49 protein-coding genes and 1 tRNA gene are annotated in these 46,726 nt (G+C 68.3%); 21 read left to right on the top strand and 29 right to left on the bottom strand.

Translation table 11 applies throughout. The features are described from left to right. On the top strand, nt 1–1,355 hold a 1,355-nt coding region (locus AB0N02_RS44505; protein WP_363960691.1), incomplete at its 5' end, for a GAF domain-containing sensor histidine kinase. Between the two features lie 408 nt (nt 1,356–1,763). Here the strand turns inward: AB0N02_RS44505 and AB0N02_RS44510 are convergent. The 5 genes from AB0N02_RS44510 to AB0N02_RS44530 form a co-directional block, all read right to left on the bottom strand. Beyond that, the gene (locus tag AB0N02_RS44510; RefSeq protein WP_363960693.1) at nt 1,764–2,171 is read right to left on the bottom strand and encodes a pyridoxamine 5'-phosphate oxidase family protein; all 408 of its coding nucleotides are present in this window, start codon (nt 2,169–2,171) and stop codon (nt 1,764–1,766) included. Nucleotides 2,172–2,340: 169 nt separating this feature from the next. Beyond that, a complete protein-coding gene (locus tag AB0N02_RS44515) occupies nt 2,341–4,893 on the bottom strand; it encodes a glycoside hydrolase family 65 protein (RefSeq protein WP_363960695.1) in 2,553 nt (850 codons plus the stop codon). A gap of 795 nt (nt 4,894–5,688) precedes the next feature. Then, a complete protein-coding gene (locus tag AB0N02_RS44520) occupies nt 5,689–6,468 on the bottom strand; it encodes a DUF2127 domain-containing protein (RefSeq protein ID WP_363960697.1) in 780 nt (259 codons plus the stop codon). Nucleotides 6,469–7,109: 641 nt separating this feature from the next. Next, entirely contained in the window at nt 7,110–8,309 is a 1,200-nt protein-coding gene (locus AB0N02_RS44525; protein WP_363960699.1) for a cytochrome P450, read from the bottom strand. Beyond that, nucleotides 8,309–8,830: a carboxymuconolactone decarboxylase family protein gene (locus AB0N02_RS44530; RefSeq protein WP_363960701.1), complete on the bottom strand. Its 522-nt coding sequence runs from the start codon at nt 8,828–8,830 to the stop codon at nt 8,309–8,311. Before AB0N02_RS44530 ends, AB0N02_RS44525 begins: the two co-directional genes overlap by 1 nt. Before the next feature lie 251 nt (nt 8,831–9,081). Between AB0N02_RS44530 and AB0N02_RS44535 the strand changes: the two genes are divergently transcribed. After that, nucleotides 9,082–10,743: an NAD(P)-binding domain-containing protein gene (locus AB0N02_RS44535; protein WP_363960703.1), complete on the top strand. Its 1,662-nt coding sequence runs from the start codon at nt 9,082–9,084 to the stop codon at nt 10,741–10,743. A 63-nt stretch (nt 10,744–10,806) separates the two neighbouring features. Here AB0N02_RS44535 and AB0N02_RS44540 read toward each other — a convergent pair whose 3' ends face one another. From AB0N02_RS44540 to AB0N02_RS44550, 3 genes are all read right to left on the bottom strand, one after another. Continuing rightward, nucleotides 10,807–11,421, bottom strand: a complete 615-nt coding sequence (locus AB0N02_RS44540) for a nitroreductase family protein (RefSeq protein WP_363960705.1) — start codon at nt 11,419–11,421, stop codon at nt 10,807–10,809. A 293-nt stretch (nt 11,422–11,714) separates the two neighbouring features. Next, nucleotides 11,715–12,902, bottom strand: a complete 1,188-nt coding sequence (locus AB0N02_RS44545) for a glutamate--cysteine ligase (RefSeq protein ID WP_363960707.1) — start codon at nt 12,900–12,902, stop codon at nt 11,715–11,717. A gap of 96 nt (nt 12,903–12,998) precedes the next feature. Beyond that, nucleotides 12,999–14,129, bottom strand: coding sequence for a M20/M25/M40 family metallo-hydrolase (locus tag AB0N02_RS44550; RefSeq protein WP_363960709.1), 1,131 nt, complete (start codon nt 14,127–14,129; stop codon nt 12,999–13,001). 473 nt (nt 14,130–14,602) lie between these two features. Between AB0N02_RS44550 and AB0N02_RS44555 the strand changes: the two genes are divergently transcribed. From AB0N02_RS44555 to AB0N02_RS44570, 4 genes are all read left to right on the top strand, one after another. Next, complete coding sequence (locus AB0N02_RS44555; protein WP_363960711.1) at nt 14,603–15,868, top strand: MFS transporter; 1,266 nt, start codon at nt 14,603–14,605, stop codon at nt 15,866–15,868. A 140-nt stretch (nt 15,869–16,008) separates the two neighbouring features. Then, nucleotides 16,009–17,118, top strand: coding sequence for a ferritin-like domain-containing protein (locus tag AB0N02_RS44560; RefSeq protein ID WP_363960713.1), 1,110 nt, complete (start codon nt 16,009–16,011; stop codon nt 17,116–17,118). A 453-nt stretch (nt 17,119–17,571) separates the two neighbouring features. Beyond that, nucleotides 17,572–18,255, top strand: a complete 684-nt coding sequence (locus tag AB0N02_RS44565) for an HAD family hydrolase (RefSeq protein ID WP_363960782.1) — start codon at nt 17,572–17,574, stop codon at nt 18,253–18,255. A gap of 116 nt (nt 18,256–18,371) precedes the next feature. Continuing rightward, on the top strand, nt 18,372–18,905 hold the full coding sequence (locus tag AB0N02_RS44570) for an NUDIX domain-containing protein (protein ID WP_363960715.1): 534 nt from the start codon (nt 18,372–18,374) through the stop codon (nt 18,903–18,905). A 62-nt stretch (nt 18,906–18,967) separates the two neighbouring features. Here AB0N02_RS44570 and AB0N02_RS44575 read toward each other — a convergent pair whose 3' ends face one another. The 3 genes from AB0N02_RS44575 to AB0N02_RS44585 form a co-directional block, all read right to left on the bottom strand. Then, a complete protein-coding gene (locus tag AB0N02_RS44575) occupies nt 18,968–20,041 on the bottom strand; it encodes a polysaccharide deacetylase family protein (RefSeq protein WP_363960717.1) in 1,074 nt (357 codons plus the stop codon). 271 nt (nt 20,042–20,312) lie between these two features. Then, nucleotides 20,313–20,810, bottom strand: a complete 498-nt coding sequence (locus AB0N02_RS44580; protein WP_363960719.1) for an ATP-binding protein — start codon at nt 20,808–20,810, stop codon at nt 20,313–20,315. A gap of 181 nt (nt 20,811–20,991) precedes the next feature. Then, entirely contained in the window at nt 20,992–21,366 is a 375-nt protein-coding gene (locus AB0N02_RS44585) for an STAS domain-containing protein (RefSeq protein WP_363960720.1), read from the bottom strand. Nucleotides 21,367–21,812: 446 nt separating this feature from the next. Here AB0N02_RS44585 and AB0N02_RS44590 point away from each other — a divergent pair, with 446 nt between their 5' ends. The 5 genes from AB0N02_RS44590 to AB0N02_RS44610 all read left to right on the top strand — a co-directional run bounded on the left by AB0N02_RS44590 (nt 21,813) and on the right by AB0N02_RS44610 (nt 24,326). Next, on the top strand, nt 21,813–22,097 hold the full coding sequence (locus AB0N02_RS44590; RefSeq protein WP_363960722.1) for a GNAT family N-acetyltransferase: 285 nt from the start codon (nt 21,813–21,815) through the stop codon (nt 22,095–22,097). Between the two features lie 75 nt (nt 22,098–22,172). After that, a complete protein-coding gene (locus AB0N02_RS44595) occupies nt 22,173–22,766 on the top strand; it encodes a pentapeptide repeat-containing protein (protein ID WP_363960724.1) in 594 nt (197 codons plus the stop codon). A 455-nt stretch (nt 22,767–23,221) separates the two neighbouring features. Continuing rightward, nucleotides 23,222–23,341: a DLW-39 family protein gene (locus AB0N02_RS44600; RefSeq protein ID WP_013130296.1), complete on the top strand. Its 120-nt coding sequence runs from the start codon at nt 23,222–23,224 to the stop codon at nt 23,339–23,341. 29 nt (nt 23,342–23,370) lie between these two features. Continuing rightward, nucleotides 23,371–24,111 carry an HAD-IA family hydrolase gene (locus AB0N02_RS44605; protein WP_363960726.1) on the top strand — a complete coding sequence of 247 codons (741 nt, stop codon included), beginning with the start codon at nt 23,371–23,373 and terminating at the stop codon, nt 24,109–24,111. 139 nt (nt 24,112–24,250) lie between these two features. After that, nucleotides 24,251–24,326: transfer RNA gene (locus AB0N02_RS44610), tRNA-Ala, on the top strand. 56 nt (nt 24,327–24,382) lie between these two features. Here AB0N02_RS44610 and AB0N02_RS44615 read toward each other — a convergent pair. The 9 genes from AB0N02_RS44615 to AB0N02_RS44655 form a co-directional block, all read right to left on the bottom strand. Then, nucleotides 24,383–25,546 carry a site-specific integrase gene (locus tag AB0N02_RS44615; RefSeq protein ID WP_363960728.1) on the bottom strand — a complete coding sequence of 388 codons (1,164 nt, stop codon included), beginning with the start codon at nt 25,544–25,546 and terminating at the stop codon, nt 24,383–24,385. After that, nucleotides 25,546–25,800 carry a helix-turn-helix domain-containing protein gene (locus tag AB0N02_RS44620; protein ID WP_363960730.1) on the bottom strand — a complete coding sequence of 85 codons (255 nt, stop codon included), beginning with the start codon at nt 25,798–25,800 and terminating at the stop codon, nt 25,546–25,548. Before AB0N02_RS44620 ends, AB0N02_RS44615 begins: the two co-directional genes overlap by 1 nt. Then, nucleotides 25,797–27,578 carry a replication initiator gene (locus tag AB0N02_RS44625; protein WP_363960732.1) on the bottom strand — a complete coding sequence of 594 codons (1,782 nt, stop codon included), beginning with the start codon at nt 27,576–27,578 and terminating at the stop codon, nt 25,797–25,799. The genes AB0N02_RS44620 and AB0N02_RS44625 overlap by 4 nt, the downstream gene beginning before the upstream one ends. Continuing rightward, complete coding sequence (locus tag AB0N02_RS44630; RefSeq protein WP_363960734.1) at nt 27,575–27,751, bottom strand: hypothetical protein; 177 nt, start codon at nt 27,749–27,751, stop codon at nt 27,575–27,577. Before AB0N02_RS44630 ends, AB0N02_RS44625 begins: the two co-directional genes overlap by 4 nt. Continuing rightward, nucleotides 27,751–29,193: an FtsK/SpoIIIE domain-containing protein gene (locus tag AB0N02_RS44635; protein WP_363960736.1), complete on the bottom strand. Its 1,443-nt coding sequence runs from the start codon at nt 29,191–29,193 to the stop codon at nt 27,751–27,753. The genes AB0N02_RS44630 and AB0N02_RS44635 overlap by 1 nt, the downstream gene beginning before the upstream one ends. Nucleotides 29,194–29,284: 91 nt before the next feature. Next, nucleotides 29,285–29,731, bottom strand: a complete 447-nt coding sequence (locus AB0N02_RS44640) for a plasmid replication, integration and excision activator (RefSeq protein WP_363960738.1) — start codon at nt 29,729–29,731, stop codon at nt 29,285–29,287. Between the two features lie 110 nt (nt 29,732–29,841). After that, the gene (locus AB0N02_RS44645) at nt 29,842–30,654 is read right to left on the bottom strand and encodes a GntR family transcriptional regulator (protein WP_363960740.1); all 813 of its coding nucleotides are present in this window, start codon (nt 30,652–30,654) and stop codon (nt 29,842–29,844) included. 444 nt (nt 30,655–31,098) lie between these two features. After that, nucleotides 31,099–31,443 (bottom strand): hypothetical protein, encoded by a 345-nt coding sequence (locus AB0N02_RS44650; protein ID WP_363960742.1) that lies wholly within the window; start codon nt 31,441–31,443, stop codon nt 31,099–31,101. Nucleotides 31,444–31,729: 286 nt separating this feature from the next. After that, entirely contained in the window at nt 31,730–32,515 is a 786-nt protein-coding gene (locus tag AB0N02_RS44655; protein ID WP_363960744.1) for a GntR family transcriptional regulator, read from the bottom strand. A gap of 72 nt (nt 32,516–32,587) precedes the next feature. On the opposite strand from AB0N02_RS44655, the gene AB0N02_RS44660 reads away from it, so the two are divergent. Next, nucleotides 32,588–33,037, top strand: coding sequence for an NUDIX domain-containing protein (locus AB0N02_RS44660; RefSeq protein ID WP_363960746.1), 450 nt, complete (start codon nt 32,588–32,590; stop codon nt 33,035–33,037). A gap of 490 nt (nt 33,038–33,527) precedes the next feature. Here the strand turns inward: AB0N02_RS44660 and AB0N02_RS44665 are convergent, their stop codons facing one another. After that, nucleotides 33,528–34,070 carry a GNAT family N-acetyltransferase gene (locus AB0N02_RS44665; protein ID WP_363960748.1) on the bottom strand — a complete coding sequence of 181 codons (543 nt, stop codon included), beginning with the start codon at nt 34,068–34,070 and terminating at the stop codon, nt 33,528–33,530. Nucleotides 34,071–34,418: 348 nt separating this feature from the next. On the opposite strand from AB0N02_RS44665, the gene AB0N02_RS44670 reads away from it, so the two are divergent. Together AB0N02_RS44670 and AB0N02_RS44675 are read left to right on the top strand one after the other, a co-directional pair. Continuing rightward, a complete protein-coding gene (locus AB0N02_RS44670; RefSeq protein WP_363960750.1) occupies nt 34,419–34,640 on the top strand; it encodes a hypothetical protein in 222 nt (73 codons plus the stop codon). A 554-nt stretch (nt 34,641–35,194) separates the two neighbouring features. Further along, nucleotides 35,195–35,437: a hypothetical protein gene (locus AB0N02_RS44675; protein ID WP_363960752.1), complete on the top strand. Its 243-nt coding sequence runs from the start codon at nt 35,195–35,197 to the stop codon at nt 35,435–35,437. A 729-nt stretch (nt 35,438–36,166) separates the two neighbouring features. On the opposite strand, the gene AB0N02_RS44680 is transcribed toward AB0N02_RS44675, so the two are convergent. From AB0N02_RS44680 to AB0N02_RS44690, 3 genes are all read right to left on the bottom strand, one after another. Next, on the bottom strand, nt 36,167–36,712 hold the full coding sequence (locus AB0N02_RS44680) for a hypothetical protein (RefSeq protein WP_363960754.1): 546 nt from the start codon (nt 36,710–36,712) through the stop codon (nt 36,167–36,169). A gap of 524 nt (nt 36,713–37,236) precedes the next feature. Continuing rightward, nucleotides 37,237–37,659, bottom strand: coding sequence for a type II toxin-antitoxin system VapC family toxin (locus AB0N02_RS44685; RefSeq protein WP_363960756.1), 423 nt, complete (start codon nt 37,657–37,659; stop codon nt 37,237–37,239). Next, nucleotides 37,656–37,976, bottom strand: a complete 321-nt coding sequence (locus AB0N02_RS44690; protein ID WP_363960758.1) for a prevent-host-death protein — start codon at nt 37,974–37,976, stop codon at nt 37,656–37,658. Before AB0N02_RS44690 ends, AB0N02_RS44685 begins: the two co-directional genes overlap by 4 nt. A 151-nt stretch (nt 37,977–38,127) precedes the next feature. Here AB0N02_RS44690 and AB0N02_RS44695 point away from each other — a divergent pair, with 151 nt between their 5' ends. After that, nucleotides 38,128–38,259, top strand: a complete 132-nt coding sequence (locus tag AB0N02_RS44695) for a hypothetical protein (protein WP_363960760.1) — start codon at nt 38,128–38,130, stop codon at nt 38,257–38,259. Further along, nucleotides 38,256–39,161, top strand: coding sequence for an IS3 family transposase (locus AB0N02_RS44700; protein WP_363960762.1), 906 nt, complete (start codon nt 38,256–38,258; stop codon nt 39,159–39,161). Before AB0N02_RS44695 ends, AB0N02_RS44700 begins: the two co-directional genes overlap by 4 nt. A gap of 512 nt (nt 39,162–39,673) precedes the next feature. Here AB0N02_RS44700 and AB0N02_RS44705 read toward each other — a convergent pair. Then, nucleotides 39,674–40,228 (bottom strand): CGNR zinc finger domain-containing protein, encoded by a 555-nt coding sequence (locus AB0N02_RS44705; RefSeq protein WP_363960764.1) that lies wholly within the window; start codon nt 40,226–40,228, stop codon nt 39,674–39,676. 26 nt (nt 40,229–40,254) lie between these two features. Here AB0N02_RS44705 and AB0N02_RS44710 point away from each other — a divergent pair, with 26 nt between their 5' ends. Together AB0N02_RS44710 and AB0N02_RS44715 are read left to right on the top strand one after the other, a co-directional pair. Then, nucleotides 40,255–40,719, top strand: coding sequence for a GNAT family N-acetyltransferase (locus tag AB0N02_RS44710; protein ID WP_363960766.1), 465 nt, complete (start codon nt 40,255–40,257; stop codon nt 40,717–40,719). Continuing rightward, a complete protein-coding gene (locus AB0N02_RS44715; RefSeq protein WP_363960768.1) occupies nt 40,716–41,876 on the top strand; it encodes an MFS transporter in 1,161 nt (386 codons plus the stop codon). Before AB0N02_RS44710 ends, AB0N02_RS44715 begins: the two co-directional genes overlap by 4 nt. Before the next feature lie 28 nt (nt 41,877–41,904). Here the strand turns inward: AB0N02_RS44715 and AB0N02_RS44720 are convergent, their stop codons facing one another. Beyond that, nucleotides 41,905–42,105, bottom strand: coding sequence for a hypothetical protein (locus AB0N02_RS44720; RefSeq protein WP_363960770.1), 201 nt, complete (start codon nt 42,103–42,105; stop codon nt 41,905–41,907). Between the two features lie 180 nt (nt 42,106–42,285). Here AB0N02_RS44720 and AB0N02_RS44725 point away from each other — a divergent pair, with 180 nt between their 5' ends. Next, entirely contained in the window at nt 42,286–42,441 is a 156-nt protein-coding gene (locus tag AB0N02_RS44725) for a hypothetical protein (RefSeq protein ID WP_363960772.1), read from the top strand. 348 nt (nt 42,442–42,789) lie between these two features. Here the strand turns inward: AB0N02_RS44725 and AB0N02_RS44730 are convergent, their stop codons facing one another. Then, nucleotides 42,790–43,602 (bottom strand): TetR/AcrR family transcriptional regulator, encoded by an 813-nt coding sequence (locus tag AB0N02_RS44730; RefSeq protein WP_363960774.1) that lies wholly within the window; start codon nt 43,600–43,602, stop codon nt 42,790–42,792. Between the two features lie 70 nt (nt 43,603–43,672). Between AB0N02_RS44730 and AB0N02_RS44735 the strand changes: the two genes are divergently transcribed. After that, on the top strand, nt 43,673–44,383 hold the full coding sequence (locus AB0N02_RS44735) for a hypothetical protein (RefSeq protein WP_363960776.1): 711 nt from the start codon (nt 43,673–43,675) through the stop codon (nt 44,381–44,383). Nucleotides 44,384–44,560: 177 nt separating this feature from the next. On the opposite strand, the gene AB0N02_RS44740 is transcribed toward AB0N02_RS44735, so the two are convergent. Both AB0N02_RS44740 and AB0N02_RS44745 read right to left on the bottom strand, forming a co-directional pair. Beyond that, a complete protein-coding gene (locus AB0N02_RS44740; RefSeq protein ID WP_363960784.1) occupies nt 44,561–45,073 on the bottom strand; it encodes a tyrosine-type recombinase/integrase in 513 nt (170 codons plus the stop codon). Beyond that, nucleotides 45,070–45,240, bottom strand: a complete 171-nt coding sequence (locus AB0N02_RS44745) for a hypothetical protein (RefSeq protein WP_363960778.1) — start codon at nt 45,238–45,240, stop codon at nt 45,070–45,072. Before AB0N02_RS44745 ends, AB0N02_RS44740 begins: the two co-directional genes overlap by 4 nt. A 655-nt stretch (nt 45,241–45,895) precedes the next feature. On the opposite strand from AB0N02_RS44745, the gene AB0N02_RS44750 reads away from it, so the two are divergent. Further along, nucleotides 45,896–46,447 (top strand): hypothetical protein, encoded by a 552-nt coding sequence (locus tag AB0N02_RS44750; protein ID WP_363960780.1) that lies wholly within the window; start codon nt 45,896–45,898, stop codon nt 46,445–46,447. Nucleotides 46,448–46,726: the final 279 nt, after the last annotated feature.

Below are 46,726 nucleotides of genomic sequence, written 5' to 3' on the forward strand. Positions count from 1 at the left end.
GCCACCCCCCGATGGGGTCGTTCCTGGGCGTGCCGATCCGGGTCCGCGACGAGGTGTTCGGCAACCTCTACCTCACCGAGAAACGCGGCGGCGGCACGTTCGACGAGGAGGACGAGGCGATCGTCACCGCGCTGGCCACCGCCGCCGGAGTGGCCATCGAGAACGCCCGGCTGTACGAGGACACCCGGCGCAGGGAGATGTGGCTGCAGGCCTCCTCCGAGGTCACCACCAGCCTGCTGTCGGGCGCCGATCCTCACCGGGTGCTCACCCTGATCGCGCGGCGGGCCCGGCAGATGGCCGGCGCCGACGTGGTGACGGTCCTGCTGCCCGACGACACCCGGCGGGTCCTGCGGGTGGTCATCACCGACGGGAGCGCCGACGACGAGACGGCGCACGGACGGGAAACCGGGGAGCGGGGAGACGACGACCGGGAGAGAGACGACCGGGGGGCCGGAACCGAGGTCGTGGTCGACGGTTCCCTGGCGGGCCGGGCGTTCGCCGGAGGTGAGCCGCTGATGGTCACCGATCCGGCGGAGGCGGGAGACGCGATCCCGATCGCCGGGTACGCCTCGTTGGGGCCGGTGGCCGCGGTGCCCATCGGGGCGGCGGGGACCGTGCGCGGTGTGCTGTCGCTGGGCAAACGCTCCGGCCGCATCCCGTTCAGCTGGGCGGAGCTGCACACCCTGCACTCCTTCGCCGGGCAGGCCGCCATCGCGCTGGAGCTGGCCGAGACCCGGATGGACGCCGAACGCCTCGGTCTGCTGGAGGACCGTGACCGGATTGCCCGTGACCTGCACGACGTGGTGATCCAGCGGCTGTTCGCCGTGGCGATGACGCTGATGAGCACCGTACGGCTGGTGGATCGCCCCGAGGCCTCCTCACGGCTGCAGAACGCGATCGACGAGCTCGACGGCACCATCCGGCAGATCCGCTCGACCATCTTCGCGCTGCAGACCCCCCAGCAGGACCGGGAGTCCGGTCTGCGCGCGCAGATCGTGGGGCTGGTCGAGGGGGCCCGCGGTCATCTGGGTTTCATGCCGGGCCTGGAGATGGAGGGCCGGCTGGACAGCGAGGTACCGGCCGAGGCCGGCGAGCACCTGCTGGCCGTGCTGCGGGAGGCCCTGTCCAACGTGGTACGGCACGCCAGGGCCTCCAAGGCCGAGGTACGCGCCGAGGCGGCCGGTGGACGGCTCACGCTGGTGGTGACCGACAACGGGGTGGGACTGCCCGCCGACGGCAGGCGCAGCGGGCTGCGCAACCTCCAGGAACGGGCCGAACGACTGGGCGGCTCCTTCGAGATCGAGTCTCCGGCCGAGGGCGGCACCCAGGTGAGATGGAGCGTCCCCCTCGGCTGACCCCGATACACGCCCGCCCCCGATACACGTCTGGCTGATCGGCCCTGGTCACCGTTCGGACGGCCCTTGGTGACCGTGCACCCCTCGGGTGTGGTGTAACAGGAGAGACCGAGCGGGCGTGGCGCGTCAGGAGAGACCGATCGGGGACCCGTGCCCTGGCCGGGTTCCCTTCACCGGGTTACGCGCCGCCCATAGGCGCCGACCAGGCCGGCGTCACCACTCGCCGTACCGGCGCCGTGGGGATCGCGTTGTGGGTGTGGTGACGGTGGTGGGGTGGGTTGTGGGTTGTGGTGCGGGTCGGTGTCACCGTTCGCCGTACCGGCGCCGTGGGGACGTGATCACACTGGCGGTGGCGGTGGCGGTGGCGGTGGCGGTGGCGGTGGCGGTGGCGGTGGCGGGGTGGGCGTGTCAGTGACGGATGCGGCGGCCTGACACCTGTTCGGCCTGGACGACGATGAAGTGGTTGCGTTCTCCGGGGGCCCAGGCCGTCAGCGGCAGGGCCGACAGCCGGGCGATCTCCGCGGGGTCGGAGACCGCGCGGGCGCGGCCCACGGCGGTGACCGACCAGCCGGTGCGGGCGTGGGGGTCGAAGTCGTCGACCTCGAACGCCACCACGGTGTGGCGGGTGGCGGCGGCCAGTTTGGAGCCCGTGCCGGTGCGGATGACGATGTCCTCGCCGTCGAGGTAGAAGGTGACCGGCTGCACGGCGGGGAGGGCGTGGTCGGTGAAGACGATCCGCCCGATCGGGGTCGAGGACAGCAGGGCGATGCACTCCTGGCGGGAGAGCACGTCCAGCCCGGCCGAGTCGGTGTTCATGGGGGCAAGCCTTGCCTGACGCCGGTGTCCGGGGGCAGAGGCGAAGGTCCCGTCATCGGAGACGATCGGCCCATACGGCCATACGGCCGTACGACGATCGGTCCGTGGCGGCGGGTCGTATGAGCTGTATGGGTTGTATGGGCGATTCGGACTCTTGGGTCGACCGTCGTCACGCCCGCCGGAGGACGCGGTCAGGCGCGTTTCGTCTCACGGCCCACGGGGCGTTGCCCCGGGAGGCCTCGAACAGGTCGACGACCCCGGCCATGGCGCCGAGGTGGATCCCCTCGGCGGTGGTGTCCCCCCGCGGGTCCCTGACGTCGTTGTTCAGCGCCTCGGTGAGGAGGGAGCCGGAGGCGTCCGGGCGCAGGCGGGCCAGGACCCCGGTGTGGACGACCGTGCTCAGCGTGGATCCGTGGCAGGTGCGGGCCAGGTAGTAGTCGACGGTGCGGGCCGTCATCGCCGGATCCCACTCGTAGCCCAGGCCGGTCAGGACCTCGGTGAGCCCGTCCTCGCCCAGCAGGTGGAACAGCATCAGCACGTCGGCCTGCTTGGATGCCTTGTACCGGTTGGGGGTGTCGCCCTCGGCCTCCAGGATGCGGTCAAGGCGCCGGATGTCTCCGTACCTCTCCCGGTAGGCGGCCCAGTCCAGCTCCCGCAGGGCCTCGTATCCCTCGAACTGGCTGATCACCCCGTCGTGGAAGTCCACCCGCATCCGCCCGGCCATGCCGGTGAAGCGGTCGATCTCCTCCCGGCTCACCCCCTCGGCACCGACCAGGGAGATCGTGTCCAGGACGCGGCGCATCAGCCAGGCGGTCATCACGTTGGTGTAGGCGTTGTTGTCCAGGCCCGGCTCGGCACGGTCCGGATAGCCGTCGTGATACTCGTCCGGGCCCATCACGCCGCGGATCGTGTACCGCCCCTCCTCCCAGGTGGCCAGTGAGGCGAAGAACCTGGCGATCTCCACCAGCAACTGCCCGCCGAACCCGGCCAGGAAGCCGGTGTCACAGGTGGCCAGGTAGTGCTGCCAGACGTTGTGCGCGATGGCCAGCCCGACGTGGCGCTGCAGGTGGGAGTGGTCGGGCAGCCAGCGCCCCGAGCGGGGGTCGAGGTGCAGCCGTGGTGTCTCCTCCCGGCCGTCGCTGCCGCTCTGCCAGGGGAACATCGCGCCGGTGTGCCCGGCGACGCGGGCGGCCCAGCGCGCCTCGGGCAGCCGCCGCCACCGGTAGCGCAGCAGCGCCCGGGTGACCTCGGGAAAGCGCGGGGCCAGGAAGGGGAAGGCGAACAGTTCGTCCCAGAACACGTGTCCCCGGTAGGCCTCGCCGTGCAGCCCGCGGGCCGGCAATCCGGCGTCGAGTTCGGCCAGGTGCGGGGAGGTGGTCTGCAGCAGGTGGAAGACGTGGAGGTTGAGGGTCCGCTGCGTCTCGATGTGCCCGGCGTCCCCGAGGCCTTCGGCGTCCCCGGCGTCCCCGGAGTTCCCGGTGGCCTTGGAGTTCGCGGAGTCCTCGGGATTCGCGGCGTTCTCGGGGTCTCTCGTGTCTTCGGCGCTCTCGGGGCTTCTCGTCTCCTCGATGCTCCCGGTGTCCCCCGCGTCCCCTGCGTCCCCTGCGTCCCCTGCGTCCTCTGTGTCCCCTGCGTTCCCGGTGTTTTCGTGGGCCTGAGGGTCTCCGGCGTCTGCGAGGTTCCCGGCGTTTCCGGAGTTCCCGGCGTGCTCCCCGGCCTGGCCGATCTCAGTGATCTCAGCGATCTCGCCGGCCTGGCCGATCCGGCTGACCTCGTCGATCTCGGCGGTGACGTACGCCCGCTGCCACAGCCGGTCCCAGGCCCGCACGTGTCGCTTCAGCAGCGCCTCGAAGGAACCGGCCCGCACCACCGCGGTCCTGGCAGCCGCCTCGCACTCGGCGATGGCCCGATCCCGGGAGGTGTACAGGGCCACCACCTTCTCCACCACGACTTCCTCACCCATCGCCACCTCGACGGTCCGGTCGTCGCTCACCCACCCCTCCCGGACGTCCTCGGTCGCGCCGTCGCCGCCCTCCCCGTTCCGCGCCGCACCGCCGGGGCACCGCCCCCCGGCCACGGTGGTGCGCGCCGCCAGCGCGATCTCCACTCGCGAGGTCGCGGTCCGCGTCAGCAGTTCGATCACCCCGTGGGAGGCGTGCGCGCAGATCGGCACCAGATGCCGATCGGCCAGGCCCCGGTAACGGGCGACCCCGGAGTTGGTGACCCGCCCGTCCAGCGCCGAGCGGATCTCCAGCCTCCCGCCCCAGTTCTCCGGAACGATCGTCATGGTGAGGGCGGCCAGGTGCGGATCGTCCATCGAGACCAGCCGACGCTGCTCCACCCGGGTGATCCGCCCCCGCGGGTCACGGACCCGCAGCAGGCGGGTGAGCACCCCCCGGCGCATGTCGAGGGCGTGGTGAGCGGTGAGGATCTCGGCGCGTCCCGGGGCGAACCAGTCGCCGTCCTTGGCGCGGAAGGTCAGTGGCAGCCAGTTCGGGACGTTGACCAGGTCCTCGTTGTCCACCGTACGGCCCGCGACCCGCGAGACGAGCCGGTCGTAGCAGCCCGCGACATAGGTACCGGGATAGTGCACCCCGTCGGCCCGCGCCTCGGGCACGGCTCCCCGGGTCGCGAAGTAGCCGTTGCCGAGCGTCGTCAGCGACTCCCGCAGTCCCTCCTGGGCGGGATCGTAACCGTCATAGGTGAGGAGCCAGGGGTTCACCACGTCTCTCCAGCATGGATGCCCCGTCCTTCAGTGCGGGGAGGAAATGCGGAACAGTCCCTCATGGTGTTCTCCGGATTTGCTCGGCGGGGATTGTCATGGCGATCGGGCCGGCGATAACCAAGCCTGCATCGCAGGACCGCCCCAGGGCATGGGGTGGCAGCGCGGGGAGCCCTCCAGCCGCTGGGCGGGGCTGTGAACTGCGAACCACCCGGGTTCGGCCGGGAATCCTGGTCCTTCGGGGCCGGGAGGATGTCAATTCTTCTCCCATCCAGTCGTGGATCCGCCAGGTCGCCGCCGGAGCGGCCCGGCGGGATTCCCGCCGATCGCGCCGGTCGAGGTGGCGTGGATGGTTCCCACCCACGCCGAACGGCCGAAGCCGTTCGCCAGACCGTCTGACCCGCCCGCATGGAAGGCGTCGGGCACCCGTCGCCGCGTGTCTCCACGTGGTGACGCGCACCCTGGCCGTGTCGCCGACGACTCCGTCGGTGTGCACGGTACGGCGGTGCGTGCCGACGACGTCAGGGCTGATCGGCCCTAGATATCAGGGACTTTCGTCCGGAGATCAGGCCACGAATCGGGAAAGGGGGAAGGTTGGCGTGCCCGGGGGCGCTCTGGCGCGCCCGGTCATGGGGCTCGCCTGTTTCGCGGTCCGTCGCCGAGTCTCCGTCCGGTCGGAGCGGCCGAGTCTCCGTCCGGCCGGGGCGGCCGGGGAGCCGACCGGCGTCGTGAGTCCTGCCGGAGGGCCGCCGTGAGCGCCGCCGGAGGAGTCGCGGGGGTCGCCGGAGGAGGAGCCTACGGCTGGTCCGGTCCCGTCCGCCTGGTTTTCCGTGAGTCCGTCATGGCGGCCCGCTCGATCTCGATCAATGAGTCGCTTCTGCGGTCGGCTTCGAAGGCCGCCCGTCCGCCGCGCAGCCCGAACAGGTGTTTCGTCCAGGCCAGATAGACCATCAGCGCCACGTTGACCAGGAACGCGCCCAGCCGGAGCAGAGTGACCCGTTGGATCAGCTCGTGTATCTCCAGTGGCAGGAAGATACCGGTGGCGACGAACGCGAAGTACTCGCCCCAGCGCCTGAGCAGCCACAGGCCCACCGCTTCGACCAACTCGATCACGGCGTAGCCGACCAGCGCGAAGGTGATCCAGCGGAGGGTGGCCTCGCTGGCTCCCAGCGCCTCCTGGATCGAGGACAGGATCCTGGAGTGCTGGACGTCGAGCCCGGCCTCGCCGAGGATCGGCAGCTCCTGCCGGAAGATCTGCTCCAGCGACCCGCGGTTTCCGCGGAGACTCCAGACGAGGTATGCCGCCAGGATCAGCAGGACCACCCTGATCAGGCGCTCGACCGCGAAGAAGCGCAGCACGATGGTGTCGCGCAGGTGGCGGTCCCTGCTGACGTCCGGCGCCCGGTCCGCGGGGCCGCTCTCGCCGGGCGGGCCGACCGTGAAGTCCGCGCAGCGCAGGCATCGCCACGCCTCACCCGACGCCGTGTGCACCCGGAGCCGATCGCGCAGCTCGGGTTCGTCGGGAGAGTAGGTGCGGTGGCCGGTGAAGGCACAGGTCAGCAGCGACCAGTCCATGATCGTCACATTAGGTGCGCCCGCCGGTCGTGCGGCGCGTAACACGCCCGGTTTGGGGTGTCGTTACCCGGCTGTCCGGGCGGCGTGCGCTCGGGCGGCCGGGACGTCGGTCCGAGGAGACGGAGGCGCCGGGGGATATGTGGGATTTCACTGGATATCGGGCTGGTCGGTCGTCACGGGACCCCGCGGAGACGACATCCCGAAATTATGGAATGCCGAGGAGAATGCGGAAGCCGTAGAATGGTGGTATGTCTCCCAAGGAATCGTCCGGTAGACACCCTGAGAGCGGCTGGATTTTCCAAAGTTTCATTCTTCCCATCATTGGCGTCTCCTCGATCACCCGTGGTATCCACGACCTCTCTCACGGGGGAGGGTGGTGGACATATGTGACCGGCCTGTTCTTCCTGGGGGCGGGCGGTCTCATATGGTGGGTGCGAATCTGGGTTATTTGGACCCGTTTCATTAAATGGCGGCGAATCTCTCGCTGAGAGGCTGAGATCACCTTCGGGGGTGTGACGCCCGGAGGGCCGGGACGCCGTTTCCGGGTGATCCCCGCGTGCGAAATCGGATCTTTTCCGGGCGCCGCGGGGATTTTCCCGGAGGGGGCGCCGGCGCGTGACGGCTGGGGCCGTACCGGCCGCTCACCCGGCCTTCGACAGGATCACGGGCAGTTCCAGGAGCCCGTGACTGCGGTACGACGGCTGCCAGCGCAGCTCCTCGACGGGCAGCGCCGCCGTCACGCCGGGGTGGCGGCGGACGAGCGTGCCGATGGCGATCTGCGCCTCGGCGCGGGCCAGCGGAGCGCCCAGGCAGTAGTGCGCGCCGTACCCGAAGGCCAGGTGGGAGTTCTCCCGCGGTCCCGGCGCGAAGTTCTCCGGCCCGAGGAAGACGGTCTCGTCGTGGTGGGCGCAGGCGAGGGACAGCAGCACGGTGTCCCCCGCGGGGACGGTGACGCCGCCGATCGTGACGTCCTCGACGGTGAAGCGCCGGATCGCGTACGGCGTGGGCGAGACGAAACGCAGCACCTCCTCCACCACCGGCGCCACCAGGGCCGGATCGTCGCGTACGGCGGCCAGCCACTCCGGATGGCGCAGCAGGGTGAGGATCCCGTTGCCGACGAGGTGAACGGTGGCCTCGTATCCCGCCCACAGGATCAGGAAGGCCAGCGAGGTCATCTCCTCCTCGGTGAGCCGGTCCTCCTCGTCCCGCGCCGCGATCATCGCCGAGATGAGGTCGTCGGCGGGCTCGGCGCGCTTGTCCGCGACCAGGCGCGCCAGCAGGCCGCTCATCCGCCCGACCGCCTCCCCGGCCTGGCCGGGTCTGCCGGGATCCGGGGCGATCAGCGTCGTCGTCCAGCCTCGGAACGCCTCCCGGTCGCCGGCGGGCACCCCGAGCAGCTCCCCGATCACCGTGAGCGGCAACGGCACGGCGAGGGCGGCCATCAGGTCGACCCGGTCACAGGAGGCCACGGCGTCGAGCAGCCGGTTGGTGACGGCCTGGATGCGAGGCCGCATCTCCTCCACCCGCCTGGCGGTGAACGCCCTGGAGACCAGTCTCCTGATCCGGGTGTGGTCGGGGGCGTCCATGTTGAGCAGGTTCCGGTCCAGGGCGGGCGGAAGCCGGAATCCGCCGTACCCGCCGCGGGAGTTCGTCCTGTCCAGCGACAGTCGTGGATCCCCCAGCGCGGCCCGCACGTCGGCGTAGCGGGTCACCAGCCACACCGCCGTCCCGTCCGGCGTCGTGGTCCGCCGTACGGGGCCGGACCGCCGCCACCTCGCGTACGCCGGGTACGGGTCGGCCATGAAGGCCGGGTCGTCGGTCAGCGCCTCCATCCGCGTCATCAGACCAGGTAACCGAAGTCGACGATGCGCCGGGCCGACTTCGCGTACGGCTCGGAGCCCTCGGGCGCCAGCGTGCCGAGCCCGTCGACGTAGCGGTTGTACATGCAGAACGCCGCCGCGATCAGCACGGTGTCGTGGATCTCCAGATCGGTCGCGCCCTCCTCGCGGGCCGCGGCGACCAGCTCGGCGGTGACCTTCCTGCCATCGTCGCGTACGGTGCCCGCGATGCGCAGCAGGGCGCGCAGCTTCGCGGAGACCGGCGCGGAGTCCAGGTCGGCGCGCACCCGCTCGACCAGCTCCATGCCCGCGTCGAGCTGGGCCGCCGCGAACGCCGAGTGGGACGAACAGCAGAACGAGCACTCGTTGAGGCCCGACACGTAGGCGGCGATCAGCTCGCGCTCTCCCGGGGAGAGCGAGTGCGGACCGCGCAGCAGCACCTCCGCCAGCTCGTTGAGCGGCTTGGCGGTCTCGGGACGGAACCGCATGGGACCGGTGATGCCGGGATATTCGTTCTCGTCCACACCAAGGTTGATATGTGCCACAACGTCACTCCTCCGAGGGATCGGCGAACAGCGGTCACGGGACCTTCCCGGACTCCGTCGGGCTCGTCCCCGGTCCGGCCGGTCGATGGTGGCACGGGACGGAGGCGGCTGTCTTCTTCCAACGTGCGAGGCGGGCGAGAAGGCCTGATCCGGCCAGGCGGCCGTCATTGACAGCCCATGGGCCGTCCCCGATGGTCGAAGGGGTCATACGTGACGCGCTGGGAGAGATCATGCCTGAGGCCGGGACGTCCAGATCGGGCCCCGACGGTGAGGGACAGCCGGACGGAAAGAGAAACTCGGACAACGAGGGACAATCGACCGGAAAGAAGATCTCGGACGGCGAGGAGCACCGCTACGTCATCGTCGGCGCGGGTCCCGCCGGTCTCCAGCTGAGTTACTTCCTGCAGCGGGCGGGCGCCGACTACGTGACGCTGGAGCGCGAGGCCGCACCGGCGGGCTTCTTCCGCAGTTACCCGCGTCACCGCAGGCTGATCTCCCTCAACAAGGTGCACACCTCCAGCACCGACCCGGAGATCCGGCTGCGCTGGGACTGGAACTCGCTGCTCAACGACTCCCCCGAGCTGTCGTTCCCCAGCTACAGCCGCGACTACTTCCCGCAGGCCGACGACCTGGTCCGCTACCTGTCGGAGTTCCAGCGGCTGCACGGTCTGGCGGTGCGGTACCGCACCGAGGTCGAACGGATCGAGCGCGCCGGGGACGGCTTCCTCGTGCACACCGCCGACGCCACGCTGCGCTGCCGGTCCGTCATCGTGGCGACCGGCTGGGGCAGGCCGTACGTGCCGGAGATCAAGGGGATCGAGCACGCCGTCGGTTACGAGGAGATGCGGGTCGACCCGGAGGCGTTCGCCGGGCGGCGGGTGCTCGTCGTCGGCAAGGGCAACTCGGCCTTCGAGACCGCGAGCGCGATCCTCGGCCACGCGGCGATGGTGCACCTGGCCAGCCGCAGGCCGCTGCGCCTGGCGTGGAACACCAAGCATCCCGGTGACGTGCGCGGGCAGTACGGCGCGCTCCTGGACAGCTACCAGTTCAAGACGCTGCACTCGGTGCTCGACTGCGTCATCGACGAGATCCGCCCGGTGGGAGACCGTTTCGAGGTCCGCATCACCTACACCCACGCCGACGGCGAGCAGGCGGTGCTGGAGTACGACTCGGTCATCCGCTGTACCGGCTTCCGGATGGACACCGCGATCTTCGACCCGGCGTGCCGCCCGGAGACGGAGCGCGACGGGAGGATCCCGGCGTTGCGCCCCGACTGGCAGTCGGCCAACGTGGACGACCTCTACTTCGCGGGCACCATCGCGCAGGCACGCGACTTCCGCCGGGCGTCCTCGGCCTTCATCGACGGCTTCCGCTACAACCTGCGCACGCTCACCGCCCTGCTGCGCGAGCGCTACGACGGGGTTCCGCTGCCCCGCGACGTGGTGCCCGCCGACCCGCACAAGCTGACGTCGCTGGTGCTGGACCGGGTGAACTGGAGCTCGGCGCTGTGGACCCAGTTCGAGTATCTCTGCGACGTGCTGGTGCTCGACGAGGCGACCGGGCAGGTGTGTCACTACGCGGACCTGCCCGAGGACTACGCGGTCTCCCGGTTCCGGGACGAGCCGCACTACTACACGGTCACGCTGCGCTGGGGGCGTGAGGACTACGGTGACGTCTTCGCCATCGAACGGCACCCGGAGCCCGGCCGGGCTCAGGAGAGCGCCTTCATCCACCCTGTCGTCCGGCGTTACCGGGGCACCGAGCTCGTCGCCGAACGGCACCTGCTGGAGGACCTGCTCGCCGAGTGGCGCCGCCCCGACCGGCACGTCGAGCCCCTGCTGGCCTTCTTCGAGGATGAACTGGCACGGACCGGCGAGGGGGATCCGGCATAGGGCGGTACCTCAGCGGCGTCTCAGCGGCGTCTCAGCGGTGGACATCCGGCGTGGGGCGGCGCCTCAGCGGCGGACCATCACCTCGCTGAGGGGCTTGCGGGCCAGGTCGGGCACGTGGGCGTCGGCGGCCGGATGACCCACCGGCATCACCAGGTACGGCCGCTCCTCGGCGGGCCGCTCGCACACCTCGTTGAGAAAGCGCATCGGGCTGGGTGTGTGGGTCAGCGTGGCCAGGCCCGCGTGGTGCAGCGCCGCGATCAGCACGCCGACCGCGATGCCCACCGACTCCTTGACGTAGTAGGGCTTGGGGCTGTGCGGGCCCTGGTGCACCTCGAACACCACGATCACCACCGGGGCGGTCTCCAGGAACGGCTTGCGCCAGTCGGTGCCGATCGGGGCGATCGTCTCCAGCCACTCCGCGGGGGCGCGGTGGGAGTAGAACTCCCGCTCCTCGGCCTCGGCGGCCTCGCGCAACCGCCGTTTGCGGGCCGGATCCGTCACGACGACGAACCGCCAGGGCTGCAGGTTGGCGCCGCTCGGCGCGGTCGCGGCGGCCCGGACGGCCGCCTCGATCACCGCCTCCGGCACCGGGTCAGGCGAGAACTCCCGCACCGACCGGCGTGTCGCCATCCGGTCTGCGAACATCCTGGCCGCGCCGGTCATGTCCGTCGGTGACATCCGGCGCGGGTTCAGGGGGATCGGGGAACGCCGAGCGGCCTCGGTCAACGGAACGCCTCCCGTCCATACGACATACATCCGGCGTTCTCCCAGGATGACCCGCGGGCGGCGGCGATGTCCTTACGGTGGCGTGCTCTCCTGCCGCCTGCCGGCCGGACGTCCGCGCCGTCCGCGGGTCATACCGGTGCACTCTCCCCATCCAGGGGCGCACCAGGATGTACGTGCCGTCCGGGGTCACGCCGGGGCGTTCCCTCCGGCCAGCAGATCGCACGGGGGCGTCTCCCCCGTGCAGGTCATGTCAAGGTGCTCGTCGGGGTGCTCTCCCGGGGACGCAGGCCGAGCGCCGTGAGCGGCGCCGTCCGCTCGATGAGGTGGTCCACGGCCCCGCTCAGCCCGCCGTTCCCCGCCGCGGCCCGTCGCTGCCGCGTCGCCCCGTCACCGTCGTCGATCAGCCGGCGCAGCCATCCGGTCACCCGGTCGAGGTCGCCGTGCTCCTCCAGCGCGGGACGGGCCTCACCGAGCAGGCGTTCGGCCAGTTCGGCCGCGGGCACCGCCTGTCCCGTGCGCACGTCGATCCCGTGGCCGCCCATCCCGTCGCGGGCGGCCCGCCAGTAGGCGACGCGCATCAGGTCCGCCGAGACGACCGGGCCCGGGTCGCCCCGGTCGACCGCGGCGAGCGAGGTCACGACCAGGGCGCGGACCAGGGCGGCGAGCAGCGCCGACTCCTCGGCGGTGATCGGCACGTCGGCCGCCCGGATCTCCAGCGTCGGCTGGTGCGCCGACGGCCGGATGTCCCAGAAGATGGTGCCCGAGTCGACCAGGGCGCCGGCCTCCTGCAGGTTCGCGACGAACTCGTCGTAGTGGGCGGCGGAGGTGAAGTACGGCGGCGGCCCCGCGACCGGCCAGCGGTTCCACACGAGGGTGCGCCAGCTGGCGTATCCGGTGTCACGCTCGGCCCAGTAGGGCGAGTTCGCCGCGAGCGCGATCAGCACGGGCAGGTGGGGACGGAGATGGTTGCTCACCAGCACCGCCCGGTCCCGCTCGGGCAACTCCACGTGCACGTGCATGGCGCAGATGCTCAGCTCGTCGTGCAGCCCCCTGAAGGTCGCCGTGCCGCGGTCCTGCCGGGGCCCCTCGGTGATCGGCGGGGGGATCACGCGGCCCAGCACGGGGGTACCGCTGGCCATGACCCGCAGTCCCTCGGCCGTCGCCGCGGCGTCGAGCACCGCGCGGGCCCCCACCAGCTGCCTGTGCAGGTCCGTGAGCGTGCGGCAGGGGTCGGTCTTCGTCTCCAGCTGGAGTTTGGTGATCTCCCCGCACACCCGCGCGTCGAGGCGTTCACGCGCGCGGCGCACCACCGCCGCCGCCTGGGGGACCGCGGACCTGGTCACCGGGTCGACGACCAGGAACTCCTCCTCGACCCCGAACAGCGGGCCGCTTCCGTTCCGATCGCCGGGCCGTAAATCACCATCGCTGTTCATACCTGCGCCCCACCTTCGCGGTAATCCCCCAACGGCCGCGGGAAGCGCGGCTGATCACAGCGTATTGGGGGGTTATCGCCTGGTGGGCGGCTTCCGCTAAGAAGGCGCCGCCAGGAGCCGCTCGATGAGCGCGGCCAGCAGCGCGGCCCGGTCCGGCATCGCCCGTACGTCGGCGTACTCGCCGCGGGCGTGCGCGCCGCCGCCGACGGCGCCCAGCCCGTCCAGGGTCGGCACCCTGAGCGCGCCGGTGAAGTTGCCGTCCGAGGCGCCCGGCGCGTGCGCGCCCTCCGGCGGGGGCAGGCCGATGTCCTTGGCCGCCGCCTGTGCCGCCGCCAGCAGGGGGAGGGCGACCTCGGGCGTCAGCGGGTACCGGTTGATTCCGCCGCCGACGGACAGCGCGGCTCCGGGAAGCCGCGTGACCAGCCCGCGGATCGACCGGTCCACCCGGTCGAGCTCGTCCCGCGTCCACGCGCGCACGTCGACGGAGAGGGCGGCCGTCTCCGGCACCGTGTTGGTCGTGGTTCCGGCGGCGAGCAGCGTCGGGGTCACGCTCGTGCCCTCGGACGGGGAGGCGAGCGCCTGCACGGTGAGGATCTGGTGGGCGACCTCCACGGTGGCGTTGATGCCTCGCTGTGGTTCCACCCCGGCGTGGGCCGCCCTGCCGTGGGCCGTGATCCGGTAGACGGAACCGCCCTTGCGCGCCACCTTCAGCGCCCCTTCGGGGGTGCTCGCCTCGCAGACCAGCACCGCTCCCGAACGCAGGGCCTGGCGCTCGATCAGGGAGCGCGAGGTGACCGAGCCGCTCTCCTCGTCGCAGGTGAGCAGCACGCCGACCCTGGAGGTGTCGGCCACCAGGCCCAGCGCGGCGAACATCTGCACGATGCCCGCCTTCATGTCGCACACCCCGGGTCCGGTCGCGGTCCCGTCGGTGACGGCGAACGGCCACCGCCTGATCGTGCCCGCCGGCCACACCGTGTCGAAGTGGCCCAGCAGCAGCACTCTCTGGTCCGGCGCGGACCAGAGCAGGTGGGGCAGGCCGTCCCGGACGACGCGGCGCGCGGGCCTGCCGAGCACCGCCTCGCCCCAGCCCGCCACCAGGTCGGCGCAGGCCGTCAGGTGGGGGATCGAACCGGGAGGCGACTCGCACGAGACCAGTTCGCCCAGCCTCTTCACCATCATGGCGGCATCCTCCTGGGCCGCCCATCGCATGGCGCTCAGTTGCTTCATCGGGCTCCTTCGCCGGGGATGTCCCCGGGCCGGGACGGGGCCGGGGAGGGAACGCGGAGCGGCGCCGTACTCGGTGGAGTCCAGCGCGACTTTGGAGATGACAAGAAGTTACCGCTGTCAGTCAAGTGTTGGATATTCCGTCTTTTAAGGCTTCTTCCACGTTGCCCATCCTGCGGCGTCCCCCGTCACGGGCGTGACCCCGTCGCGGTCCGCGTCTCGTGGGGGGACGGGTGGTGGAGAACAGGCGGGTGGACGGTGGCGGACGACGGCGGACGACGGCGGGTGGTGGCGGGTGGTGGCGGACGATGGCGGGCGGACATGGCCGACGGTGGCCGGAACGCCGCCGGAACGCAGCCGGTGGCGGCGGTGGGCGGGCGGGGGCGGCGGGTGGAATATTCACGCGACATGGCGCCCGAAAAGCGGAAAGATAGGCACTCTTTGTGCTGTATCGCAGTGTGCGAAGGAGTCGGCAAGTGCACAGCTACCGGAGCGATATCGGCATGCTCCGCGACCGGAACTTCGCTCTCCTGCTCGCCGCCCGGACCATTTCGACGCTGGGCACCTCGTTCGCCCCGGTGGCCCTCGCGTTCGGCGTTCTCGCGTTGCCCGGGGCGACGGCCTCGACGCTCTCGATCGTCCTCACCGCCGAGGCGCTGCCGATGGTCGTGTTCATACTCGTCGGCGGGGTGATCGCGGACCGGCTGCCCCGGCACCGGGTGATGATGGCCGGCGAGGCGTTCAACGCGGTGGCGTTCTCCTGCCTGTCCGCGATGATGCTCACCGGGTGGACCCCGCTGCCCGCCCTGGTGGTCGCGGCGGCGTTCAGCGGCGTCTCGGTGGCCGTCCTCTTCCCCGCCCTGACCGGCATCATCCCCGACGTCGTCCCCGCCGAACGGCTGCAGACCGCCAACGCCCTGCTGGGACTGGGCGCCAACATCTCCCGCGTCTCCGGGCTCGTGCTGAGCGGCTTCACGGTCGTCCTGCTCGGCGCCGGCTGGGCGCTGGCGGTCAGCGCGGCCATGTTTGCCACGGCGGGGGTGCTCGTGGCCGCGTTGCGCCTGATCCCCGCGGAGCGCCAGGAGGGCGGAGGCCACTCGGTCCTCGCCGACCTGCGCGACGGCTGGCGCGAGTTCGTCTCCAGGCAGTGGCTGTGGGTGGTGGTCGCGCAGTTCTCCGTCCTGGTGATGGCCGTACAGGCCGCGCACGGCGTGCTCGGGCCGCTGGTGGCCAAGGAGCAACTGGGCGGGGCGCCCGCCTGGGCGGCGGTCCTGGCCGGAGAGGCGGTCGGCATGCTCGGCGGGGTCTTCGTCACGCTGCGGCTGCGGCCCCGCCGTCCCATCCTGTTCGCCACGATCCTCACCCTTCCCACGGCCCTGCCCTACCTGCTGCTCGGCCTGGAGGCGCCGCTGTGGGCCGTCGTCGCCGGGGCCGTCGCGATGGGCGTCTGTTTCGACATCTTCGGTGTGCTGTGGAACACCACGATGCAGCGGGAGATCCCGCCGGAGTCGCTGTCGCGGGTCAGCTCCTACGACGCCCTCGGGTCCCTGATGTTCGGTCCGCTCGGCCTGCTGCTGGCCGGACCCGCGGCGATCCTCGTCGGCCCGAGGCACGCGCTGCTGGGATGCGCCGCGATCGTCCTGCTGGCCTCGCTGGCCGCGCTGCTCTCACCGGGCGTACGCGGGTTGCGGGCCCCGGAGCCCACGGAGGGATCGGCGATGGTGGAGGCCACCGGGCACTGACGGGAAACGGCGGCGCACCGGGATTTCTTCGCCCGTGCTCTGTCCGCCGTCCGTCGTTGACACCCCCAAAGGCACATGACACCGTCGGACGGCGTACGCCCGCGTGCGCCTTCGTGCAGATGCCTCTGAAGGGAGTCATCGTGTCGACTCACCGGCTCTACACCATCCCGGTCGACGAGGCCACCTGGGACGTACCGATGTCCGGCGACGCCCGCTTCACCTGGGAGTACGACGAGGGCAGGGAGAAACTGCTGGCCCTGTACCAGAAGGGCAAGGACAAGCAGTGGGACACGGTCAAGCGCATCGACTGGGACCTGGAGGTCGACCCTTACGACGCGCTCGGCCTCCCCGACCAGTCCATGGCCGTCTACGGCACCAGGCACTGGGAAAGGATGAACGAGCGGGAGCGCAGGGAGGTGCGCCGTCACTCGGCCTCCTGGCAGTTCTCCCAGTTCATGCACGGTGAACAGGGGGCGATGATCACCGGTGCGCGGATCGTCGAGACCGTGCCCGACATGGACGCCAAGCTCTACTCCGCGACCCAGACCATGGACGAGGCCCGGCACGTCGAGATCTTCTCCCGGTTCCTCAACGAGAAGATCGGGATGGTCTACCCGATCAACGGCAGGATGCAGGAACTGCTCGGCGACACGCTCAGGGACTCGCGCTGGGACATGCCGTACCTCGGCATGCAGGTCCTCATCGAAGGGCTCGCGCTGGCCGCGTTCGGCGTCATCCGCGACGTCACCGACAAGCCGCTGCCCAGGCAGATCCTGACCTACGTCATGCAGGACGAGGCCCGGCACGTCGCCTTCGGCCGGTTGGCGCTGCGCGACTACTACGCGCAGCTGTCGTCGGCCGAGCTGCGCGAACGCGAGGACTTCGTCATCGAGGGGTGCCACCTGATGCGCGACCGCCTCCGCGGGGTCGAGATCTGGGAGAACTTCGGGATCGCCAGGCAGGAGGCTCAGGAGATGCTCCGGGACTCGCCGTACATCAGGACGTTCCAGAGCCTGCTGTTCGGTCGCATCGTCCCGTGCGTCAAGGACATCGGACTGTGGAGCGACCGCGTCCGGCGGGCCTACGACGACATGGGCGTTCTGGAGATGTCCAAGGGCGACCTCGACGCTCTCATGAGGCGGGACGAGGAGATCGCCGACCGGCTCGACGTCGAGCGTTTCGCCGCGGAGGAGGCCGAACGCCGCGGGGAGGTCGACGCGGTGATCGCCGAGGCGGCGTCGCCGTCCTGAGGCACCGGGGCCGGAGCCGTTCCGGGACAGTGGTCTCTTCGGGATGGTGGTCTCTGCGGGACGGTGGCCTCTCCGGGACGGCCGTTTCTTCGGGACGGCCGCCTCTTCGCGAGGGTGAGACGGTGGCCTCTCCGGGAGGGGGATGCCTCGTGGAGGCGGCCGGGGCGCGTGGCCGTACCCCCCGATATTCGGTGGTGGCTCTCCGGCGGTCCCTGGTAGAACGTGTACGGCTCCGCGCTCCCCGAACATCGTCGGAGCCGTGACCACTCTCCCGGTCCGAGAGGAAAGAGCACCCGCGTTGGACCCTGTAGCCCTTCCCCAGGACGAGCCGGGCCGCGCCTTCGCGAACGCCGCCGTCACGGACCGCCCGGGACGGCACGGCCCGCGGACCATGGCAGTGGCCGGGCCCGGGGCCGGAACCGAGGCCCGCGCGGAGGTGCCGGCGTGAGACTCATGGACCAGGTGCTCATCTTCGACGCCGACGACACGCTCTGGGAGAACAACGTCCTCTTCGAGCGGGTCATCGACGACTTCCTCGACTGGCTGGAGCACCCCACCCTCGACAGGACCGAGATCCGCGCCATCCTCGACGACATCGAGGCAGCCAACGCGGTGGTCCACGGATACGGCAGCAAGGTGTTCCTGCGCAGCCTCGGTGAGTGCCTGGAGCGGCTGTACGAACGGCCCGCGACCGAGGAGGAGCGGCTGCGGATCGACGAGCTGGCCCTGGCGCTTGTCGAGCGCCGCGTCGAGCTGGTCCCCGGCGTCGCCGAGACGCTCACCGAACTCGGCACCCGGCACCGGCTGCTCCTGCTCACCAAGGGCGACCCGGAGGAGCAGCGGCGCAAGCTGGAGGCATCCGAGCTCGCGCACCACTTCAACGGCGTCCACATCGTGGCGGAGAAGGACGTCGAGATCTATCTGTGGCTGACCGGGGAACACGACCTGACGCCCGTGAACACCTGGATGATCGGCAACTCCCCCAAGTCGGACATCCTCCCCGCCCGTGAGGCGGGAATGAACGCCGTCTTCATCCCGAACGACAACACCTGGGTGCTCGAACAGACCGAGCTCGACCCGGACGACGAGCGGGTGCTCCGGCTGCGGACGTTCCCCGAGTTGCTGAACCACTTCTGACCAGGACCGTCTCCGCTCCGGCCCGTTCGCGGTCCGGCCTGTTCGCGGTCCGGGACGTTCACGGTCCGGGGCGTTCACGGCTCGGGGTGTTTCGGAAGAGTGAGGAGAATTTCCCGATGAGTGCCGACAGGTTCCCGCGCGCCGACGGCGACCGGTCCGGGGCGGCCGAGCCCGCGCCGAGAAAACCGGCCGTTTCGTGCGTGTTCGTCTGCCACGACGGCCGGGGCCGGGTGCTGCTGGCCAGACGCGGTGCGGGTGCGCGGGACGAGCCCGGCACCTGGGACTGTGGAGCCGGGGCGCTGGAGTACGGCGAGTCGTTCGAGACGGCCGTCGCCCGCGAGGTTCGGGAGGAGTACTCGGCGGGCGTGCTGGAGACCGAGACGATCGGTGTCCGCAACGTCATCCGCGAGGAGCCCGCCTCACACTGGGTGGCTGTCGTCTTCGCGGTCAGGGTCGACCCGGCCGAGGTGGCGATCGGAGAACCCCACAAGTTCGACGAGCTGGGCTGGTTCGCGCAGGACGCGCCGCCGAGCCCGCTGCACTCGCAGCTCGCCGAGACCCTCGCCCTTTTCCGCGCGTGGCGGGGGGTACCGGTGGCCGCCGGGAACGACGGCCAGACCGATCACGCCGATCACGCCGGTCACGAGTAGCACGGGGCCGCGGGGAGCACGGGGTTACGGGGTCACGGGGTCCATGACGCCCGTGCCCCGGATCAGTACGGCAGCGCGCGGTCGCCGAACCGCTTCATCATGAAGGGCGACTTGAACTTGGGGAAGGCGACCGTGTTCACGTCGCCGTCCGAGGTGTAACGCTCGTCGCTGTTGGCCTGGAGCCAGTCGAGCCAGGCGATCGAGCAGAACTTCGCGCAGTCGCCGGTCTTGTCCATCGAACGGATCCTCGGGATGCCGACCGGGTCGAACTTCTTGCTGAACGGCGACTCCGCCGGGGTGTATCCGGCCAGGAACACCCCTCCGTAGTCATAGGAGACGCCTCCCGAGGCTCCCTTGAGGCCCCACTCCTTGGTGTTGGGCTGGTTGCCGTACGGCAGTGCCAGGGTGACCGGGCCGGAGGTGATCAGATCGCTGATGAGCTTGTGGCCCGCGACGACCTCGGAGGCCACCTCGCTCTGCGACTTTCCGCGCAGGCTCTTGTGGTCACGGGTGTGGTTGCCGATGTCGAACCCCTTGTCACGGAGCCACATCAGCATCTCCGCCCCCTCCTCGGGCGTCGACTTGCCGAACATGTCACGGGTCACGTAGAGCGTGGCGACCGGCCGGAACCCCGGGTGCTGCTTGGCGACCTCCTCAAGGATGGCGACGGCGGTGTTCGGCTTGGGGGCACCCGTACCGTCCAGGGCGAACTGTGATGGGGACGAGTCGTCGAAGGTCAGGACGACCGGGTGTTTTCCCGCGGGGATGTCGATGCGGCCGCCGACGTACTCGGCCGCGGTGATCGGGACGTAGTTCTCCCTGGCCAGCCGTTCCAGCTCGGTGCGGAACTGCTGGGGGGTGCGGTCGTCCTGGGTCCCGGGCTTGTCCACTATGCGGTGGTACATGAGAACGGGAATCTGGCCTAGTTCGTTGGCGTGGACCTGCGCGGCCGCTGCCGTCTTCGCCTTGAGCAGGGTCGCCTTCTTCGCCGCCGCGGAGGCGGCGGACGCCTTGGCGGCCGCGGCGACCGCGGCGGGGTCCTTCTCCTGCTTCTCGTCCTGCCCCATGCACCCGGCCAGTGTGGCTCCCGCCGCCGCGGTCACCACAACGACGCCGATCACCCTGAGACGATCCATCGAGTCCCCCTAGCGCGCTGACGATAGCCCAGTGATCCCCCGCTGACCTGCGGGTTGATCCCCGTGGGAGGCAAAGGCTCCGTAGCGCGGTGAAAGAAACGTTCATGGGGGAGGGCCTGTCACAGCCGGCGGGACCGTGCGAAGGGGGCGGGCCGTCAGGGGGCTGTGCGGAGCGGACGTGTCATCAGAGGAACACGCGAAGGGGGCGGGCCGTCGGAGAGCCGGGTGAAGCGGGCAGGCCGCAGAGGAAGTGCGTGGAGCCGGTGGACGGTCAGAGCGCGGGGGCGGGGTCCAGTCGCATCCGCAGCCGGACGAGCGACCCGCCGCTGCCCTGGTGGATGGAGAACTCGTCGCAGAGCCGGCTCATCAACCACAGACCGAACCCCCGTACGGCATCCGCGGGCCGCTGCGGAGGGACGTCCAGGGGAGCGAGCCGGCCCGCGGTGTCGGAGATCTCCACGGTGACGCCGTCGTCGTCGTGCCAGAAGCTCACCGTGCCCTGACCGTCGCCGTGTTCGAGAACGTTGATGACGGCCTCGTTGACGGCGATCAACAGGTCGTCCAGGCGGGCGCCCCGCATGCCGGCGAGGGTCGCGTGGTGGAGGAGACGGTCCCGCAGACCGCTGAGATCGTCGTCGATCGGCCAGTGCTGGCCGTGGTCGCCGGTCACGACACCCCCTTGACGTCGCCTTGCCTGGCAGTCGCCGGGAGGCGAGCCGACTCGCTCCAGAATCAGGGCGTTGCTGACGAGTTCCATGATGCTAGACACCTGCCCGATCGTTGCCAACTTACGACCGCGCGGGACCATGGATCCCCGCCGGGACCGACGCGACCCCCCGGACTCCCCTGGACTCCCCCGGACTCCCACGGTGGGACCGGTAGGGACTCCTCCTGCAGCGGGACCGGTGGGGTCGGCGGGACCTCAGGGCCTCGCCCCCCTACAGCGGCGACTACAGCGGCGACCGGCGGGACCTCAGGGCCTCGACGGCCTCCGCGACGGTCGGCTGGACGCCGAAGGCCTGGGCGAGCCCGGTCAGGTGGAAGAGTCTTTCCAGGCGGCTGTGCGGGTTGGCCAGTGCGATCCCGCACCCGCGGTCCTGGACGAGTTTGCGGACGGTCAGGAAGATCTGCATGCCGGTCGAGTCGCAGAAGGTCAGCTCGGTCAGGTCGATGACCAGGTCACGCGGCTCGGAGCCGATGGCCTCGAGGAGGTTGTGCCGGAACCGCTCGGCGTTGGTGTAGTCGAGCTCCCCGGCGAGGGCGAGGAGGGACATCTGCTCCGGGGCGTCGCCGGAGACGACGGTGACGTGGACGGCCGTGGTCACGGGGTTACCTCTGCAGACTGTCGGGTGGGGGAAGGGGGCAGGCTGCCGTACGGGGAGACCCGAGGGGCCGTGGGGCGCCGGGCGCACCTGCTCGGAAGCCTTTCGGTAACGCTCGGAACTTTCGCGACTTTCGGGGGTTTCGGGGGTTTTCGGGAGCTGAGGCGATCTGCTGAATGCCGACGTCGTTCACCCGCAATCTCGAGTTTCCCGCGACGGCGCCGGCCACCTCGCGATGTGCCGATGGATCGACATCGCCGTGATGCCTCCAGTTTACCGATCTCCCGAAATCTCGTTGGGCACCTTTTAACCACGTGTTCACCGGCGGCCCGGCCCCGCCGCTCCGGGTCGCGAACCTCTGTTCCCGGCGGGACCGAGGGGAATGAATCCACGTGGGAATCGGCTGATCGGTACGTCGCCGCCCGGCGACCCCACGAAGGAGGACTTCCGTGCACGTCGATGTCAAGCTTTCACCCACCGGTGACTTCTACGAGGCGGAAGTGGACGGCAAGCACGCGGGACGGCTGGAGTTCGTCCGGCGTCCCGGCATCATCATCTACACCCACACCGAGGTCGACGCGGAGTTCGAGGGCAAGGGAGTCGGCGGGGCGCTCGCCCGCACGGCCCTGGACGCGGCCCGCGCCGAGGACGTCCGGGTCGTACCGCGCTGCCCGTTCGTCGGAGGGTGGATCAAGCGGCACCCCGAGTACGCCGACCTCGTCAAGGAGGCCTGACCCGTCCCCGCTCCCGTCTCTGTTTCCCGTCTGCGTTTCCCGCTGGGATTCCAGACGTCTCGGGGGAGATGGCGAGTGGGAGATGTCCGCCCTTTCCCGCCTGCTCGTCTCGGTGGCGATCCTGGCAGCCGTCGTGCAGGTCTCCCCGTCGCCCGCCGAGACCGCGCGCGCCCCGGGAAGCGGCCCGAAGCCGGCGGGCAAGGACCTCACGAGAGCCGCCCCGCCGGCCGACCTCACCTGTGCGGACCTCCACGGCGCCAAGCTGGACGGCGTGAGGGTGCGCGGCGTGCTCACCCGGCCGATCTCCGAGGTGCCTCCCGCAAGGGGGCCGACCTGGGCGGCGTGGAGATGGCCGGGGCCGACCTGCGCAAGGCCGATCTCAGCGAGGCGTCGCTGCCCAACACCGACGTCCGCGGAGCCGACCTCGGCGACGCCCGTCTCGGCAGCGGCAAGGGCGACCGGACCGACTTCACCCGGGCCCGGCTGGACCACGCCGACCTGAGGAACGGCCAGTTCTTCGACGCGATCTTCCGTCGTGGTCAGGGTGGTCAGGAGGATCCTGCGGCGAGGATGGGCCGCCAGGAGTTCCGTGGCCAGGGCCGCTCTCGAGGGCGCCAAGGACGACGACGGCCTGAGGACGGTCGTGGGCATCGTGCACCGGGGACGTGACACGTTGCCTTGGCTCGGGGGACAGACGGGCCGAGGAGGGGCCAGACGGTGACGGACCCGGCATGGGCCTCCCGCCTCCCGTCTCCCATCTTGCGGCGTTCGGCCTCCGAATATCATGGGTAAACGGGTATAAGGGCTGATCGCGGAGGTTACTGGGGTCTGTGCGGACGAGTGCGTCCACTGATCCATCTTCCGGGGCGGGCGCCGTGAGGCCTTTGCGCGAGTTATCGTGAAGCGGAGATGGCCGCCAGGCTGGTCTCGCCGCAGACTACGGCCGTTCGGATGCGAGCCGTACGACGTGGTGATTAGAATGATCCGGTTGGTGGAGATTGGCTGCTTCAGCCTGTCGCCCGGACCGGATCATGGCCCGATCCCTTGCTAGGCTGCAGGGAAACGTTGGAACCGGGCGTTGTCTCACCCCGGCAGGTGAGACCGTCAAGAAGTGGGGTCACACCGTGAAGAAGCTGCTCGTTCTCGCGCTCGTCGCGCTCGGGGGACTGCTGATCTGGCGCAAGGTGCAGGCGGATCGCGCCGAGCTCGATCTGTGGACTGAGGCCACCGGCAGCGAGAACTGAACCACGCGGCTACCGATTCGGGTGCTTTCATGATCCTTGCCCACGATGGGGGAACGATCCCCATCAGGCTCGCCTGTCTGGATCTGGCGGGCACCACGATCGGTGATATCGCCATGATCGAAAGGGCGTTCGCCGAGGCGATCGCCACGCAGGGCATCGTGCCCGGGACCGGTGCGTACGCACGTGCCATGGTGCACGTGCACCGGTCTCGGGGCTGCCCGACGATCGACGTCTTCCGGGGCATCTTCCCCGACAACGAGGCCCAGGCCCAGGCGGCCAACCTGACCTTCGAGCGCTCCTACGAGGGCGCCATCGGGAGATCCGGCCTCATCCCGATGCCCGGCATCGTCGAGACGCTGGACAGGCTCCGCGACGGCGGCGTCAAGATCTGCCTGATCACCGGATTCAGCCGTACCGCGCTCAGCCGCGTGCTGTCGGCCCTGAGCTGGTCCGACCGGATCGATCTCGCCCTGTCCCCGGAGGACACGGGCCGTGGCCGTCCGATGCCCGACATGGTGCTGAGCGCGGTCCTGCGCCTCGGCATCCAGGACGTCCGCCAGGTCGCGGTGGCCGGAGACTCCGAGAGCGACATGCTCTGCGGACGCCGCTCCGGAGCCTCGGTGGTCGCCGGCATCATGACCGGGGTCCACAGCAGGGAACGCCTCCTCAAGGGCGGCGCCACCCACCTCCTGGACTCCATCGCTGACCTGCCCACCCTGCTGCTGGACGACAAGATGGCGGAGACCCCGGTAGGCGCCTCCGCCTGCTGAGCCCCACCACCCCGAGAGCCGCCCCCTCAGCTGCCGGGAGGCGAAAGCCAAGTGGCGCGGAAGGTGGTCCTGTTGCTACGGTGTACGACTGAAGCAGGTCGCGAGCACAGATCCCTGTGCGAGTCGGCGACTTGATCTCGGGGCCTTAGCTCAGTTGGCAGAGCGCCTGCTTTGCAAGCAGGATGTCAGGAGTTCGAATCTCCTAGGCTCCACCAGCCCAAACGCCCCTCACCTGATCTTCGCCCGACTCCCCCGGGCCATTAACGGGCCATTAGCCCTCTCCGGCTGGCTTCCCCTCGTCGCCTTGGTCCTTCCGCTGCTCAGCCTCCACACGTGCGCTCAGCGCGTCGGCGATCCTCTGGTCGGCGTCCCGCGTGGCGTGCTGGTAGATCATCGCGGCCCGGTCGCTGTCATGCCCCATCCGCGCCTTCAGGTCGGCCAGACTCGCTCCCGACTGCGCCGCCAGCGTGTTCCCGGTGTGCCGCAGGTCATGAAAGTGCAGGCCCTTGACGCCCATCTCCTTGAGCGCGTCCGCCCACTTGGCCTCCCGCCGGAAGTTGTTGCCCCGCAGGAACCCGCCCCGCTTGCCGAGAAACACGAAGGCGTCCGGCTCCTCGCCTACGAAGACCGCCAGGTGTTCGGCGAGCGCGGGAACGATTGCCGAAGGAATGCCGACGACTCGCCGACCGGCCCGGGACTTCGGCGGACCGAGCAGCATCTTCCCCCCTTCCAATTCGAGGAGCTGCTCTCTGACGCGGACCGTACGGGCCGTCAGGTCGAGGTCCGAACGGCGCAGCGCGGTCACCTCGCCCCAGCGCAGGCTGGCGAAGGTCGTCAGCAGTACCAGCGCCCGGAAACGACGGTCGGCCATTCGGTCGGCCAGTTCGAAGACCTGTGCCACGGTCAGGATCGGCCGCTCGGGAGTCTGCTCGTTGTCGGCCCCCTTGATCCGGCACGGGTTGCGCGCGAGCATCTTGTCCTCCTCCACCGCCGTCGTGAGGATGGCCCGCAGCAGCCGGTACGCCTTGGCCGCCACCGTGACCGAGACCCCGTCGGCCAGGAGATCGGCCCGCCAGGTCCGGACCATCTGCGGAGTGAGCTTGCCGACCGCCACCCCGCCCAGGCCCGGCACGATGTGGCGCCGCCGCAGCCAGGTGTATCCCTCGACCGTCTTGGGCCGCAGGTTCGGCCGCTCCTTGATCCACGACTCCGAGTAGTCGCTGAGCAGGACCTTGCCGTGGTCCGGGTCCGTCCACTCGCCCGAAAGAATCTGAGCCTCGATCAGCGTGAGCGCGCGGTCGGCATCCGTCCTGGTCGCGTAGGTCGCGGAGCCCGTTCTCAGACGTCCGTCAGGGCCGGGATAGCGGATCTGGAACCGGCCGGACTCACGCTTGCGGATGTTGCCGAAACGGCGGTGACCGTCCCTGTTCGCCATCAAGCGGCCCGTCCTTTTCTGCTCAAGGTGATCGGTTCGACAAGCCCGGCGGAGATGAACGCCTCCACCGCAGCCTCAGGAATGCGGACGTTGCGACCGACGCGAACGAAGAAGATGCGGCGCTCCGCGATCAGACGACGGGGAAAGCGGACGGTGGTGTTCAGCCGCTCGGCCGCCTCCTCCACAGTCAGCAGCCGCCCACGTGCCAGCTCGGGCAGTAGCGAGGCAGGTTCTGGTGTGGTCTTCCTGCTCATGCCGCCACCTCCAGGACCGGAGTTGCCGAAAAGTCGGGGACGGGTCTGCCATCGGCTCTGGCCCGCAACTCGTCGAGCCGGACTTTGGTTCGCTGCCGGTTGGCCACGCCGCGCAGCAGCCGGAGCGGCAACGGGGTCCGGGTCGGGTCCTTGGTCGAGACCGGCCGCCAGACGTACCGGTGCGGGTCGGTCTCGATCTCGTCAGGGAGGCCCAGCATGTCGAGGACCCAGGCGCGGCGGTCCTGCTTGTGGTCGCGCAGGGTCTTGTTCGACCACTTGCGGGAGACCAGGACGCGACGGCCCGCGTAGCCGAGGTGTTCGGCCTTGTGCGCCTTGCCCTTGCACCGACCCGGCGTCATGCCCGACTTGGCACCCTTGGGCTGCACACCGTACCGAAGCCAGTTGGCGCAGGTCGGCGAGCACGGTTCGTAGCGCAGGGCCTCGACCAGCCGGGCGGCGTGGTCCCGGCGAGCCCGGTTGATCGCCTCACGAGCAACCGACACAGCCGGATCGGGAGCGTCCTCGTCGTCCTGGTCCTCGTTGTCCTGGTCGAGGTCGAGGGTGTCGCCCAGGCTCTTGGTGAGGTACTTGGTCAGGTAGCCGATGCGCTTGTGGGTATTCGGCGAACCCGCGATGACGCCTTGAACGTCGACTTGGGCACCGAAGCGGACCACGTGCAGGGGTTCGGCCTCGTCGTCCTGGTCGAGCTGGTCAAGCGCCTCGTCCCAGGTGGGCAGCAGCTCACCGGTGATGGGGTCGAGGTAGTCGCCGGCCTGTCCGTCCGGGTACTGCTCGGCACGTTCATCCCGCTCGGCCCACACCGGCAGGTGCTCACCCCCGAAGCGGACCTCATCCACGGACGGCCACCACACCTGGTGATAGGTGGCGGCGGCGATCTGCTTGATCTCCGCACGGGGCAGGGTCCCGCGGATCGCCATGTGCAGATGCGGCGCAAACCGCTTTTGGGGCTCCACTGTGGCGAAGTACTGCACGTCATAGCCCGCCACCCGGCGAAGGTTCTGCACGAACCGGTCCATCAGCTTGGAGAAGTGCAGCGCGTCCCGAGCCGCGCAGGCGTAGTCGTAACCGGCCGGATCGACTGGGACTCCCTCACCAGAGCGGATCTTGCCGTACGACGGCAGGGTGAGGGTGACGAACAGTGAGGGCCGAAACACCTTCCCGTCCGGGGCGACGAAGGTCCGGCCCAGGGTGGTGTCCTGCTTGGCCCGTCGAGGCAGGTCCGGGGCGTCCTGGCGGCGCCGGGTGGAGCGAGAGCGCCGGGGAGCGGTCCGGCCACCGACGACGTTGCCCCGCATGCCAGCAGCGTTGATCTCGGCGTCGATGCCCGCGATGGCCTCATCCCAGTCGGCCACGTCTTCGCCGTCGCGTTCGGCCTGGTCGCGCTTGGCCTGCACGTCGGCCCGGAACTCGATCAGCCAGCGCTGATCGGCGGTGCTGGGGTGCGGTTCGGCGACAGGTTCGGCCTCCAGGTGCCAGCCTTCCCGGCACTGGGCTTTGCGCAACTGCTTGTTCCGCTTGGCGCACGGCGGGCACTTGGCTTCCTGCGTTGTTCCGCAGGGGATGTCGAACGGTTCGGTGCGACCGGTGTGGGTGTCGAAGCGGCGCAGCTCGATCGGGCGGATACAGACCCCGTTGAGCTTGGCCACCTCCACCGCGACGTCGAGTGCAAGAGGCAGGGTGTCACGGACAAGCCGGGGAAGGGTGCGATCCGCGCCGTTGGGAGTCTCGGGAGCGGACGAGTGGACGATGTCGGTCACCTGACCTCCTTCCGGTCGAGTACGTCGGCGTACAGCCGGTAGGCGTCGCTGTAGGGATCGCGGTGCAGCCGCAGGTTCACCAGCACGAAGCGCGGCGGCGTCCCGGCGTCGTCGAGGTCGAGTAGCCCGGAGGCACGCAGTTCGGCCCAGGTGGCGCAGACGATGACGCGCATCAGCCCACCTCCTCTGACAGAGGCAGGGTGTCGGCGGTGAGCACGGCGACCATGTCGCGGATGTCGTCGTCGGAGACGTAGGTGGCGCGGACCCGGATCGGATCGGGTGAGGTCTCCAGCCGGACGTAGGCGACACCCGCCCCCTGTTCAGGAACGGAGGAGATGTGATCGGCCAGCGCACCCCGGTCCCGGGTACCGTCGCCGAGCACCATGTCGACCTGCTCAGACTCGTCGAGGCGGAGGGCGATCTTGTCGGGGAACAGGTTCCGGATGGTCAACACGTCCTTGCGGGGATCCTGGAGAGCCGCCAGCACCCCGACCCCGACCGCTCTGCCCTGGGTGGTGAGGGTGGCCAGGGCCGCGATGGTGCGCACCCGAAGACCCTTGTCAGGCTGGTAGGCGGTCAGGAACGCCACCTCGTCGACCACCACCAGGACGAAGGGATCCTCCACGGTGGGGATGTGGTTGCGCCGGACTCCGGCGAAGCGATCCGCCCGTTCCTGCATCACCCTGACCGCCGCTTCCAGCAGCCCGACGCAGGCTTCCGGAGTCGCGGCGTAACGGTCGCCGAACAGGTCCCGGCCGAAGCTCAACTCCATGAGCTTGGGATCCAGCGCCCAGATCTCGACCAGACCCGCGCGAACGGCGGGCAGCAGGCCCCGGATCGTCGACCAGATGACGGATCCCTTGCCCGCCCCGGTGGCACCCGCGACCAGGACATGAGTGCCGTGGACCTTGAGCCGCCACGGTGCGCCGTCCTCACAGCGACCGATCTCCACCGGTCCCACCGATCCGGTCGCCGGGATCGGTACGGCGGACAGCGGAACGGCTAACGGGTCGCGACGAGGAAAGGTCAGCAGCAGCCGGCCGGACCTGGCGATGGTCACCCGGCAGGAGGCGGCCCCGAACCCGTGGGCGAGTTGCTCGGTACGGTCGGCCCAGTCGGTGACGGCCTGACCGGTGAGGATCTTCACCGTGACCAGGTCGGCCCACGAGGTGCAGCGCACGGCGACGAGGCGGGGAAGGTAGTCACGGCCGCTCACGTGACGGCCCAGACCGGAGATGAGCATCACCGGTTGCCAGTGCCGCCGGTACACCCACACCAGCCGCCACCAGGCCAGCAGTCGCCAGCCGATCAGGCGCAGGAACGAGGCGCGGTGGACCAGCGCCCACCCGGTCGGAGCGATGAGCACCAGGGCGACGACGCCGAGGCCGTACGGCCAGCCATACACGATCCAGATCACGCCGGGCACCGCGACGACGGCCGAGGCGATCGGATGCCGCCACAGCAGCCGGACAAATCCGGCGACCGTACGCCAGGTGAAGATGATCAGCGTCACCATGGCGGGAGTACGGACCACAGCCGGGCGGAACACCACGGCGGTGTCAGGGGTCGTGGAGACGAGGCGCTGAGCTTCGTCACCGGGCAGTTTCTTGAACATTAGGCTTGAGCCCTCTTCCTTGAGTTCCGAGTCCAGGGGAGAACCGAGGGGCCGCCGGAAGCTGCAACTTCTGGCGGCCCCGCTTGCGTTTTCAGGCCGCGATCTCCTTGCCGGCCGTTTCCTTGGCCGATGCCGAGGCGGCCTGCCGGGTCGAGGTCGTGGCCGTACGGGGAGCCCGCATCGCCATGGCCCGGATGGAGTAGGCCAGTCGGCCGTTCTGGGCGACGTACGGGGTGACGGTCATGCCGTCGAACTCGACCGGGGTGAACGGCGAGCCCGGCAGCGGAGCCGGGGGAACCGGCTGAACGTCAGTGAGGATCTTGACGGCGACGGTTTTCTGAGCGGCCTTCACGGCCGGGTCGGCGTCCATGACCGGGATCTGCCAGACCGCGAGACCGGTGGTCCTGTCCTTGGCGTAGACGGTGCGCCCGTTGGTGGAGGCGTCGAAGTCCTTGACCTGCTCGACCTCGCCGACGACGTAGCAGCCGTGCGGGAAGACCTGGTCGAAGCCGATCGCGATGGGACCCTGGATGGCCATGATTGTTTCTCCTGTCGTAATGTCGCTAACTCGTATTGTCGAGTTGAGGTAATCGGGAAACGAGTGCTCGACAACACAAGTTCCCGAGATTTGCTGTGACCTAGGTCACATCACAGGGCGTAGGAGTCTTCCAGTTCGTGCAGCTCTCCAGGGAGAGCGATCTCGACGACCAGCGCCAGCTGTCCCGAGGCGTCGAACACCCGTGCCAGCACTCCCAGAACGGCAGCCGACCTGCCCAGTCCCAGGATCTTGATCTCGTGCGGCAGAGGATGACGAGCGGCCAGCCGTTCCCTCACCCGGTCCAGGCGCAACCCCTTCACGCTGTGCAGGTGTTGACGCACGCTCACCGTCAGCGGTATCTCGCGGCCCAGATCCGTCCCCTCGGCCAGCTCGATCGGACACCAGAACGTCACCAGTTCACACGGTTCATCGGCCTCGCTGAACAGCACACGCCGCATCATGACCGGAGCATGCTCAGGGAAGGAGAGCGCCGCCGCCACGTTGTCCGGTGCTGATCGTGCCCCTGCTTCAATGACGGTCCCGCCCTCGCCGGCTTCCAGACGATCCAGTACGGCACGGCCGGGGCGAGAGACATCCTCGACGGCGCCGGGCGGTGGAGTCTTCACGTACGAACCCCTGCCATGCTCACGGTCGATGATCCCGCGCAGCTGCAACGTCTGAAGCGCTCGCACCACGGTGGGACGGCTGACCGCGAACTCGCGGATGAGCTGGCTCTCCGAGGGGAGCTGTGAACCGGGGGGATAGGTGCCATCCGCGATCTTGCGCCGGATCGCCGTGACGATCTGGGCGTACTTCGGCGGAGCGTATTCCTCATCAGACAGGGACATGACAACAACCCAACTACTCGACTTATCGTCAGCATAGAGGCGGGCGATCAGCTTGCATAGCTGCTCTACCTGCATGAACGAAGAGTGCGGCGGCGAGGGTCGACCTTACGGCCCCCTCCAGAACCCCTTCGGCCGACCATGAGGTGCCACTCCAAGGCCCCACCGGTCTCACCGCCGCACTCGCTCTAGGAGGCAGAACGCCAGGTCACAACCATGACCTCGTACGGGATGCCAGTGACGATCGACGAGTGATCGCCAAAGTCGCACCGCACCCACACCGTTCGCCTGTCGGTCGCCACGGGGAAGGAACGCCACAATCCCTCACTGATCCCCACGACCCGCCCCCACACCCATCCCGCCGAGGAGGTGGCCCGTCCGCCGGCCTCGACTTGAACCGGCGACATCTCAAACCCCCACCTGCCAACCGTCGATCCGTAAGCGAAGGCGAGTCGGTCACCCACACGCAGCTCACCGGCCTGCCGTCCTTTGGCGAGTTCGACGGCCATCATGGCTTCCCGCTCAACGTGGCCCATGGTCACCTCGATAGGGGTGGAGAGCCGTCGAGGGTGAAGCCTGTTGCTGCCGGAGATCGGTGTAGCGACGCGTGACCTGCTCGACGACCCGCTCGAACTCCGGCACCGGATGACCGGTGTATCGGGCACGCCGAGTCGTGGGGTTCCAGTCGACGTGCCACCAGAAGAACAGGCCGTTGCACCAGACGGTCAGGCCTGCCCAGACCGACACCAGCGCCAGGCTGTGATCCCCCATGACGTCGGCGTTGATTCCCCGAAGTGCCAGCGTGACCCGGAGTGACTCGGCCTTCTCCAGCGCCGAAGGGCCACCCAGGCCTGCCAGACCCTTCATGACTCCTCCGCCCGCGTTTTCCCGGAGGACGCTCCCGCACACGTGGAGCAGTCTTCGCGAACGCGAAGTGAAGGCGAGACCTCCCCCGGACCGGCCAGCAATCCACGCCGAGGACTCACGAACTTCCACCCCCGTCCACCGCAGGACACGCACAGGTCAGCCATAAGGCTTCGCCCCTCCACATCTGCTTGCCCTGAATGACTGAGCGATAGCTCTAGACGTCTCCTCGTCTAGAGGAGATTGGGCACGACTCATTTATGACTCCTCTAGAGGAGTTCGTCAAGCTCTACCGCGCAGGAAGTTCGTACGACAACACGTAGGCGTCACTCGACATCACCGTGTCGCACACCTCGACCGCACGGCCGTCGGTGGCGTAAGCCGTCCGGACCAGGTGAAACACCGGAACACCCGGAGCCAGCTTCAACGCCCGCACCTCGTCGCGGAGCGGCATCCGGGAGCGGATCTCCTCCACGAAATGATCGAGCCGGAAGCCCAACTCCTCCAGCCGGGCGTAGATCCCGCCCGGCCCGCTGTCCGGCTCCGCGATCCGCGTCCCCCGAGCGATCTCCGCCGGGATGTACGAGGTCGCCGTCTCCACCGGCTGACCATTGATCAGGTATCGGCGCGAGCGACAGACCACGAGATCCTTCGAGGCGATCCCCAGCTTCTCTGCGACCTCCGCCGCCGGCCTCTCCTCGGTGATCTTGATGGAGTCGACGGACGGCTTCCCGCCCGCGCCCTCGGTCTCCGCGATGAACGCGGCCTTGCCCTGCTCGCGATGACGGCGCGCGAACCGGTCCGAAGCCAGTCGGCGAACCGGCGGATGCGACCGGACGAAGACACCACGCCCATGCTCGGCCACCGTCAGGCCCTCACCCTGCAAGACCTGGAGGGCGTTGCGAATGGTCATCCGCGCGACGCCGTAGTGTTGCATGAGCTGAGCCTCTGAGGGCACTTTGTCACCCTCGGCGAGAACGCCCCGCTCGATCGCGTCCCGGATGTGGTCGGCGATCTGCCGGAAGACGGCCCGATCACTGGTCGGGTCCAGATCCGGCAACGGCAGCTCGGCCACGACCACTCCTCAACTCGTACATATATGTACCGCAGACCGAGAATAGCGATCAGCAGCCCCGGAGGACATCCGATGGATCACCACAACACGCAGCACTCCGTCAGCGTGGCGGGCGTGATCATCGACGACCAGGGCCGCGCACTCCTCACCCAACGCCGCGACAACGGCCACTGGGAGGCGCCCGGCGGAGTCCTCGAACGCGACGAGGACATCACCACCGGCCTCCTCCGCGAGATCCACGAAGAGACCGGCCTCACCGTCGAGCCCGTCACCCTGACCGGCGTCTACAAGAACATGACCCGCGGCATCGTCGCCCTGGTCTTCCGCTGCAAGGTCATCGGCGGCCACCTCACCGAAACCGACGAAACCCGCGCCTTCCGCTGGGTCACCGCGGACGAGGTCTCATCCCTCGCCTCCGAGGCATTCGCCATCCGCGTCCTGGACGCCATGCACCACGACCAGGCGCCAGCCATCCGTCATCACGACGGCGTTCACCTGCTCGAAGCTGAGAAGCGTTGCTGAGCTCAACCCGACCCCCCGCTAATCTGCGACCATCCCCATAGGGACGTGAACATCGCAGTCACGAGGGCTGCCGCCGACCGGCTACCGATCGAGACCCGCAGGTCCTTCGTACGTTCATCACGCACCACCTTGCCCTTCTTGTCTCGCGCGCTGTCGTGCCTGTAGGTGTACGAGACATGGGGGAAGACCATGCAGAGAAGTCCGACAAAGATTGTCATCAGTTCGGGGATCGAGTTCAGCTCAGCACCGCCTGATCACGAATCTACCCTCAGCCTTCGATGCCCTGTTGCGATCACTGCCGAATTGTTCTTATGAGGTATCAAGGCGGCGGCGCGGCGCGCCGCCGTACCCGGCCCTCTGCCGCACGCCGCCCGGGCGTGCGGCGTGGGCGCCGGTCCCGGCCGGCGGCGCCCCGGGCCGTAGCCGTACAGCGCACCCGCCGTACCAACCAAACTCGCCGACGCCAGCGCCGCGCCACCGCCGAACGTGGTCAGAGCTTGAGCGCCATCAGGATCTCGTCCCGGTCATCACCGGGCGCGAGCCGCAGCGCGCCGGGCCACCGGCCGATTTCCTGCCAGCCCAGCCGCCCATAGAAGTCTTCGAGCCCCACACCACCCCGGGCGGCGAGGTGGAGTTGTTCGAGCCCCATCTCCTCACGGGCCAGGCGACGCACACAGTGCATCAGCGCGGCACCGATGCCCTTGCCACGGAAGCCAGTGTGGGTCTGGACATGGTGGACCGTACCCCAGTGAGCGATCAACGGGTTGACGTCTCTGCGTATGTTCAGCCAACCAGCGAGCATCCCGTCGACGCAGGCCAAGAGGAGCCGGCTCCGCTGCGGGGCGAGATCGGCGATGAGCTGATCAGCGGCTCCCGCCACCTGATCAAAGGTGACAGGGGGAAAAGGAAAACCGGCCGCGCCCCCGGCGTTGGTCACCGTAACCCAGCACTCAATCACCTCCCGCCGCAGGTCAGATGGCATCTCGTGTGGGTTGGTGATCTGCAAAAACTCTGAAGTCCCCTCATGCCTCATTGCCACAGCCTGGCAGAGGCCTCCGACAGGAGGAGAAACACCATGCCTCCGGCGGGGGCGCTCCGGCTCCGGGATGATCGGGGGCTTCGCCGTGTGGTCCGTAGGTGGCTGAGGTAGGGGCCTGATCATCCCGTCTGCCATCGACCCGGGACAAGCCGAGCAGACCGGGGCCACGGGGCCAAGGTCGTTCGTCCGGTGGGGCGCTCCACCTTGGCCCCGTGGCCCCGGCCCGCTTCCCCTTCGGGCGGGTCGACGGCAGACGGGATGATCAGGCGGGTGGAGTGCGCGGCGCGAGGCCGCATGCTCTCTATGCTGCGGTACAGCGCAGCGACCAGAGAAAGGCTGGAAATGTCCCAGCGAAGCACCTGGACCATGCACCACTTCTCCCAGGCCAACCCGAAGGGGCCAGGACAAGAAGACGTGCCTGCACTCCTTCGCAGGGTCGCAGACACCATCGAGGAACTGGGCAACGTCGAAATCCACGACCTGATCATGCACAACGAGATCACCGAGGACGGCGACTGGCCCAGCCTCACCGTGTACTTCAACTGCCCGAGCGACGGCGCCTGACCTGGCGTTCGGTTCTGGTCGCCGGGCCATTAGCGGGCCATTAAGGGCGGTCAACAGAGGTCAGTCACGGTCACTCGCGGGGAGCCAGCCGCCCAGCTCAGGCCCCGTACGGCTCAAGATCAGACCGATTTGCAAGCAGGATGTCAGGAGTTCGAATCTCCTAGGCTCCACCAGCTCTCCCGAAACGAAAAAGCCCAGGTCAGATACTACGGTCGTCACCTGGGCTTTGATCTTCATCAGACCCCGTTTCGCCTCCGTGCCCGTTGCGTGCCCGATCCCTCCTTGAGTGCCCCACGAGCGAGGCCGTCGAGCGCGGCGCTTCGCGCCGCCGCACGGCCCGATGCCCGAACGCCGCCCGAGCGCGTGGTGTGGGCGCCGATCCCGGACGGCGCGGGGCTCAGTGCCACGCTGCCCCCAGCGCCCGCCGCTCTCTTACCATCCGCCGTACCGGGGCCGCGCCACCGCCCGACCTCGTTCTAACTGGCGACAGACCGGCCATACGCTGCCTCATCGTTCCCTGTCGTCATTAGCGTGGCACCCCATACGATCACTCCGTGAGTGATCCAGAGAACATGTCCTACAGCTTTCTAGCGCTCTTGGGCATGGGACTTCTTACGTTGGTCGCATCGGGCTACATAGCGTTCGCCTCGGGTGAAGTAGTGGCTTTGGCTATCGTCGGCGTCGGCTTTGCCGTTGCCGCCACGGCCCTGACTATCTATCAACAGCGGAAAATCCCAGCCTCCGGCGGGGGCACTCGGCTCCGGAATGATCGCCCGAACGAGCCCGTAGAGCCGTAAGTGGTTGAGGTGGGGCGTGCGTGGTACGCCGGGCCGGTCGCAGGCCGCCCTTTTGCGGATGCGGCCGCGTCCTTTAGCTTGTCCGTCAGCTGAGAAGCTGACCATGTTTCGCGAGGTCGGGCAGGAGTGCTCACATGGGTGTTTTCTGCGAGTACTACCGAGCGGCGAACCGGGAGTCCGTGATCGTCCAGCCGGAGCATTCCAGTGTGATCGGCGGGCTTTACGGGGGTTCCCGGCTTCGACGCGGTGGAGACCAAGTGGATCGACCCTTGAGTGGTCTTGGGGCAGCTTGTGGCGTTCATCGGTGATGTCGGCTTCGCTTCGGGTCTGGCCGACACGGTGGCGTTGCATCCGCCTCCGGAAGGTGTTCCGCAGAGTGACGAGGAGTGGGACGCCCTGCCGGAGGACTCGCCCTACCTGGAGGGGCCGGGTATCGACGAGTTGCCGGTGAACGTGCGTGACATCCTCGACGGCGTGGACGACTCACGCCTGCGGGCGGTGGTGGAGAGGTGGGGGGAATCGAGGAGTTCTCGCATTTCACCTCGGTTGACGTGGGGGACATGTTGTCCCTGGCGGAGGAACTCGTGGGGCTGGCCCGGCGCGCGAAGGAGCATGACCAGATGCTCTACTGCTGGATGTGCGCATGATGGGGGGAGCCATCCGAGGAGCCAAGCGGGTGGACGATCGTGAACTGAGGTGGACGGCTCTGAACAGCCAGACTGTCGAAGATCAACACTTTGGTGGATCTCCGCCGACCGCATGGAGGGCATCGATGTACCCGCCACCGATGTCGAACCGGGTGATGTCCGTTGTCTTGTTCGTGGAGTAGGTGAGCGCCCAGTCCGCCGCCGGCCCGATCTCCTGGAGACGCAATCGCTTCTTTCGGGTGATCCCGTGAGCGCGACCGATGTAGCAGACATGTGGGTCGATCTTCTCGATGTAGACAGCCATAAGAGGAAACGCCCCGGTCAGCGTCTCGATCAGACCCGCGGTGGAATTAAGGTCGACCCCGGCCAGAGGCTGAACGCATTCCCCGCGCAAGGCGAGGGCACGATGGGTCATGGCTGCACCCTTCCAGCCCGAACGCGTCGCGCACTCGATATCGCGGAGACGTATGGCCGAGTGGCCGTCAAGATGAAGTTCGGCGGAGATGGTGTGCAGCAGTACCCACTTGCGGCCGATGCCGACCACGTAGGCATCGAGCCGATCCGCACAGTCGATCTCACGGCTGACTCGCACAGGTTCGCCGGAACGTTTTGCTCTCTTCAAGTCCATGAGGGGCGTTCCTTTAGCCATGATCCGGATCGTCCCACTTCGTGCATCTGGTGCTCATCTGGTTTTCGGGTCGTTCTGAATCGTCACGGGGTCATGGAACATCGGTACTGCAATAGAGGCATGCAGCAGCTCACGCCCACACTCGTCCAGCACCGCCCGAAGCCGGATCGCGAGTCCTTGATCAGGGGTGACCTGGTCCTGATAAGAAGATGTCTGTCCTGAGCGCCGTGCCCGTCGCGTGCCCGATGGGGCGGGAAACGAGGGGAACAGCGGGGAGTCACGGGGAACGCGATCAGTGCCGTGAGCTGCGTCTTCGCAGGTCGAGCATGATCGGCGTGCGTCTTTGCAAGCAGGATGTCAGGAGTTCGAATCTCCTAGGCTCCACTAACGAAAAGCTCAGGCCAGGGATGCTTCCCCAGCCTGGGCTTCGGTCGTTTCACGGGCCCTTCAAGGTCTGTACGGCACGGAAGTACAGCAACGGCCACGCATCTAGCCGATCACCGAGCGTTTCGGCTGTCTTACGCTCATCCGCTGTCCCAACGCGGCCGGGTGACCGGAACCACGGAGAGTAGGTGGTCCAGGCCTTTGAAGTCCTTGGGATTGCAGGTGTAGAGGGGCAGCCGGTTTGCGACGGCCACGCAGGCGATCATCAGGTCCGCTGTACGGGGGCGGGGTTTACGTCCTGAGGCGATGATGGCCGTCCACAGTTGGCCGTACTCACGGGCGGCGGCGTCGTCGAAGGGAAGTGGATCGAACTCTGCCTCGACGGTCTGCAGGATCTTCATCCGCTGGGCGAGCTCCTGTGGTCCGGTGGCCACCAGCACGCCGACTGACAGCTCCGCGGTGGTGATGGCGCTGATCATCATCTCATCCGGGAGCTCATCGGGGTCGATGCCGGCGCGCAGGATAAGGATGTTGGTGTCGAGCAACCCCTGGGCGTGGGTCATTCCTCGTTCTCCATGACCACGCCTCTGCCGTAAGCGCGGTCGTAGGGGTCGTAGAACTCGTCGCTGACGTGGCGATCCATGTCCTCGCGGTATTTCCGGTCGTCAAGCCATGGCATGCCGCGAGACACGGCGGTGAATTCCGCCCGTGAGACGGCTCGGCGTCGGCGGCGGATGGGAACGAGATCGCCGATGTGGTGGCCGTTACGGGTGACGGCGTACCGCTCCCCTCGTTCCAGCCCATCCATGATCTCGGCTGACCGGTTGCGCAGGTCACGCTGAGAGATCTGATGGGAGAGGTCGGGCTGAGGAGTGTTCACCCTTCAACCTTACAAGGATGTGCTACCCGGTGCTACAAGATGGCACGGTTCGGCGAGCCATCCGGGACCTTGATCTGAGAGCCGCCGGTGATGTGGAGAAGGCGGAGGTGGGAAGTAAGTCCGTGTTCACAGATCGGCAGGTTGAAGGCCATTGGCGGGCCATTGGCAGGCCATTAAGCGGCTGCGCCGGGAGAACGCCGAACTCCGCCGCGCCAACGAGATCCTGAAGGCCGCCTCGGCTTTCTTCGCGGCCGAGCTCGACCGGCCACACACGCACTCGTGACCTTCATCGACCAGCACGCCGGCGTGTTCGGTGTCGAGCCGATCTGCCGTGTCCTGACCGAGCACGGCTGCCCCATCCCCACCAGCACCTACTACGCCGCCAAGAAGCGGCCGCTCTCGACGCGAGTGGTTCGCGACGCCGAGCTGGACGTCCATATCCAGCGCATTCACACCGGCAACTACGGCGTCTACGGCGCCCGCAAAGTCCGGCAACAACTGCTGCGCGAAGGGCATCGGGTGGCTCGCTGCACCGTCGAGCGGCGCATGCGCGCGCCCGGCCTGCAAGGCGCCCGGCGTGGCAAGAAGATCCGCACCACCACGCCGGATCCAGGACACGAGCGGGCGGCCGATCGGCTGCAGCGCGACTTCACCGCCCAGCGGCCGAACGCCACCTGGGTGGCCGACTTCACCCACGTTTCCGCCTGGTGCGGGGTGGTCTATGTCGCGTTCGTCGTCGACGTCCACTCCCGGGCGATCGTCGGCTGGGCCGCCTCGCTGACCAAGCACACCACCGTCGTGCTGGACGCCCTGGATATGGCCCTGTGGCGGCGCGAGCGTACCGGCCACCCGGTCGGGCCAGGACTGGTTCATCACTCGGACGCGGGCAGTCAGTACACGTCTTTCCGGTTCACCACCCATCTGCCGGCGGCCAGCATCGACGCTTCCATCGGCACGGTCGGCGACGCGCTCGACAACGCTCTGATGGAATCGCAGATCGGCCTCTACAAGACCGAGCTGATCAAGCCCCGAGGCCCATGGCGCAGCCTGGCCGACGTGGAACCGGCCACCGCTGAATGGGGGGCTGGTTCAACACCACCCGCCTGCACTCAGCCATCGAACATCTCCCACCCGAGGAGTTCGAGGCGATCTACTACGCTCAACACCACCTCAACGAAGCCCTAGCAATCAACCACTGAGGTCTCCATCGAACCCGGGGCGATTCACACCGACGAGTCGTTCTTGAGACGGCTGGACTGAGGTTGACGGGATCCCGTCTGATCGTTTCGATCAGGCGGGACTTGTCGTTTCAGGGATTTCCGAATCGGGTTCGTCCTGGTTTAGGAGCTGGGGAGCAGAGGTCCGGGGTCAACCGGCAATCCACCAACGACCTGCTCGCTGGGGCCTCTTGGCCGGACGTGGCCACCATTGCCCTGTTGGAGGCCGCCCTCGGGCGGTGACTGTGGCCCACCGACCCCCGGGGTGGCGCGGCCTGCCGACCGAGAACGTGGTTGTGATCGGCGTGCGGGAGACATCATCGATCCTTTTCGCCGTTCGCAGGTCATGGAAGGCCGAACCACCCTGGTCGTCGCTCACCGCCTGTCCGCTATCCGCACCGCCGACCGCGTGGTCATGCTCCAGGACGGCCGCACGATCATCACCGGAGCCCACGACGAGCTGCCGGCCGACGACGTCGGCTACCGTCGCCTGTCGGCAAGTCGGGTGGGGGAGGCGGACTGGCGGGCGCGGTGGCGGTGGCGGCGTACCGCGTCCCGGTTGGCGCACGGCTGGGAGCAGTAACGCTGCCGTGCGGTGCGTGAGGTGTCCGCGAAGATCGTCTCGCAACCAGCGGCAGCGCACCGTCCGAGCCGGTCCATGCCCCGGCTGACGAGGTGCATCGCCGTGCCCACGGAGATCAGCGCGAACAGCACCGCGCCGAGCGGCTGCAGGTCGTCGCGATAGTGCAGGTGCCAACCATGGGCGTGGTCGGTCAGCCGGGGATAGGCGGCCGACCGGGCCAGCATCTCGTTGACCAACTCAGCCTTCGCGTGCTCGCCCGTGGCGTCTACGACCTTCGTCCAGACGTCGATGACGGCGAGGGTCTGGTCGAGATCCGAGGGTTCGACGGGGCGTTCCAGCACCAGACCGGCTGTGCGGCAGCGGTCGGCGAGTTCATCGGCGCTCGCCGGCGGACGGTTCGCCAGTTCCGCGGCGAAGTTCACCACGTCCGCGCCGTAAGGGTTGAGGTGCACAAGCTCATTACATCAGCCTGTACGCCATGACGCGAACAGCAACAGAAAACGACATTCCGGAACTCGTCCGCCTCCGGGCACTGCTCTTCGACGACCTCGGCGGCGATTTCTTCAACCCCGCGAACGCCGGTGACGACTGGCATGACACGCTCGCACGGATTTTCCAGCAGAAGCTGACCGAACCCGACTGCCAGATCCTGGTCGTGGACGGCGACACCGGCCTGGCCGCCTGCGGCATCGGCACGATCGAACAGTGGTTCCCCGGCCCCCACTCCCGCAACGGGAGGATCGGCCACGTCATCGGCATGGTCACCGACCCGTCGTACCGGCGGCGCGGGCACGGCCGGGCGATCATGCTCGGCCTGCTCGATTGGTTCCGCGACCGCAACGCCGTACGGGTCGACCTCACCGCCTCCCACGAGGCGGAACCGCTCTACCGGCAGCTCGGCTTCTCCGACCACCCCGACCCCCTGCTGTTCTGGAAGCCGTGAAGACATCGCAATACCGCTGGGTCATTCTGGGGGTTGCGACTTTCACTCAAGCCGCAGCCGCGTTTTTCGTGCAGGGCATCGGCGCGATGGGTGTTCACCTGCAACGAGACCTGGAGCTGAACACGACCCAACTGGGCCTGCTGCTGTCGGCGGCTCAGCTGCTTCCTCTAGCCGGTCTACTCGTGGCGGGACGAGTGCTGGACCGTCACGACGAACGCTGGATCGTCGGGATCGGTGCCCTTGTGGTCGCCGTCGCGCTGGCCGCTGGAAGCGCGGCCCCGGGGTATGTCTCCTTGCTCGTCGTCCTGCTGATCGTCGGTGCGGGGTACAGCACCATTCAGCCGGGCGGCAGTAAATCGGTGGCGTCCTGGTTCGACACCCGGCAGCGTGGCTTGGCCATGGGTATCCGCCAGGCGGGGCTCCCGCTCGGGGGCGTCCTGGCCGCCTTCGCACTTCCCTCACTGGCAACGGACTTCGGCTGGCGGTCGACACTCGTGGCCGGCGCGCTCGTCGCACTGTCAGGCGCCGTCGCCTTCATGGCCTTCTACCACCGCCCGGACCAACGCCCAATGCCGACCACGTCCCGCGTGCGGCTGGAACTGCTCCGCGAACCGTACATGAAGAAGATCATCTTGTCCGGTACGAGCATGGTGTCGGTGCACAGCGGCGTGGGCGTCCTCACCGTGCTGTACCTGCACGAGGTGACGTCCATGGCCTCCGCCTCGGCGGCTTTGGTCTACGTCGCGGTCCAGTGCGCGGGCGCGCTGGGCCGTATCTGCCTGGCGGCCTGGAGTGACCGCCACAGATCCGGCCGCTACGCCTGCGTCCTGACATGCCTGGCCGCCGTGATCATCGGGACCACCGTGTTGACGACCCCCATCGGCCGCTCCCCTGTCGCGGCCTGTCTGGTCTTCGTCTGGCTCGGCTTCTTCGGAATCGGCTGGTACGGCCCCTGGGTCGCCTACGCCGCCGAATCGGCGCCGCCGGACCATACCGGATTCGCCCTGGGCCTGGCCATGGCCGTCAACCAGGTGGCGGTCATTCTGGCGCCACCCGTGCTCGGCCTGCTCACGGACCTGACCGGCGGTTTCGCGCCCGCCTGGGCCCTGCTCACCGCGCTGACCGCTGTTACCCTGACGACGACAGCCCGGCTGTGACCAGTTCGGGCGGCAGCCGCTGCAGCCTTTAAACGACGGCCGGCGTCTCCGCGAACGCTGCCGCCACCACGGGATCGCTGTGCAGAAGATGCACCAGATGCCGCAGCGCGTGCGCCACCACGTTTTCGGCCTGAAGCCTCTCCGACGCCGGGCTCGCCGGAGCGGGGCCCCTGGCAAGCCGGTAGTCGATCAGTCCCTCGGCGGACTGTAAGCACTGGGAAACGATCATTGCGTGTCCGGGAAGCAATCATTGAACTCTCGGATTCGCGCAGCTCAGCCGTACTCGTGAACGCCCCACCAGCTCTCCCGAAACGAAAAAGCCCAGGTCAGACACTACGGTCGTCACCTGGGCTTTGATCTTCATCAGACCCCGTTTCGCCTCCGTGCCCGTTACGTGCCCGATCCCTCCTTGAGTGCCCCTCGGGCGAGGCCGTCGAGCTTCCTTGCCACTTCCCGCTGCCGCTCGTCGGTCGACTACGAGTACCTGATCGCGACCTCCGAGAACGTCATCTACACGGCCACCTGCATGCTGCTCCTGCACCGTCTCGGAGCACAACGATCATGACTTTTCAGATGCCCTCTAATGGGGCCCCACACAGCACCTGACGTACCAAAACGCCGCAGATGCGACCGATCCCGCCGCTCATCCACACCGAGGGTTCTGCAATCCGCGTAGGTTGCCGCGACCCTGCCGATGCGTTGTCGTCCATGCCTTGAACGCTGATCACCCAGACCGGCATCATGGCCGATTGTCCATGCACGCCTGCTGCTCCACTGATGACCGGCGTGCGGGCTTCGGCGTGCGGGTCGACGCCCAAAAGTCACGGCCGGCCGGGGCGACTGGTCCAACGCGAGGTGATGGCACTCCCACATCGGCGACTTCCCATCCGACAGGCCAACTGCTGTGACATTCTCACCGCTGCACATATGCCTCGATGCCATCGAGAATCCTCGCAAGGCCGAATTCGAAGCCATCGAGCGGGGGTTCGTCGGAGAGAAACATCGGATCCTCCATCGCGTCCGCGACGGCATTCAGGTCGCGGGAGCGGAGTTGGCTGTCCAGGAACACGCGGACCGCACGCACCGCCCGCTGCTGATCAGGATTCGCACGGCGCAACGCGGCCGGTGTCGGAGTGTTGCGCCGCAGGTTGGCGCCGTACCGGGCGTGGCTGTCGAGGAGGTACGCACAGTTCAGCATCTGCTGCGCCTCCATACCGGTCGACCCGAGCACGGTGATCAGAGCATCCAGCCAGGCCGCGTTGTGCGGAGTCAGGGAGACAGTTGTCGGCACGTCCAGCAGCCATGGACGGGAGAGGAAGCGTTCGAACAGCTGGCGTGACCACAGCGCAGCGGCCTCTCGCCAATCGCCGTCCGGCAGCGCGGGCGGGTCACCCCAGGCGCGATCGGCCAGGAGTACGATGAGCTCATCCTTGGAGCTGACGTAGCGATACAGCGCGTTGGTGGTCACGCCGATCCGGCCGGCCACTTTCGGCAGCGAGGCGGCAGCGATGCCTTCCTCGTCGGCCAATTCCGTCGCGACCGCGATGATCTTCTCGACGCTGTGCGCCGGCTTAGGACCGCGCCGCCCCCCGGTGTCGACAACGCCCCAGGCCGCAGCCAGGCCTGGTGGCAGCGCCTCGAGGTCGGCGTCATCGGTGTGCGCGCGATCCGGTGCGATCTCGCGATCTCGTACGGCGTCGCGTCCGGAGCTCTTGCGTGGGGTCATGGCCGGCATCCTCTCGAAGATCTGAGTGAAATAGTAGACGGCTTACACAGTTGTTGTTACTGTGCATGGCATGAACACTTCATCGCTTACACAGATTCAACCCCCGGTCGTGGGCCGTCGCTGGATCGGCCTGGCCGCGATCCTCGGCGCCGTTTTCGCGATGGCCGAACTTCCTCTCTACTTCGTGGTACCTGCATGTGACCCCCCGATCTGCGGTGTCGAGACCGGCAGTCTCATGCCGGACTGGCTGATCCTCACCCGTACGCTCTTCAACTTCTTCGCGCTCACGCTGTTCCTGGTGTTCATGACTGGCGTCCGGTTTCTGGTCGCGCGGGCCGATGCCCGGTCCGAATGGTTCGGCGCGGTCGCCGGTACCGCCGGCGTGGCATGGACGATCATCGACATGGTCGCCAAGGGGCTCGAAGGCAGCAGTGCCATCAAGGCCACCGAGTGGATCGACCCGACCCGCACCGTACCCACCTATCTGCTCTACGGTGCCATCAGCCACCTGATGCTGGTTGTCTTCGGTGTCGCCTTCGGGCGCGCGGTGCTGCGCTCCCGCGCTTTTCCTCGGTGGGTCGGCTGGTCGTCATTCGGCATCGCCGCACTGCACCTGGCCGGAGTGCCGTCGATGTTCTTCGGCTTCAATTCGTCGGAGTTCTACGCCTCCAACGGCTGGGGTGCGGTCGCGATGTTCAATGGCATCGCCGCCATCTGGCTGGCGGCCGTCGGCGTCGCAACGCTGATGAAGAAGACTTCGTCGGCGTTGGCACTCGTTTGACCGCCAACGCATAGGCGCGTACGCGTGGCGAGTTCGGCGGGTCGGATTCCGCTGAACTCACCACCGATGCGCCTGCCTCGTTCTGTCGCCTCAGGAGCGGGCCGACCGGCCGCGGTCTTCAGCCCAGCGGGTCGCGTGTTGCACTTCGGGGTGCAATACAGGGGCGTTCAGAGCCGTTCAGGATGGACCACTCATGCCCTCTGACCTGCATTGAACTATCTGGAACGAGCCGAGGCCGATCTTTTGAGCCGCAGGTTTCCGGGTCGGCATGCCTTCATGGGGCACAGGGCAGTGACGGCCTCCGGTGCTATCCAGCATCCCCGGCGTCGTGCCCGATCGCCTACGGCAAGCCGTACCCATGCGGGGAGGGGCGGCGCAATGCCGGAGACCGTCTCGACGAGAGTACCGCCGTGCCCGTCGCGTGCCCGATCCCTCCTTGAGTGCCCCTCGGGCGAGGCCGTCGAGCTTCCTCGCCACCTCCCGTTGCCGCTCGTCGGTGGAGTGCTGATAGATCATCGCCGCCCGCGTGCTGGAGTGCCCTATGCGTTCCATCAGCTCCCGGATCGACGCCTCGGTTTTCGCGGCGAGGGTGTTGCCGGTGTGCCGCCGGTCGTGAAAATGGATCTTCGGAAGGTCCGCGTCCTGGAGAGCCCGAGCCCAGACATGCCGGTTGAAGTTGGTGTTCCTCAGCGGCCCGTCGTCCGGCCCCGCGAAGACCGGTCCCTGTCACCGTCCTGGGTGAAGTCCTTCACGTGCACCTGCAGATCCTCGATGATCAACTCGGGGATCACCACCGTCCGCTTGCCCGCGTTCGACTTCAGATCGGCGAAGACGAGGCCCTTGCCGGTGATCTGCATCAACTGACGTTCGATCCGTACGGTTCCGGCGTCCAGGTCAAGGCGGCGGCGCGGCGCGCCGCCGCACCCCGGCTCTTCGCCCGCCCGCCGTCCGGGCGTGCGGCCTGGGGGCCGGTCCCGGACGGCGGCGAGACACCGGGCCGGGCGCCACACACCAGCCGCGCCGCACTGGCCGAACGCTCCGACCGGGGTTGCCGCGCCACCGCACAGATGCAGCCCTCACGATCGCCAGAGCACGGCTGGCCGCCACACATGCTTGGGGGCGATCGACGATCCAGGGGTCATTCCTCACCCCGGCTCACCGAACAACGCGGCTGACCACCGCTCTTGACCCCTGAACCGGAGGGTTGCAGGGTGACGAACTATGGGCAGGAGACGGTATGTCGCCAGAGGCGTTCCCGGTGGCTACCGGATCTGGGACAACAAGGCGCGTCGCTGGTGGGGTGACCTCTACGAGTTATGTCCCGACGATTTGCTCGACGAGCTGAACGGTGCACGCGACCACGGCAAAGTCACGGCACTCCTCAAGCGCTGTCGAGCCATGAAGCGGTAGGTACGCTGGACTCCAGCCGCAGATCGTGACCCCAGGGTTGGGCGCTGGGTAGCCGATGCGGGGTTAAAGTGACGCGTGATCACAAAGCCGCCTGGATGGCCGTTGCTGACCATGCTGTCGGCCCTGGCCTGCGTCATCCTGTACTGGGCCAGCGTCCCTCACTGGTACGGCATCGAGATGTGCCTGGCCGCTTTCTTCATCGGGGTTCCCTTGATGATGACCTATGTGATCCGCTTTGGCCTGGCGAGCCACAGGGGCGCGGTCTCAGGCCGATTAGGGCGTTGGTTGGTGCCCGGCTTCATAGTCGCGGGCGTCGTGATGGCGCTCGTGGCAGACGCCCCTTTCTGGCTGCGGTTCACGATCTCGAAACCGAGCATGGAAGCTTACGCCCGAACGGTAACCGCTGAGACTGCGGGAGACTTTTCCTGTCGCTGGCTCGGGCTGTACCGGATCTGCGGGGCAGCGCCCTATAACAGGTGGGACAACTCACAGGATGTCCCCGGCAGCGCCGTCCTCAACGGCGAGGAATGGGCCATCTACAGCAACACGCATTTCGTCATGCTTCCCCAAGGCCGGCCCGAGGAGGTCGGCGATGACACCTATCGGCACCTCACCGGGCCTTGGTACGGTCTGCACAGCTGGGACAACTGGTGATTTGCGAAGCTGTCAGCCGATGGCTTGGCACGGGATATGCGCAGGGTGATCTCACCCGCCGACTCTCGAACGCGGGCAGTATGCGCAGATCAGAAGACACCTACGACCAAGAACGTCAGCCCGCTGTAAAACGGTCGCTGGCGAGCGTGCGTGCCCGACGGAGCAGCGATCAAGGGGGCTCAAGGTGAGGTTCCCCCGGTTTCCCGGAGTGTTTCCTATCTGGTTTCGGTCAGCTCGGTGTGGCCGCTGACGGTGTCGGGTAGGTCGTGTTGCTGGGCG

The organism is Streptosporangium sp. NPDC051022 (genome assembly GCF_040683035.1).
Classification (GTDB): Bacteria; Actinomycetota; Actinomycetes; order Streptosporangiales; family Streptosporangiaceae; genus Streptosporangium.

Excerpts from the sequence above, each read along its gene's own strand:
- AB0N02_RS44510 (WP_363960693.1), bottom strand. The coding sequence starts at position 2,171 with ATGAACACCGACTCGGCCGGGCTGGACGTGCTCTCCCGCCAGGAGTGC.
- AB0N02_RS44520 (WP_363960697.1), bottom strand. The coding sequence starts at position 6,468 with ATGGACTGGTCGCTGCTGACCTGTGCCTTCACCGGCCACCGCACCTAC.
- AB0N02_RS44525 (WP_363960699.1), bottom strand. The coding sequence starts at position 8,309 with ATGACGCGGATGGAGGCGCTGACCGACGACCCGGCCTTCATGGCCGAC.
- AB0N02_RS44535 (WP_363960703.1), top strand. The coding sequence starts at position 9,082 with ATGCCTGAGGCCGGGACGTCCAGATCGGGCCCCGACGGTGAGGGACAG.
- AB0N02_RS44540 (WP_363960705.1), bottom strand. The coding sequence starts at position 11,421 with ATGTCACCGACGGACATGACCGGCGCGGCCAGGATGTTCGCAGACCGG.
- AB0N02_RS44545 (WP_363960707.1), bottom strand. The coding sequence starts at position 12,902 with ATGAACAGCGATGGTGATTTACGGCCCGGCGATCGGAACGGAAGCGGC.
- AB0N02_RS44550 (WP_363960709.1), bottom strand. The coding sequence starts at position 14,129 with ATGAAGCAACTGAGCGCCATGCGATGGGCGGCCCAGGAGGATGCCGCC.
- AB0N02_RS44565 (WP_363960782.1), top strand. The coding sequence starts at position 17,572 with ATGGACCAGGTGCTCATCTTCGACGCCGACGACACGCTCTGGGAGAAC.
- AB0N02_RS44570 (WP_363960715.1), top strand. The coding sequence starts at position 18,372 with ATGAGTGCCGACAGGTTCCCGCGCGCCGACGGCGACCGGTCCGGGGCG.
- AB0N02_RS44575 (WP_363960717.1), bottom strand. The coding sequence starts at position 20,041 with ATGGATCGTCTCAGGGTGATCGGCGTCGTTGTGGTGACCGCGGCGGCG.
- AB0N02_RS44605 (WP_363960726.1), top strand. The coding sequence starts at position 23,371 with ATGATCCTTGCCCACGATGGGGGAACGATCCCCATCAGGCTCGCCTGT.
- AB0N02_RS44615 (WP_363960728.1), bottom strand. The coding sequence starts at position 25,546 with ATGGCGAACAGGGACGGTCACCGCCGTTTCGGCAACATCCGCAAGCGT.
- AB0N02_RS44620 (WP_363960730.1), bottom strand. The coding sequence starts at position 25,800 with ATGAGCAGGAAGACCACACCAGAACCTGCCTCGCTACTGCCCGAGCTG.
- AB0N02_RS44630 (WP_363960734.1), bottom strand. The coding sequence starts at position 27,751 with ATGCGCGTCATCGTCTGCGCCACCTGGGCCGAACTGCGTGCCTCCGGG.
- AB0N02_RS44635 (WP_363960736.1), bottom strand. The coding sequence starts at position 29,193 with ATGTTCAAGAAACTGCCCGGTGACGAAGCTCAGCGCCTCGTCTCCACG.
- AB0N02_RS44640 (WP_363960738.1), bottom strand. The coding sequence starts at position 29,731 with ATGGCCATCCAGGGTCCCATCGCGATCGGCTTCGACCAGGTCTTCCCG.
- AB0N02_RS44645 (WP_363960740.1), bottom strand. The coding sequence starts at position 30,654 with ATGCAGGTAGAGCAGCTATGCAAGCTGATCGCCCGCCTCTATGCTGAC.
- AB0N02_RS44650 (WP_363960742.1), bottom strand. The coding sequence starts at position 31,443 with ATGAAGGGTCTGGCAGGCCTGGGTGGCCCTTCGGCGCTGGAGAAGGCC.
- AB0N02_RS44660 (WP_363960746.1), top strand. The coding sequence starts at position 32,588 with ATGGATCACCACAACACGCAGCACTCCGTCAGCGTGGCGGGCGTGATC.
- AB0N02_RS44665 (WP_363960748.1), bottom strand. The coding sequence starts at position 34,070 with ATGAGGCATGAGGGGACTTCAGAGTTTTTGCAGATCACCAACCCACAC.
- AB0N02_RS44670 (WP_363960750.1), top strand. The coding sequence starts at position 34,419 with ATGTCCCAGCGAAGCACCTGGACCATGCACCACTTCTCCCAGGCCAAC.
- AB0N02_RS44680 (WP_363960754.1), bottom strand. The coding sequence starts at position 36,712 with ATGGACTTGAAGAGAGCAAAACGTTCCGGCGAACCTGTGCGAGTCAGC.
- AB0N02_RS44685 (WP_363960756.1), bottom strand. The coding sequence starts at position 37,659 with ATGACCCACGCCCAGGGGTTGCTCGACACCAACATCCTTATCCTGCGC.
- AB0N02_RS44710 (WP_363960766.1), top strand. The coding sequence starts at position 40,255 with ATGACGCGAACAGCAACAGAAAACGACATTCCGGAACTCGTCCGCCTC.
- AB0N02_RS44720 (WP_363960770.1), bottom strand. The coding sequence starts at position 42,105 with ATGATCGTTTCCCAGTGCTTACAGTCCGCCGAGGGACTGATCGACTAC.
- AB0N02_RS44730 (WP_363960774.1), bottom strand. The coding sequence starts at position 43,602 with ATGACCCCACGCAAGAGCTCCGGACGCGACGCCGTACGAGATCGCGAG.
- AB0N02_RS44735 (WP_363960776.1), top strand. The coding sequence starts at position 43,673 with ATGAACACTTCATCGCTTACACAGATTCAACCCCCGGTCGTGGGCCGT.
- AB0N02_RS44745 (WP_363960778.1), bottom strand. The coding sequence starts at position 45,240 with ATGCAGATCACCGGCAAGGGCCTCGTCTTCGCCGATCTGAAGTCGAAC.